Origin of the sequence: Micromonospora sp. NPDC048887 (genome assembly GCF_040649715.1) — a bacterium.
GTDB lineage: Bacteria > Actinomycetota > Actinomycetes > Mycobacteriales > Micromonosporaceae > Micromonospora.
The window spans coordinates 1-57,459 of sequence record NZ_JBEZGA010000027.1 but is presented as its reverse complement, the minus strand read 5'-3'; the positions used below and the strand labels follow the sequence as shown (position 1 = coordinate 57,459).

Here is a 57,459-nt window from a genome sequence, read left to right as displayed (position 1 = left end):
CACCAACATGTACGGGCACACGTACCAGGTCTTCACCACCGCGTTCCGGGTCGACGAGTGGGACGGCGAGCTGACCCGGTTCACCGACGAGACCACCGACGCCGGGTTCTTCCGCCCGGCGGACTTCCCGCACCCGCTGTCGTCGAGCGTGCCCGAGACGCTCGCCGACCTCGACGTGTTCGAGCAGACAAACCGCCTGATCCTCAAGTAGCCGCGGCTCAGAGCATCGTCTGCGACTTCGCCTCCATCTCGGCGGCGGCCTCCTCCTTCGACTCCTTGGCCAGCGGCTTGCCGCCGGGCGCGGGCGCCTTGCCGCCGATCGGGTCGGCGCCGCCGGTGGCGCCCTGCGGGCCGGTGCCGCGCAACTGGTGGTTCGGCATGGCCAGCGTGACCAGCACGGCGACCACCGCGATCAGCCCGGTGGTCAGGAAGACCAGGTGCAGCGACTCCACGAACGCGGCCTGGACGGCGGCGCGTACCGGAGCGGGAAGCGCGAGGATGGCGGCCGGATCGTTGATCGAGAAGTTCCCGCCGGCCGCCACCGCCGCCCGCTGCTCCGGCGGGAGTTGCGCCAGCGCGCCCGGCAGCCGCGCGGACATCTCGGCGGTGAGCCGGGACGACAGCACCGCGCCGAGGATGGCCACGCCGAACGAGCCGCCGAGCGACCGGAAGAACGTCGCCGAAGAGGTGCCCGCGCCCAGGTCGCGGACGCTCACCGCGTTCTGCACGGCCAGGATCAGCGACTGCATGCACAGGCCCAGCCCGACGCCGATCACCACCATGTAGCCGAACGCGAGCCAGAGCGAGGTGTCCACCTGGAGCCGCTGGAACAGCAGCATGCCGGCCACGAGTACGGCCGCGCCGGCCACCGGGAACCACTTGTACCTGCCGATCCGGCTCATCGCCCGGCCGGTGAGCACCGAGGTGACGATGACGCCGGCCATCATCGGCAGCATCAGCAGACCGCTGCGGGTCGGCGAGGCGCCCTTGACGATCTGGAGGTAGAGCGGGATGAAGATGATCGACCCGAACATCACCAGGCCGAGCACGAAACCCGCCCCGTTGGCGAGCGCGAACGTGGCGCTGCGGAACAGCCGCAGCGGCAGGATCGGCTCCCTGGTCCGGGCCTCCTGGACGACGAACAGCACGCCGAGCACCGCGCCCGCGGCGAACAGTCCGACGATCACGCCGGAGCCCCAGGCGTACTCGGCGCCGCCCCAGCTCAGCGCCAGCAGCAGGCAGCTCACGCCGGCGACGAGCAGCGCCGCGCCGATCCAGTCGACTGTGTGCTCCCGCCGCTCGAACGGCACCAGCCGCATCACGTGCCAGCAGACCACGATGGCGAGGATCGCCAGCGGCACGTTGATGTAGAAGATCCACCGCCAGTTGGTCTCCGCGAAGTAACCGCCGACGAGCGGCCCGGCCACCGACGACACGCCGAACACCGCGCCGAACAACCCCTGGTAGCGACCGCGCTCCCGGGGCGACACCACGTCCGAGATGATGGTGAACGCCAGCGTCATCAGGCCACCCGCGCCCAGGCCCTGCACGCCCCGCGTGACGATCAACTGGGTCATGTCCTGCGACAGCCCGGCCAACAGCGAGCCGAGCAGGAACATGCCGATCGAGAACAGGAAGACCGGCCGGCGTCCGTACAGGTCGGCCATCTTGCCGTACAGCGGCGTCGAGGCGGTCGACGCCAGCAGGTACGCGGTGACCACCCACGAGTAGTGGTTGATGCCGCCCAGCTCACCGACGATCGTCGGCAGCGCGGTACCGACGATGGTCTGGTCCAGCGCCGCCAGCAGCATGCCGGTCATCAGACCGAACATCAGCAGGCGGATCTGACGGGCGGGCAGCGCGGGACGGGCGGCTTGGGCGGTCATCCCGCTTCCTATCCCACCGGGGGCGGATCATGCCCCCGGTGGGCGTACGAGTTTTCAGCGGGCGGCGTGTCGCCCTTCGGCGAACTCCTCGACGATCTTGTCGCAGAACGCCGGCAGGTCGTCCGGCTTGCGGCTGCTGACCAGCCCGTTGTCGGTGACGACCTCCTTGTCGACCCAGTTCGCTCCGGCGTTCGTGAGGTCGGTGCGCAGGCTCGGCCAGGAGGTGATGGTGCGGCCCCGCACCACGTCCGCCTCGACGAGCGTCCACGGGCCGTGGCAGATCACGCCGACCGGCTTGCCGGCGTCGAAGAACGCCTTGACGAACCGGACCGCCTCCGGGTCCGTCCGCAGGAAGTCGGGGTTCGCCACGCCACCGGGCAGGACCAGGGCGTCGTACGCCCCGGCGTCCGCCTCCTTGGTGGTGACGTCGACCTGGTACTGCTTGCCGTGGTCGAGGTGGTTGAAGGCCTGGATCGTGCCGGACTCGATGGAGACCAGCTCGACCTGGGCGCCGGCGTTCTCCACCGCCTCCCGGGGCTTGGTGTACTCGACCTCCTCGACGCCGTCGGCGGCCAGGAAGGCGATGCGCTTGCCCTGAAGTGTCGCTGCCATGCTGTTCTCTCCTCTCCGGGGTACGTGTGAGACGGTTCCCCCGCCCGATGCCGCGAAACCGGACGCATCGGGTGGCCCGCGTCGCGTTTGGCCCGACGGCCCGGGGGGATCCGCAGAGGCATGGCAGGAGCAGCAGCGGAAGAGCGCCGGCTCGCCACCGTTGTGGCGAGCTGGCAGCAGCGTCCCGTGCTGGTCGTCGGGGACGCCATGCTGGACGAGTGGCGGTTCGCCGAGTCGGAGCGGCTCTGCCGGGAGGCACCCGCGCCGGTCCTCACCCTGCGGCGGCGGATCTCCGCGGCCGGCGGTGCCGCCAACACGGCGGTGAACGTGGCGGCGCTCGGCGGCCGGGTCGCGCTCGTCGCCCCGGTCGGCGCCGACGTGGCCGGTGACGAACTGCACGACTGCCTGGACCGGGCGGCGGTCTGGGACCGTACGGTGAGCCAGCCGGGCCGGCACACGCCGGTCAAGCGGCGGATGCTCGCGGGCAACCAGATCCTGCTCCGCGAGGACTCCGGCAGCCCGGAGGACGGGCTGGACGCCGACGCCGTGGCCCGCCTGCTCACCGCGCTGCACTGCGCCACCGAGGAGCTGCGCGCGGTGGCCGCCGGGCAGCCGGTCACGCTCGTGGTCTGCGACTACGGCCTGGGCGCGCTGCCCTCGGCGGTACGCGCCTGGCTGGTCGCCAACCGCGACCGGTACGGCACAGTGGCGCTCGACGCGCACGACCTAGCCGACTGGCGCGGGCTGAACCCGACTGTGGTGACGCCGAGCTTCGCCGAGGCGACCCGCCTGCTGGCCCGCGCCGCCGCCGGTTTCGCACACGCCGAGCGGGACGCCGTACCCCATGGAAGTGACCTGCACCTGGACCACCCGGCGGAGGCCGACGGCCCGTCCGAGCTGATGGTGGGCGCCGCGCCCGGTGGATCCGGCGACCGCGCGCCGGGTGGCCCGCACCCGGCCCCGGGCACGCCCGCCGCGCAGGCGCCCGCCGGCCCGACCGGTGAGCCGGTGCCCGGCGAGGAGCGGGTGGCGCTGACCGGGGACGGGCTGAGCGTCACCGGCACCGGCGTGACGGTGAGCGCGGCGGCCGGCGCCGGCGTGGACCGGGCCGTGCTGGCCGAGTCCCGCCTGCCCGAACTGCGCGCGCACACCGGCGCCGACGTGGTGGCGGTGACCCTGGACACCGAGGGCGCGGTGGTCGGCGGCGCCGAGGGCACCCCCCGGCGCAGCCACAGCACCCCGGTCCCGGCCAGCCACGCGGTGGGCGCCGGGGACGCCTACCTGGCGGCCATGACGCTGGCGCTCGCCGCCGACGCGGGACTGCCCACCGCCGCCCAGCTCGCCCAGCTCGCCGCCACCATCACGGTGGCCGACACCGGCACCTGCGTGTGCCGGCGGCAGGACCTGCTGGCCGCGCTCGGCACCGGCGCGGACGAGGGCGGCCACCCGGCTCTGGTGGGCGCGGACGAGCTGGCCGCGCTCGTGGACGAGCACCGGCAGGCCGGGCGGTCGGTGGTGTTCACGAACGGCTGCTTCGACGTGCTGCACCCCGGGCACGTCCGCTACCTGACGCAGGCCCGCGCGCTCGGCGACCTGCTGATCGTGGCGGTCAACTCGGACGGCAGCGTACGGCGGCTCAAGGGCCCGGACCGGCCGGTCAACCCGGTCGAGGACCGGACCGCCCTGCTGGCGGCGCTGGCCTGCGTCGACCACGTGGTGGTCTTCGAGGAGGACTCCCCGGCCCGGCTGATCGAGGCGGTCCGGCCCGACGTCTACGTCAAGGGCGGCGACTACCCGCCGGAGATGGTGCCGGAGGCACCGCTGGTACGGCGGCTGGGCGGGCAGGTGCGCACGCTCGGGTACGTGCCGGACCGCTCCACCTCGGCGATCATCGACCGCATCCGCGCCCAGTCGCACAGCATGGGCGAACGCACCGAGCGGAGCGAGGGCCGTGAGGTCATGCCCGGCGAGCACAGCATGAACGAACGCACCGAGCGAAGCGAGGGCCGTGAGGTCATGCCCGGCGAGCACAGCATGAACGAACGCACCGAGCGGAGCGAGGGCCGTGAGGTCATGCCCGGCGAGCACAGCCCCACCGTGGGCGAGGGCAGGCCGGCGTGACCCGTCCGCTCGACCCGGGCACGCCCGGACGGTTCCGGCAGCACCGGCGGCTCGACGTGCTGATCCCCACCCGCAACCGGCCCGCCGAGCTGGCGGTCACGCTGTCCGGGCTGGCCGCCCAGGAGGGCGTACCCGGCTTCGGCGTGGTCGTCAGCGACCAGTCCGACGGCGAGCCCGCGTACGCGCACCCGGCCGCGGCCACGATGGTCCGGGCGCTGCGCCACCGGGGGCATCCGGTGCTGCTGACCCGGCGGCTGCCCCGGCGTGGCCTGGCCGAGCACCGGTCGTACCTGCTGGCCCAGTCGGCGGCCGACGCGGTGCTCTGCCTCGACGACGACGTGTGGCTGGAGCCGGGCGCGCTGGCCCGCCTGGTCACCGCACTGGACGAGCTGGGCTGCGGGTTCGTCGGCAACGCGGTGCACGGGCTCTCCTACGCCGACGACGTCCGCCCGGACACGCACGAGCACTACGAGGAGTGGACCGGGCCGCCGGTGCCGGAACGCATCCTGCCCGGCACGCCGGAGTGGCACCGGGCGTCCATCCACCCGGCGGCGAACCTGCTGCACATCACCGAGAAGCTGCACCTCGCGGCGGGCGAGTGGCGGGCGTACAAGGTGTCCTGGATCGGCGGGTGCGTGCTCTACGACCGGGCCAAGCTCGTCGACTCCGGCGGCTTCGACTTCTGGGAGCGGCTGCCCGAGCGGCACCAGGGCGAGGACGTGGCCGCGCAGCTCGCCGTGCTGGAGCGCCACGGCGGCGCCGGGGTGCTGCCCAGCGGGGCCTACCACCTGGAGTCGCCGACCACTGTCACCGAACGCGACGTGGAGGCGTGGGAGGTGGTTCTCAGCGAGTCACCGGCGGAGGTGTGAGCAGCTCGCGGGCCGCCTCGACCACCTCGGCGACCGGCACGTCGGCCACGAACGACACCCGGTGCGGACACTCGCCGTCGCCCGGCCGGTGCGGGTAGATCCCGGGTGTGCAGTCCACGCCGCACACCGGGCAGTGGGTGGTCCAGGCGGCGATCGGGCGGTGCCGCCCGCGCAGCGGCGACGCCCCGTTGATCAGGTTGCCGACCCAGAACACGCCCACTGTCGGCGCACCCACGGCGGCGGCCAGGTGCAGCGGGCCGGTGTCGTTGGAGACCACGAGCGCGCAGTCCGCGTAGGCGGCGGCGAGCGCGCCCAGGCTGAGCGTGCCGACCTGGGGACGCACCGGCACGTCGGCCGCCGCCACCACCGCGTCGACCGTCTCCTGCTCGGCCGGGGTGCCGGTGACAAGCACCTCGTACCCGTCTCCGGTCAGCTCGCGGGCGACCTCGGCGAAGCGTTCCGGCGGCCAGCGCCGCCGCGTGTCGGTGGCGCCCGGGTGCAGCGCCACCCGGGGCCGGGTGGCTTCGCCGAGCACGGCGGCGGCCTCCGCCCGGTCGGCGGCGGTGACCGCCAGCGCCGGGGTGATGGTGGTGGCGGGCGCGCCGACCAGCGCGGCCACCTCCAGGTAGCGGATCACCTCGTGCTGGTAGTAGACGTAGCGCAACCACCGGTCCAGCGGCGGCGCGCCCTCGGCCCGCAGCCCGGCGGTGACCCGGGCGCCGAGCCCGGCCACGAGCGGGTTCGAGTTGCCGCCGCCGCCGTGCACCTGCAACGCCAGGTCGAACCGCTCGGCCCGGGCGGCGGCCTGGAACGCCGGCACGTCGCCCGGCGACTCGCCGGGCCCCGGATCGCGGATGCCGGGCGCCGCCGGCACCACAAGCACCCGGTCCACCGGGCCGGGCCGGTCGCGCCAGAGCGCCGCGTGCCACGGCGCTCCGAGCAGCACGATCTCCGCCGACGGGTACGCCGACCGCAGCGCGTCCAGCGCCGGCAGCACGAAGATGAAGTCACCGAGCGCGTTCGCGCGCAGCACGGCGATCCGCTCGACATCGGGCACCCGCTCGCCGACCGGGCCGAGCACCGACGAGTCGCCGCGCGGCGAGCGGGAGCCGGACGACGGCTCCAGGTCGCGGCGCGGCGGCAGACGCGCCGAGCTGGATTCGTCGGACGACGGCTCCAGGTCGCGGCGCGGCGGCAGACGCGCCGAGCTGGAGTCGTCGGACGGGATGGTCACGCGGCTCCTACGGCCTGTCGATCTCGTCGAGCGCGGTGTCCGGGTGGTGCAGTTCGCGGTCCGCGGCCGGGTCGGCGGGCTTCGGCGTACGGTCGGCGGCCGGTCGCGGGCCGGTGCGGCCGACGGTGATGGTGCGCGGCGCGGGCCGGGCCGCCCGGGGCAGGCGCACCCGGAGCAGGCCGTGGTCCATCACCGCGTCGATCCGGTCCGGGTCCACGCGGGACGGCAGGTCCACGCGGTACTCGAAGCCCCGGGTGGTGAAGCCGCCCGGGATGCCGTGGTCGGCGTTCACCTCGGCCTCCGACCGGGCACGTACGCACAACTCCCGGTCGTCCAGCTCGACGGCGACCTCCTCCGGCGCGACGCCGGGCAGCCGGACGACCACCTCCCAGCCGTCGGCCGTCTCGGCCAGGTCCACGTCCTGGCCGCCGGACCGTCCGCCGACCAGCCGGCTCAGCTCCGAACGCAGCGACTGGAGCTCGCCCATCGGATCCCAGCCCTGCTGGCGGCCACGCCAGCCCCGTCCGCCACTCTGTTCCGTCATCGCACGTCTCCGATCCGCCGTGTCGCCGAGGGGGGTCGCAGCGAGCTTGGCGCGTTGAGATCGTGCTCCGGGTCGACGCCGACACCGAGCCGGTCCACCAGTTCGCCGCCGAGCCACGCGCTGACGCCGAGGATCGCCAGGGCGACCACCTCGATGGCGACGAGCGCGCCGCCGGCCGCCCGCGAGTCCGCGTTGAGCCGGACCACCCAGACGGCGGCGAACAGCAGGATGACCGCCACGTTGGCGGCGGCGTGGGTGAGCCCGACCCGCTTGGCGCGGGTGCCGGCCGGCAGGGCGAGCAGGTCGAACGCCCCGGCCGCCGCGGCCAGCAGGCCACCGATCAGACCGACGGTGATGTTCCAGTACGCGACCTCGGCGAGGAAGCCGGGCCCGCCCACGGTGTCCACCAGGTCGAAGATCACCGCGGTCACGAAGAGTGCCACCGGGAACATCACGAGCATCGGATGCACGGGATGGCCGAGCACCTTGAGTCGGCTCTCCATCTCGGCCTCCATCCGTCGCGTCCGGACGCACGCTGCGCACCGGTCCCTACCCGTCGGCCCCGGGGGCAAACCCGGCGCTCGACGCGCTCACCTAGGCTGACCATGGCGGATCGCGGCCCGTCGCGGGGCGGAACCGCCGTCGAGGTCAACGGACGGGGGAGGAAGACGTGACGATCCGGGAGATCACCGACGAGGCGGAACTGCGTGACGTGCTCGGCACGCCGACCGCGCGGGCGCTCGCCAAGGAACGCCGTACGCTGCACGAACGCGACCGGGAGTGGCTGGCCGCCTCGCCGTTCTGCCTGCTCGCCACCGCCGGCGCGGACGGTGCCTGCGACGTCTCCCCCAAGGGTGACCCGCCCGGCTTCGCGCTGGTGCTCGACGACAGCACGATCGCGATTCCGGAGCGGCCCGGCAACCGGCGGGCCGACGGCTACCGCAACATCCTGGCCAACCCGCACGTCGGGCTGATCTTCCTGATCCCCGGCCGCACCGACACCCTGCGGATCAACGGCCGGGCCCGGCTGATCTCCGACGCGCCGTGGTTCGCCGACATGGAGGTCAAGGGCCACCGGCCGGTGCTCGCCGTCGAGGTCGCGATCGAGCAGATCTTCTACCACTGCGCGAAGGCGTTCCTGCGTTCCGAGCTGTGGAAGCCGGAGACGTGGCAGCCGGACGTGCTGCCGACCCGGCCCCGGCTGATCAAGGAGGTGGAGGCCCCGGCGGAGAGCCTGGCCGACCTGGAACACCACTACGGCCCGGACTACGCCCGGAAGCTGTACGTCTGACTCACTCCCGCGGGGTGAAGCGCGCCGGCACGCCGACGTCGGACAGGGCGCGGGCGAGGTGCGGTGCGGTGGTCTTCACGTACGCCGCGCCGATGTGCGAGCCGCCCCGGTAGATGAGCACGTTGCCGAACACCACCGGGCACCTGTCGGTCGGGCAGACGGCGTCGAACAGGTCGATCATCTTGACCTTCGGCGCGCCCGCGACCGCCTGCCGCTGCATCCGGTAGCCCGGGTCCTGGTCGTGGCGCTCCCTGTCGAACGCGCAGGCGGACAGTCGCTTGCGGTTCTTGTCGGCGCAGGCCACCGCCGCCCCCGGGTGCGGGTTGTTCGCCAGGACGACGACGTTGGTGCCGACCGAGTCGAGCTTCTTCCACGAGGCCCGTACGCCGGACACCATCGCGGCGACGGTGGCGCGCTTGCTTGCGCTGTCGAGGGCCGTGGACGCCGACTGCGAGGTGACCACGTAGTCGGGGCGCTCCTGCACCAGGCGTTCCAGCAGCGCGCGGTTCCACTGGATGCAGTCGGTGTAGGGCTTGCCGGACCCGTCGCCCTTGAGCACCTGGGCACTGGTGAAGGCGCATCCGGCCTTCGCCATGATCCGCAGCTTCCAGCCGTTCTGCGCGGCGAGCACCTGGAACGCGGGCAGCCACTGGTCCATCTTCGAGTCGCCGACCAGCGCGACGGTGGTGGCCCCGTTCGGGTCGCCGTACGTGCAGGACAGCACCTCGGCACCCTCGACCTGCTGGAAGCACTTGTCGCGGTTGGTGTCCGGCACGTCCATGAAGCCCTGCCGGATCTGCAGCGGATCCGGGGTGATCACGTCGAACCGCTCCGGGACCGGACCGATCGGCGCGGTGCCCGGTGCTGTCGACAGGAGCGCGGCGCCCGGGGCGTACCGGCTCTTGGTGGTGGTCGCGGCGGCGGCCCACGCGCCCATCAGCACCAGGACCAGGCCGGCGCAGATGCCGGCGAGCGTGAAGTTGCCGCCCAGGCTCAACGCCAGGCGCGGCGACGTGGAGATCTTCCGCGAGTAGCGCAACGGGTTCTCCACCAGCCGGAACGTGAGCCAGGCCGGTACCACCGAGGCGAGCGCCACCACCAGGCCCTGCGTCACCGACAGGTCGCCGAAGTGCGCGGCGGCCACCACGAGCATCGGCCAGTGCCACAGGTACAGCGAGTACGACAGGTCGCCGATCCACTGGAACGGACGCAGGCCGAGCACCATCACCGGCCCCCGGGAGCCGGCTGCGGCGCCGGCCGCGATGACCGCCGCCGCGCCGAGCGTGGGCAGCGCCGCCGCGTATCCCGGCCACGCGGTCTTGCCGCTGACCAGCAGCGCCGCCACCACGATCGCGGCGAGGCCGAGCCACCCGAGGACGAGCGCCACCGACCGGGGCATCCGCGTGGCGCGGACCGCCAGCAGCGCTACCGCCGCGCCGACCGCCAGCTCCCACAGCCGGGTGGTGGAGACGAAGAACGCCCGCTCCGGCGAGTTCGCCGTCTCGACGATCGACCAGACGAACGACGGCACCGCCAGCACCGCGAGACCGGCCCACAGGACCGGCCGTACGTTCGCCCGCCGGAGCTTGCGCGCGGCGAGGAGGGCCAGCACGATCAGCAGCGGCCAGAGCAGGTAGAACTGCTCCTCCACGGCGAGTGACCAGAAGTGCTGCACCGGCGACGGCGCGACGTCCTCGGCCAGGTAGTCGACAGCGCGGTCGGCGAACCGCCAGTTGACGACGTAGGTCGCCGCGGCGGCGATGTCACCGCCGATGACCTGCCACTCACCCCGGGGTACGAACAGCCGGACCGCGACGGCGGTGGCCGCCAGCACCACCGTGGCGGCGGGCAGGATCCGCTTGGCCCGGCGCGCGTAGAAGCCGGTGAGCGAGACCCGCCCGCTTCGCTCGATCTCGGAGATGAGCTGCCCGGTGATGAGGAAACCGGAGATCACGAAGAAGACGTCGACGCCGACGAAGCCACCGGGGATGAACGGCAGCCCGGCGTGGTAGAGCAGCACCAGCCCCACCGCGACGGCCCGGAGCCCGGCGACGTCGGCCCGGAACCGGCTCGGCGTCGTCTCCCGGCCCGGCTCGCGCCCGGTCGCCGTACCGGCCGGCCCCTGGTCCGGTGAACCCTCCCGATCGGCAACCTTCGTCAACGGCGGGGAAGTCATCGCGATCCTCAAACTCTGCGGGCTGGGGCCAGGGAACGATAACGGCTCGTCAGGCGGGGGGACAATCACGCCGCTCCGCCTCGATCGCATCCGGTGGGTGGCCCGGGCCTGCGATGAGGTTGAATCGGCGACGTGGCGAAGACCCTGACGATCACCACCCGGAACGCGAGCTTCCAGCAGTGGCAGGCGCTGCTGACCAACCGCACCAAGCGGCAGCGCTCCGGGGAGTTCCTGGTCCAGGGGGTACGCCCGATCACCGTGGCCCTGGAGCAGGGCTGGGAGATCCGCGCCCTCCTGCACCCGGACCGGCAGCCCCTGTCCCGCTGGTGCCGCGACCTGCTCGACCGCGCCGACGCCCGGCGGGTCGCGCTCGCGCCGGAGCTGATGCGGGAACTGAGCGGCAAGGAGGAGGAGTCCCCCGAGCTGCTGGCCGTCGTGGCGCAGCCCGCCGACGACCTGGCCCGCATCCCGGCCGGGCCGGCCATGCTCGTGGTGGTCTTCGACCGCCCCAAGACCCCCGGCAACATCGGCACCCTGATCCGCTCCGCCGACGCCTTCGGCGCCTCCGGCGTGATCGTCACCGGCCACGCCGCCGACCCGTACGACCCGAAGGCGGTCCGGGCCAGCACCGGGTCGCTGTTCGCCGTACCCGTGGTGCGCGTCGCCAGCCACCGCGAGGTTCTGGACTGGGTCGCCGCGGTCCGCGCGGACGGGCTGCCGCAGGTCCAGATCATCGGTACGGACGAGCACGGGGACGTGGACGTCGCCGAGCACGACCTGACCGGCCCCACTCTCCTGCTGGTCGGCAACGAGACGCACGGGCTGAGCAAGGGCTGGCAGGAGGCCAGCGACCGGATGGTGCGCATCCCCATCGTGGGGGCGGCGAGTTCGCTGAACGCGGCGGCGGCCGGAACGGTGGCGCTGTACGAGGCCGCGCGGCAGCGCGCGAAGCAGCGGTAACCCGAGAGGGCCGGGCCGATTCCGACATGGGTCGGGATGGGGACCGGCCGTCCAGGCGACTGTCGATGCCGACCGTCCCGTCGGCATCAACACTGATCGGTGAATGGTCACCGGCTCGGTGGATGTCGGCGACGCTGCGTACAACTAGCTTCGGAGACGGCCCACACGACGACTCGGCGATCCGGCAAGGGGTGCCATGACCGATCACGAACCGGCTGCGGGAGCGTGGGACCTGACCTCGCTGCTGTCCACGCAGCCGGCTCCCTCGGCGGATCCCCCGGCAGCCGAGCCGCCTCCCCGGCCGGCCACGCCTCCCCGCCCCGAGCAGGCCCCGGCCGCCGACACCCCGATCGTCGACACCCCGCCCGACGACACCCCGCCCGACGACACCACGGCACCGATCACGCCCGCCGAACCCGCCTCCCCGCCGTCGCCGGCGGCGGATGCGGATGCGGATGCGGAAAGCACTCCGGTGTGGATCCGGGATGCCGCGACGACGCCCGCGCCGGACGCCCCGCCGAGCCGGTCCGTCGACCAGCCGGACCAGCCGGTGTACCCCACCGTCCCGAACCGGCGTGTGGTGCTGGTCGGTGGCGCCGTCGCCGCGGTGCTCCTGGCGGCGGTCGGCGGGGTCACCGCCGTGACGATGGCGAACCAGGGCGACCGGCAGACGCAGCCTCCGGCCGCTGCCCCGTCGCCGCCCGACGCCGGGTTCACCGAGTTCCCGGCCACGACCACCACCGGCGATGCGCCCCTGCCCGAGTCCACGCCGGCCGAGCCGGGCCCCGAGCCCTCGACCGACCCGGAGGCCGAAGCGCTCGCGCAACTGGAGCAGCTACGCCAGCAGGACGCCCTCACGACGGTGTTCGACGGCCGGTTCGTCGCACAGCTCGCGTCGAAGAGTGTGGGCATCGTGGATCCGCTTCAGACCACCGCCGCCGGTTCGCACACCTTCACCGCGGCTGACATCCTGGCCGAGCACCTGGCTCTGCGGTCCGCCCCGAGCCGGGGCACGAGCGTGGTGCTCGTACTCAGCACCGACTTCGGCAAGCGGCAGCTCTACCAGGGCAACCCCCTGTGGGTCACGTTCGCGCTCGGTGACTTCCCCACCCGGGAGTCGGTCCAGCGCTGGTGTGCGAAACGGTTTCCCGGACTGACCGGGGACCGGCTGACCAACCAGTGCACGGCACGGAAACTCGAGGCGCACCAGTGAGTGACGTTCCACCGTGGGCGCGCGCTCGGCGGCGTACGGGGACGAAGCCGTCATCCCCGCCGCCACCGACGAACAGGCGGCGTGTCCTCGGACCGGCCGGCGACGCGGACCCGGCACACACCGGACCACCACCGTTCGACGGAGCCGGCTCCGGCAGACGGGCACCCGGCCCGGCCGGAGCCGGCCCGCCGAGCGGTGAGCGCACCTCCACCAGCGCACCACCAGCGTCCGCACCGCGACCACAGACGCCCACCACAACGGCCGGTCCGCTCGTGGGAGTCCTTCTGGGGCCGGTCCAGCCGGACGTCGAGACCCGCCGGTTCCGCGGCGCCATCGTGCTCTCCTGCGCTGCCGTGCTGACGATCGTGCTGACCGCGGTGCGTGCCGCCCTGGGCAGCCTGGACGGCGTCATCGTCGCCGCCGGACTGCTCGTGCCGCTCGCGCTGGCCGCCGCCGGCCTGGCCGCGGCGCGGCTCAGCCGCCGGTACGCACGCGGCAGGCAGGACGGCGACGTCACGGTCCGCCGGTTCCGGATCCGGTCTCCCGACGGCGGAACCCATTGGTACGCGCTCCAAGGCAGCGTGCCCGACGAGGCCCTGCGCGCCGGTGACATCGTCCGGGCCAGGCGGGGCCGGCGGGGCCGGCGGGCGGACGTGGCGGTGGTACGCGAACTCGACGTCCTCGCCACGCTGGAGGGCCCGGTGATCCGGCACGTCCGGGGCCGGCCCGGAAGCGCGTATCTCGTGCGGGCGTGGGTCGACCGCCTCTGCCTGATCGTCGCTTCGCTGGTCGGCGGTGGCGCCCTCGTGCTGGCAGCCGGCCTGCTGGCATGAGTGCACGCGCCCGCCGCACCGGGCGCGGGCTCAGTCGCCGAACACCACCACCCGCCGGCCCTGCGCCGGGCCGCCGGACGGGCCCGCGGCGGCACCGGGCGCCCGGCCCGCCGGCACCGCCCGTTCCCGGCCCCAGCCACGGATCTCCTCGATCTGCTCCGGGTTGGTCCGGCTGAGCGGGAACGTGTTGGCGAACGTGTCGGTGACGAACTCGCTGCGCAGGGCGGCCGCCCCACCGTTCAGCATGACCTCGGCGCCCACCTCGTGCAGGGCCGACTCGATGTCGCTGCCGGCGAACCCGTCGGACATGCCGACCAGCTTGTCGAGCAGTTCCGGTTGCGGCTCCTGCCCGACGTAACGCCGGTAGTACATGGCGATGATCTCGCGACGGTCCTCGTCGTCCGGCAGGTCGACGAAGAACAGCTCGTCGAACCGTCCCTTACGCAGCAGCTCCGGTGGCAGCGAGCGGACGTCGTTCGAGGTGGCGACCACGAACACCCGGTGCGCCGACTCCTGGAGCCAGAACAGGAACTGGCCGACCAGGCGGCGGCCCACACCGGTGCTGTCGTGCTGACCGGCGAGGCCCTTCTCGATCTCGTCGATCCAGAGCACGCAGGGCGCGACCCGGTCGGCCGTCTCCAGCGCCTCCCGCAACCGGCCCTCGGACTGGCCGACGTACTGGCCGAGGATCGCGGCGAAGTCGAGACGGTACAGCGGCAGGCGCCACTCACCCGCGATCGCCTTGGCCGACAGCGACTTGCCGCAGCCGGGAACGCCGACCAGCAGTACGCCCCGCGGCGGGCGCAACTCGCTGCCGCGCAGGTCGGCGACCATCAGCTTGTGTTTGCGGCGTAGCCAGTCCCGCAGGCTGGTGAGCCCGCCGACCTGGCGGTCGGCTTCTCTGAGGCGTACCCGTTCCAGGCCGGCCAGCGACCCGAAGTGCTTGTCCTTGAACTCGGCGAGGTGCTCGACGTCGCTGGTCTCGACGCTGCCGCGGGTCACCAGCGTGGCCATCACGTTGATCGCGGTGCCCTCCGGCACCCCGACCAGGAACTCGGCCGCGCGGCGGGCGTCCTGCTCGGTCCACGCGATCGGCACGATCCCGTGGTGGTCCCGCAGGAACTCGACGATCACCTCGTACATCTCGTCGGCGTCGGGCAGGTCCAGCGTGACGGACATGCCGAGCCGGCTCAGCCCGCTCCACATCGGGGTGTCCGAGATGACCACGAGGCTGCCGGAGTTGGCGTCGGCGAGCCGGGCGAGCTCGGCGACGTGCCGGGTCACCGAGTTGTCGCCGCTGAGGTCCTCCGGGTCGACGAAGATCACGGTGGCCTGCGCCCGGCTGGTGAACTGCTGCGCGGCGAACTCGAGCGCGCCGGTCAGCGACCGGTCCTCCAGGGCCGGGGCGTTGTGCCGCAGGTCGCGTACCCCGGTGGCACGGGTGTAGATCCAGAACGGGAGCGCGGACCGTTTCGGGTTGGTCGCCATCTGCCGGACCAGGCGCAGCGCGCGGGTCTGTTCGATGGTGCGCACCCCGATGATCGGCACCCGGGCGGCGATGTAGCTGTCCAGGTCACGCAGGGATTCGGCGTAGTTCGACACGATGCCTCGGCTTCGTCAAATGATCACCCGGCGCGTCGGCCGGTGCGTGGGGGCGATGTCCCAGCCACCCCCGGGGGCGGCCGGCGTGGTGGTGAGGGCGTTCTCGCGTACGGTGCGCAGCCGGGCCTCGACGGCGGCCCGCGGCGTGCCGGTACGTTCCAGCCGCACGATCTGGTCTTCGAGCGACGTCTGCAGGGACCGCACCTGGGCCTCGATCGTCTCGACGAGTCGTTGGCGCAGCTCGCCGGGGAGTCCGGGGTGTCCGGCGACCGCCCGGATGGGCGCCAGCCGGGCCCGCGCGTCGTGCATGGCACGGGCCGCGGAGAACTCGTCCCGGGCCCCGCTCAGCTCCCGCGACAGCAGGTCGGCACCCGCTTGCAGGCGCTGCGAGAGGGCGTCGGTGAGCCGGAGGACGAACCGTTCCCAGTTGTCGCCGTGCAGGTCGTCGTCGGCGATCGCGGGCAGGGCCGCCGGATCCGGGGTGGCGCCGGCGGCCCAGTTCTCCAGGAAGGCGGCCCACGCGGCGTAGTGGCCGCCGGTGGCGTACACGATCAGCTCCGCCGTGAACGCTGGACCAGGATCTCGCCGGGCGGCAGCGGATCCCACGACGGCAGGCTCGTGACCATCCGGCGAACCCGGCTGGTGGAGCGGGGCTGCTGCGGCGCGGACTGGCGTGCCCACGGCACCGTGGCATCGCCGGTGCGCTGCCCCGGTACTGACGATGCGGTCGGATCGGGTTTTCCGGTCACCTCAGGCTCCTCCGGTGGCATCTGCTTCGCCGGCCACCCGGCGTTCGAAGGGGGACGCGGCGGCGCCCGACCGGGACAGGTCCTCGATGAGCGCGCGTACCGCTGGTTCCTTGCTGTCGGCGGCACGGAACGCGGTCGACCAGTCGGTCACCTCCGCGCTCGCGGCACGCAGTTGCAGGATCGAGTCGTGCTTGGCCTTGGCGATGAACCGGGCCGCCTCCTGCTGCCGGGTCGCGGCCGTCTGCGATCGCACGTAGAGCACCAGGAACCAGATGCCCGCGGTGGCCAGACCGAACAGGATGCCGGCGGCCTGCAGGCAGAGCGTGAACACGACGAGCACGGCGGCGCTGACGATCCCGGGAATGATCGACTGCTTCATCCAGTCGAACCCGAGACTGGCCAGGTACGGCTGGGAGGTGCGGTCCCAGTGCTGGGCGAGCGACTGCTCCAGCTCGGGAAGCGGCCTGGTGAACGAGCCGACCCAGCGGGGCAGCTGGAAGACGCGTGCGCCTGGGTTGTGGGTGCTCTGGAAGACCGCTTCGACGTTGGCCGGCAGGCCCTGCCGGTAGCTCATGCTGAACTCGGCGTGCGCCGTGGCGAACCAGTCGTGGCAGAACGCCACCGCCATCCGCTGCGTCGATCGGGAGACGCCGATGCCGGCCGGGTTGAGCGCCGACTCGGACTGGATGGTCAGGTAGTCCAGCGTGGTCTCCAGGGCCGCGAGGTCGGCCGGCACATCCTGCTGCGCGGCGGCCAGGTCACCCTGGTGCCGGATGATCGCCTCGTTCAGCGCGTAATCCCGGCGCAGCGGCAGTTCCTCGTCGTCGTACTCGTTCACCAGCTGGTCGAGGATGTCGTCGACGGCGTCCTCCAGCTGACCGGCCACCACGGGCTCCTCCGCCGCCAGCGCCGCGTACTTCGTGATCAGGTTCTGGTGCGCGCCGGCCCGGGCCAGCGCCTCGGCCATCGCCGGGAACTGCGGCGAGAGCGCGGCGAGGCGGGGGAACCGCTCCGGCGTGGGTGCCGCCACGTGCCGCTCGACCTCGGCACGCCACCGGTCCACCTGGGCCCGCCGCATCGCGTCGTCGTCGAGAAGCTGCGCCTGCCAGGCCTCCAGCCGCTCCTGCACCATCTCAAGGCCGGCCGGCCCGAACGCCCCCTGCGCGACGCACTCCAGCACCACCGCGAAGTGCCGGCCCAGCCTGGTCGGGTCCTGCGCGGCGAGGTACTGCCGCAGCCAGCGCACCGAGCTCTCCCGCCGGCCCTGCCGGCGCAGGACGAGCGCCATGAACAGCGACGTACGCCCGGGCGAGCGCCGGAACGCCTCCTGGATCGCCCGGTCGCACAGATCCGGCTCGTCGCCGGCCCACGCACCCAGCGCGACCAGGGCCGGAGCCAGCCAGTACCGGGGATTCTGGATCATGAGCTGCTCGCTGACCGAGCGGACGGTCTCCTCGGAGAGCAGGCCGACGTCGAAGCCCTGGAGCACACCGACCGCCGAGCGGCGGACCACCTTGTGGTGGCCGAACTGATACTCGAGCCGGCTCTCGATGGTGCCCTTGTTGGTCAGCGCGTTCTGGAGGTTGTCGGCCTTCCGCGCCTCCAGCACGAATCGCTGGAAGTCCGCGATGAGCCGGGCCAGCTCGTTGTGTGTCTCGTCGGCACGCTGTCCCACGCTGGCCACCTGGCCGCTGACCAGGTCGATGCGGGTGTTGAGTTGCACCGTCAGGTTCTCGAGGCGGCTCAACTGGCGGGACAGGGCCAGGTCGTTCGTGCTCACGATCGTCCTTCCGATCCGCCGACGACGGAGCCGTCGGGCAGTACGGGATGCAGGGTGCCGCCGGCGTAGACCTCGATGTACGCGTACGCGCCGGTCCGGGCGAGCATCCGCGCCTGCGCGAACGGCTCCGGCATCACGTCGCCCGGGGCGTAGTGCTCGACGATGGAGTGGAACAGGTCCAGCCGGTGGTCGACGTACGGCGGACCCAGATAGCAGGTGGCGACGAAGCCGAGCGGCACGTCGCCGAACTCGCGCTCGTACTCGTCACGCACCCACTTGGCCAGTTCGGCCCGCGCGCCGGCGTCGAGGTGACCGTCGAGGCGCCGGACCGCTTCGAAGAGGCCGGCGTGCCGCCGCTTGCGCGTGTCCCGGCTGGTGGCCTGTCGTTGACGACCGAGTCCGGTGACGTCGAGTTTCGCGTTCAACGGCGCCTCGACCCGACGCCGGTGTGCGGATTCCATTATTCCTGGACCTCGGATTCTTCCAATTCGGAACGTGTACGCCAGACTTCGTCGTATCGATACGGATCGCAAGGCCCATCGCGCCACCTTCGCTGATCCAGATGAATGGACCGCCCTCGCATGATCGGTGGGGACGGTTGGACGACCGGTCCGATTGACAGGACTACCGGTGCCCGGCCCCACGTCGAACCTGCCACGTTCCTGCTGGCGGATCCCGGATTAAGCCGGGATCCAGGTGCGGCAACAGTCGATGATGGACACTCCTGCCCGGCCGGAGGGCGGCCGTCTGATCCTTGTCGGCATTTCCCGGGCGTGGCAGACTTGCGCAGCCTCATCGATTCCCGAGCCCATTTCCGGCGCGGTTTAGCGCGCCTTTTCACCCCTGACCTGGAGGGGCCGTGGCCATCACCGGCACGCGAACGCATGCGACCGCGCCGTTGCCTGCCGGCGAATCGTTCATCGCATTCCCGCTCGTCGCGGCAATGGCGGGGGACACCGCTCAGGTGACCGAGTCGGATGTCGGACACGACCTGCCGGACCGGGGCCTGCGCGGGTGCGACCGGTGGTGGGCGGCACGATGACCGTGTACGCGCTGCTGGTAGGTGTCGACGCCTACCGGGCGGTCAGTCCGCTCCGGGGCTGCCGGGCCGATGTGACGGCCGCCCGGGACCTGCTGACCGCCCAGGTCAAGGGCACGCCGCCGGCGATCCGCACGCTGCTCGACGGCGACGCCACCCGGGCGGCGGTCATCGACGGCATCCGGATGCACCTCGGCCTTGCCGGGCCGGGCGACACGGCGCTCTTCTGGTTCGCCGGGCACGGCTCACAGGCACCCGCCCCGCCCGGCCTGTGGTATCTCGAACCGACCGGCATGGTGCAGACCCTGATCTGCGCGGACAGCCGTGAGCACGGCACACCCGACCTGTACGACAAGGAACTCGCCGTGCTGCTCGGCGAGGTGGCGGCCACGGGCGCGCACACGGTGGCGGTGCTCGACTGCTGCTACGCCGGCGGCGCGGCCCGCAACGAGGTACCGGAGCAGGAGGCACGCGCCCGGTACGCTCCCGCGCGCCACGACGTACCCGACATGGCGGCCCTGGTGGCTGCCGCGCCGCTCGCGGCCGACGCGGAGTACGTCGCCCTGGCCGCCTGCCGCTCGTTCGAGCTCGCCCAGGAGTTGCCGCTGAACGGCCTCACCCACGGTGTCTTCACCTGGGCGCTGTTGCGCGCTCTGGCGCGGCTCGGACTGCACGCCACCAGCCGGGACCTGCTGACCCGGGCCCGTTGCCTGGTCGAGGACGTGGTCCCGAACCAGGTTCCGGAGCTCTTTCCCCAGGTGCCCGGGCCCGGCGACCGGCCGTTCCTGGGTGGTCCCCTCGCCGCGGGCGGCGCCGGTGTGGTGATGCGCCACCTGCGCGGCGCCTGGGAGATCGACGCCGGCACCTGTCACGGCCTGCCTCCGGGCACCGGTGACGGGGTGCGTGTCGCCGTCGCGGGCGAGCCGGTACGCCGGGAGGCCCGGGTCGTCTCGGTACGCACCGAGCGCAGCCTGGTCGAGCCGGCCGGCTGGGAACCCGACGAGGAGAAGCAGTACCCGGTGGTGCTGGCGAGCATGCCGTTGCCGGCCACCACCGTCGCGGTCGACGGCGACGAGCCGTTGGTCCGCGCGGTGACCGAGGCGATGGCGTCGTCCCCACACGTACGGCTTGCCGTCGCCGAGGTGCCCGAGCTTCGGGTACGAACCGACGCCGCAGGCCGGATCCGGATCCTCGGCACGGACACCACACCTGTCGCGCCGGAGATCGCCGGCGGCCCGGCCGCCGTCGGCCGCGTCGTCGAGACGCTGGAACACATCGCCCGCTGGCGGCAGGTCAAGGCACTCGACAACCCGCTCTCCGCGCTCGCGTCCCGGGTGGGGGTGGAGATCGTGGAGGCGCGGCCGGGCGAGCGCCGGGCGCCGCTCGACCGCCCGCCGATCCGGCCCGGCCCGGACGGATCGGTACGGCTGAACTACCGCTGGTCGGGCCACGGCTGGGTTCCGCCCACCGTCTTCATCCGGCTGCACAACCACGCCGGCCGCCCGCTGCACCTCGTCCTGCTGGACCTCACCGACCGCTATCGGGTGTGGGCGGGTCTCTTCCCCGGTGGCCGCGTCGAACACGGCCGTGCCGCGGCAGCGCTGGAGGGCCGCCCGGTCCAGATGGGTCTCCCGCCGGACGCGCCCCCGGCACCGGGCCGGGCGGTGCGGGACTGGTTGAAGCTGTTCGTCGCCGAGGAGCACTTCAGCTCCCGTCCGTTCGAGCTGCCCCGGCTCGGTGAACCGGGGCTCTCGACGCGACGCGACGCGATCGGGCTTCGCGGCGTGCTCGACCGGCTGGGGCGGGCTGCGGTGCACCGCGACGCGAGCGCGGTTGCCACCGACGACGTCTACGACTGGGCCACCCTCACGGTCCCGATCCGGACCGTCGTTCCGGACGGCCGGCCGTGACCGCCGGCTTCGACGAGCCATCGATCGACTATCAGATCGCCTGGCTCACCGAGGCGTTCGAGCGGGCCGAGGGCACCGACCGCGCCGACCTGGCGGTGGCCCTCGCCGAGACGTACACGCAGCGCGCCCAGGACAACGAGGACCCGGCCGACCTGACCGCCGTCGTCGACCTGTTCACCCGCCTGCTGGCAGACCACCCGGACGATCCGGACACCGACGAGTGGAGATTCGAGCTCGGGCTGGCGTACGGCAGGAGGAGCCTGCTCACCGACGACGCCGCCGACAGCGAGCAGGCCATCGCGGTGTGGGAGCCGCTGCGGGCGGAGACCGCGCCGGGCAGCCCGGAACGCGCGCTGGTCGCCGCGCATCTCGCGCAGGCCCACTGGGACAGCTGCCGCCTGCGCCCGGACAGCGGACCGGCGGAGATCCGCCACGCCGCCGAGGCGGTCGACGAGTTGCGTCCGGACGTGGCCGGCACGGATTCGGCCGCCTTCGTCACGCTCCAGTCGGGCATGCTCCACCTGCTCCTGGCGGAGCGACTCGGCGACACCGACCAGTTGCGCCTGGGCATCTCGATGCTCGACGCCGCGCTGCCCGACGCCACGACCGAGACACCGGGCTACCCGCTGGCCGCGTGGATGTTCTGCCGCGCAGGCATCGAGCAGTTCCTGCTGGCGGGCGACCGGGCGATCCTGGACCGGCTGATCACCGAGGGCCGCCGCGCGGCGGACACCCTCCCGGCGGACTACGACCTGCTGGTCGACCTGGCGGACGCCTACCGGCTCCGGTGGGAGGCCCGCGACGACGCGGCCGATCTCGACGAGGCGATCGCGTGCCTGCGCCGAGCCCCCGACGACCAGCCGGCCGAGCTGGCGGCGGCGACCCGCGCGGCGTGCGGCGAGTTGCTGCGCCTTCGCGCCGTACGAGACGACTCCGCGGCGGATGCGGACACGGCGGTACGGCTGGTCGAGGAAGCAGACGAGCTGGCTCCGGGCCAGTGGGGACAGGAACTGGCCGGCGCCCTCTTCGCCCGCTGGCAGATCAGCCACGCACCGCCCGACCTGGAACGGGCCGGCGCCCGCATCGACCAGGTCCTGGCGGCCGGCCCGGCGGACCCGGACGCGCTGATGCGGGCGCACATGTTGCGGCTGGCCATCAGCGACGGTCAACTGGCGGACGAGTGGCGCCGCGAACCGGGCCGGGTGCCGGCAAGCGGTCCGCGGGTGTCCCGCGAGGTGGAGGCGGCCCGGCGGGCATGGCCGATCGTCGACCGGCACGCCGGGCCGCAACCGCGTGCCGCGTTCGCCATTTGTCTGGCCCTCGCCGAGGTGTCTATCTGCGCCTGGAACCCCGGCGCGCTGCCCTCCGACCGGATCGTCGCCCTCCTGGACGCCACCGAGGGAACGGACGGCCTGCCGCCCGAGCTGGTGGACCTGCGCAACCTCGGCCGGAGCATCCTGTCCTACGCACGGGAAGCCGGGCATCCGGGCCGGTGGGACGAGGACGGGGAGGGGTTCCAGGCCGCCCTGCGCCTTGCGCGCCCGGACGCCCATCCCGAGGTCCGATCCCGGGCGCTGGGGGTGCTTCACCTGATGCTGAACGGTGTCTCCACCCGCTCCGGTGACCTCCGCGCGTTGCAGGCGGCCAGGGAGCAGCTCCGGTCCCTCCGGTCGCCCGACGGTGAGCCGGACCGGGAATCCGTCCTCCTCGCCCGGTTGTTCGAGCTGGGCATTCCCGGCCGGAACCCCGAGGAGGTGGCGGCGGAGGCGGCCGAGTTGCGCGGGCTGCTGCGGGATCCCGAACTCCCGTACTGGGCCCGTCTGGCGATGCCGATGGCCGAGGCCCTGGCCGACCTGTCAGCTGCCGCGGGCGAAGAACCGATCGAGCCGCCCGGAGTCGTCGCGGACGGGGACAGTCGTACGCAGTCGATTCAGATGCTGCGGCTCCTGCCGGCCGTCGTGTCGGCTCTCACCCGCCGCGACGTCGCCGCCCTGCGCGCGGCCGCCGAGCAGCTCGGGAAGCTGATCGAGCTGCTCCCGCCGGACCACATCGGTCAGCTGGGAGCGGCGGTGTTCGGCGGTCGGGCCGAGCTCGGCGTCGCCGAGATCGACCCGGGCGACACCGCCGCGGCCGAGCGCGGGGTGCGGCACCTGGCCCGGGCGGTCGACCTGCTCGGCGGCCCGGACCACTACAGCTGGTCGAACACCCTGATGACGTACGCCTCCGCGCTGCGGACCGCGAACCTGCCCGGCGGCCCCCGCCGCGCCGACTCCCGCGAAGCCGGACTGAGCGCACTCCGTGGCGACCTGGGGCAGGTGCTCGTGCAGTCCGGAACCGACGACGCCTTCACGGCCGCCCGCGACGCGGCGGGTCACGCGGTCACCGTCGCCACCTGGTGCCGTCAGGACACCGCCGACGACGACCTGATCGCCGCGCTGGACGCCGGCCGAGGGCTGGTCCTGCACGCCGCCATGTCGTCACGGCTCATCGCCGACCAGCTCGCCGCCGCCGGCCGCGAGGACCTGGCCGTGCGGTGGCAGCATTCGGCCGGATACGGACACGACCGGCTCACCGGTACGCCGTTGGGCGCCCTCCCCTCGCTTGCCGAGGTGCCGGACGACCTGCGGGCGCAGGTGCTCAGGACCCTCCTGGCGGAGGACCGGAGCGGGATCCTCCAGCCCGCCCGGCCCGCCGAGATCCGGGCGGCCCTGGCCGCGGTCGAGGCCGACGCGCTTGTCTACCTGGTACCGACCACGGCGGACGCTTCGGGTGCGGCGGTGCTCGTACCCCGCGAGGGCGAGGTCGACGTCCTCGCCCTGCCCGACCTGCGGCTCGACGCGGCCGCCGGCTTCGGCCGGCACACCGGCCGGTTCCGCGACGCCCAGCCGGCCGAGCCGTCGGCGGAATCGATGTCGATCGACGACATCTGCGCCTGGGCCTGGTCCTCGGCGATGGGCCGGCTGGTCGCCCACGCTCACCGGTGGCGTAGCGGGAACCGGCCGGCACGCCTCGTCCTGATCCCGCTCGGCCTGCTGGCCACAGTGCCCTGGCACGCCGCCTACAGTGGCGACGGGACCACCCGGCACTACGCGATCGAGGATGTGGTCGTCTCGTACGCGGTCTCGGCCCGCATGTTCTGCACCAGCGCCCACTTCCCGGTCCGGCCGGTACGCTCCGCGCTGGTCGTCGGCGACCCCACAGGTGAACTCGGTTTCGCCGCCGCCGAGGCACGAGCCGTGCACGCCGCCTTCTACCCGGACGGCACCCACCTCGGCGGCGACGTCCCCGGTGGCCCCGAGGGCACCGCCACACCGGCCCGGGTGCTCTCCTGGGTGTCGTCGGCCGCGCCCGGCCCGTCACTGCTGCATCTCGCCTGCCACGGCCGGGTGGATCCGCACCGGCCCGCGGACGGGCACCTCGTGCTCGCCGGTGGCGTCCTGCCGGCCCGCCGGCTGCTCGACGAGTCCCGTCTCGCCGAGCTGGCGATCGAGCGCGTGTTCCTGGCCGCCTGCACCACAGGCGTCACGCACACCGACCACGACGAGGCGTTCAGCCTCTCCACCGCATTCCTGGCGGCGGGCGCGCGGACCGTCTTCGGATCGCTGTGGGCGGTGCCGGACGCCGAGACCTCGCTGCTGATGTTCATGGTCCACCACTTCCTCAACACCGAGGGGTGCGAGCCGGTCGACGCGCTGCACCGGGCCCAGCGGTGGATGCTCGACCCGCAGCGCCGGCCGCCGCCGGGCATGCCGGCGGAACTGAGCCGGCAGGCCACCGGCGACTCCGTGGCGAGACCGGAGTCCTGGGCCGCCTTCACCCACTCGGGACGGTGAGCGTCACCAGCCCAGGTGCAGGAAACCCGCCCAGGTCGCCAGGTCGTCACCGTCGAGATCGGCCACGCGGCGGGCCAGCGCCGCCGGCATGTCCGCCGGAACCGCGCGCTCACGGTCGACCATCCACCGCTGAGCCCGGTTCAGAGCGTCCGCCGGCCGGCGACCCTCGGCCCGCAGGTAGTGGTGGGCCATGAACATCAGCAGCGAGGTGGCGTCGCTCGGCACCTGCCACAGCGACCCGAAGACGGTCCGCGCGCCGGCCGCCAGGAACGCGGTGGAGAGGCTGAACGCCTCGTCGAACGCTCCGCTGGGGACGCTCGTCGTGCAGGCGGCGAGCGCCACCACACCGATCGCCCCGTCCTTGCGCCCCTCCAGGATGTCCCGTGCGGTGAGCCGGGCCCGGCCGGCCAGCAGCAGGTACGAGCCGTCGGCGCCCCGTCCCACCGCGCCGTGGCAGGCCAGATGCAGCATGGGTCGTGCCCGGCCGGCGCGGCGCAGCCAGGCGAGCACCGCCTCGGGGGTGGCCGCCGACGAGGCCCCGGAGTCGTCCGCGTCGTCGACGAGCAGCTCGGCGTCCGGATAGAACGCGGCCCGCACGGCGAGCGCCTCGGTCCGGGCATCCGGCAGGTCGTGGGTGGGATCCCCGACCACCAGGCCACTTCCGTCCTGCGGGATCGGCGTGCGGTCGGCGTTCTCGCAGAGCAGCCGGGCCGAGGGCGCGTAGGAGAACTCGGCCTGCTGCACCGCGTACCAGCCGTCGTGGTCGCGCGCGGCGTGCCAGGGCACGGCGGCGAGCCGGCCCATCGGTACGAGCAGCAGCCGCGGCGCCCGGGACAGGCCCCACCGCCCGGTCTCCGCGAGCAGCGGGCCGATCGCCACCCGCCACGCCCACCCCGCGAGCCGGTCCAGGGAGTCCCGCCACCTGGTGACCGGATCGGCGGTCTCGGCGTCGCCGTCCCCGCCGCCCACCTCGCCCGCGTCGCGGGCCGCCAGCAGGCGGCTGTATCGCCGCACCGGGTCGTCGTCGGACTGCACCAGTGACGGCAGGGACAGCGCGAACGGCTCGCTGCCGTTCGGCAGGACCACCGCCGCACCGGGCACCCCGAGGCGCCCGGGCACCAGGTAGACCAGCGCGTCGTGGCGCATCGCCCGCAGCGCCGTCCGGATCTGGTCGAGCGACGGCGGGTCCAGCACGTCCGGCACCGGCACGTCGCTGAGCCGTGCGCCGGTGAGCGCGGTCAGCACGTCACGCCGTACGTCGGGGTCGTCACTGCCGGTCTGCCAGCGGCGGGCCAGCTCGTCGTGGCCGAGCGCGTGCAGCCGGGCGGGGATCCCCATGGTGACCGTCGCGGCATACAGCATCAGGCAGCGCCCGGCGTCGAGCGCGCCCACCGCGCCGCCCGCGTCGCCGTCGGCGAGGCACCAGCGGGCGACCTCGGTCGCGTCGTCCACCACATCCCTGGCGGCGGCTGCGGCGTCGGCGGTACCGGCCTGCAGGAGCACGCTCCAGGCGTAGCCGCGCAGCGCGCGTTTACCGGCCTCCCGGCCCTCGGCGCGGCGGCCCGCCAGCCGGTACGCGTGCGCCGAGGCCATCTCGGCGAACGCCCACACCGGGTGCGCCACGTCACCGGTCGCCCGACGGGCCCTGCCGAGGCGGCGCAGTGCCTCGTCCAGCGCCTCCCGGCCGGCGCCGAGCTCGTAACGCACACAGAGGAACCGGCCCAGCATGGTGTCCATCAACGCTCGGTGTGGATAGTCGGCGGGCGCGAGGTCCGACGCCCGGCGCAGCTGGTCCACACCGCGCGCCAACTGGTCGGCGTCGCGCCGGTCGACTGCCTTGCGGCAGATGCCGGTGCCGGACACGAAGAGGCGGAACGCCCGCTCGCCGGCCAACAGATCGGGCTCGTCCGCGGCATGGCTCTGCGCCTGCTCGGCACCGGGCTTGTGCCCGGGCGCCTCCATGACCACCGCACCCGCGTTGAGGTACCGACGCAGCGCCAGGGTGCTGGGTGCGTCCGGCGGTAGCCGGTCCACCAGGTCGACCAGTCGCTGCAGCGAGTCGAACGCCTCCCCGGTCTCGCCGCGCTGAGTGGACGCGAGAATCTCGGCAGCCTCCTGCAGGATCTCGGCGAACTGCCGTTGTTCACCTGTCACCCCGGCGTCGAGCATCGCCTGCACCCGCGTGCGGACCTGCCGGAGGTCGTCGTAGAAACTCCGATCCCGCGCACGCTTGACCAGCAGGGCCATCCGCAGCGCCTCGGCGGCCGACGCGAACGGGCCCCCGGCGGTACGGGCCACCAGCTCGTCAGCCCGGCCGAACGCGCCATCGGCGTCGAACTCTGCGTCGTCAGTCAACACGGCGCCGATGTCGACCAGGGCGTGAAGCAGAGCCGCAGCCGTCTCCTCCAGGCCGATCGAGCTGATCGTGGCGTGTTCGCGGGCGGCCCGGAAATCCTGACCCCGCATGGCGGCATACAGGGCACACAGGACCAGGGCCTGACCGACCACGGCACGCTCCGGGCCGGTGTACGCGGCGGCGGCGAAGTCGGCCTGCGCGCGGGCCAGCGTCGCCGCGTCCCGTTCGCCCTCGTAGCGGCGCAGCCATGCGTACGCACGGGCCAGCAGTTCGGCGCTGCCCAGCGGAGGATCCGAGCGGGACAACGCTTCCAGCGCGGCGGTCACCTCCTCCGGTGCGGCGACCCGCAGATGCGCGACCGCGGCGACCGGATCGTGCCACCGTACGCTCGTGGTAGCCGTCACAGGGCCTCCTCGGCACGTCGGCGGAGCCGGTCCGGGTCGGTGACGGTGATCCGGCGGTAGCCGGTCCGGATGACGCCGTCGTCGCGCATCCCGCGCAGCGTCCGCTGCACGGTGTCGTCGACGGCGCCGACGAGCGTCGCGAGTTCGGCGTGGGTCAGGTCGACAGCGATGCGTACCCCACCGTCCACCGGATCGCCGATCACCTCGACCAGCTCCAGCAGCACCCGGGCGAGCCGGACCGGCACCGGGAAGGCGCTGAAGTCGGCGCGACGCAGGTTGGCCCAGTGCAGGCGCCGGCCGACGGTGGCTGTCACCTCGTTCGCCACCTCGAGATGCCGGCTCAGGAAGGCGCGGAAGGCAGCCTGCTGGATGACAGTGGCGCGGACCTCCCCGCAGGCGGTGACGGTCGCGGTTCGCTGGCCGTCGGTGAGCGCGGCGAACTCGCCCACGAGGTCACCCGGGAGGCGTACGGCCAACAGCTGCTCGGTGCCACCGACCGACATGGTCACCTTGGCGACACCCTGCTGGATGATCTCGACGTGGGTGTCCCGCCCGCCCTCGATGAAGATCCGCCGGCCCGATGAGATGTCGCGCGTGACGCCGAGGGCCAGCAGTTTCCCCTGCAGCTCCGGCTCGAGCCGATCCAGAAAGGAGCCGGGTGCCCACGAAGACATGAAGACATTCGAACCGGTCCATCACTACGGCGCAATGGCACGGTAGGGCCGGAAACAAGAGGGCAGTGGGCTGATCGGTCGGCCGAACGACATCCACCGGTGTCTCAGTCGTGGGTACGGCGGGCCGGACGGCCGATACTGTCGTCGTCGATGCACACGCCCGTAGGCTGCGATGCGGAGTAACCGCGAGCCACGGCTACCGACTCCAGGTCGACTGTCAAGCGTGGGCGGGACCGAATGGAGGATCCGGTGAGCTGGGTCGCCAACGTGATGCTGTCGGTGGGCCTGACCGACCGCCGGAACGCGGAGGCGTTCATCGGCTGGCTCGACACCCGGTGCCGCTGTCGTGAACCGGGCACGAGTTCGGGCTGCTGCGGTAGCCTGCGCCTCGTCACCGCCGTGGACAACCAGTGGGGCGGGCACAAGAACCCCGAATGTCAGGTGTTCGCCGGTGCACTCAACCACGCCGACCTCACCGCTGTCGTCACGCGTTTCGGTTCCGTGGCCTGGCACAACCCCAACGCCGTACAGCTCTTCGTAATGGACCAGGAGCAGTTCTTCTTCCGCGTCTGGATGATCCGCGACGGCGCTCTCCGCCAGTACGCCCCTTCGTCGCCGGACGAGGACGACGACGGGTTCTGGCCTCCCGCCGGTGGCGTGACCGACCTCGGGAAACGGCGAAGCCCAGGCCGATGACCTGGGCTTCTGTACCGAGCCGCCTGACGGAATCGAACCGTCGACCTACGCATTACGAGTGCGTCGCTCTAGCCGACTGAGCTAAGGCGGCAACGATCGTCAAGTGTACGGCACGCCCCGCCGGAAGCCGAACCGGATCCCCCCACCCCGGAACCCGGACAACGGACCACATCCGCCCCGCTGCGGGAGAGACTTCGCGCCGCGTCCGGACTACCCTGCGGCGGGTGACCGACGAACCGCCGCGACCGGCACCCGAGGCGCATCCCGGCGAGCGCGCCACCCGCCGCCCTCGCCGTATCGACCCCCGGGAACTGGGTTTCACCCCGCGCCGGCCGGTGCCCTGGCTCGCGCCGCTGCTGCTGATCAGCACCGGCCTGCGTACGTTGCTGGCCATGCTCTTCGGGGCGTACCTGGACAAGCGCGAGTTGCAGAACGCGTTCAGCGACGGAACGTTCCGGCAGGTCGGGCCGGACGGCGGTCTCTGGCTCGACTACGTGGCCGACCTGGGTGACGGCTTCGACGCCACGTACTCCGTGGCGTACCTGCTCGCCCAGCCGGAGCTGACCGTCGACGGGCATCGCCTCCCCCGCGCGCAGACGCTGGTGATGGGCGGCGACCAGGTCTATCCGGCGGCGGGCTACGAGGCGTACGAGGACCGGTGCAAGGGCCCGTACCAGGCGGCGCTGCCTGTTGCCCCGCCGGAGCAGCCGACGCTGTTCGCGGTGCCGGGCAACCACGACTGGTACGACGGGCTGACGGCGTTCCTGCGCCTGTTCGTGCGTACCCGGGACCGGCACTTCGCCGGTTGGGGCACCGGCCAGTCCCGCTCGTACTTCGCCGTCGAGCTGCCGGCCGGGTGGTGGCTGCTCGGCCTCGACGACCAGTCCGGGTCGTACCTGGACGACCCGCAGCTCACCTACTTCGACGAGGTGGCGCGCAAGCTCACCCCGGAGTCGAAGGTGATCCTGGCGGTGCCGGCGCCGACGTGGGTCAAGGCCGTCGACCACCCCAACGCGTACGACTCGATCGACTACTTCATCCGTACGCTCGTCGCGCCGACCGGGGCGCAGGTGCGGGTGCTGGTTTCCGGCGACCTGCACCACTACGCCCGTTACGCCGGGCCGGACCGGCAGCTCATCACCTGCGGCGGCGGCGGCGCCTACCTGTACCCCACGCATCGGCTGCCGGAGACGCTGGAGGTGCCGCCGCGCGACACGCTGACCCGGCGGGCCAGCAACACCCAGGAGTACGACCTGGCCGCGCGCTACCCGGACAAGGCCCGGTCCCGCCGGTACGGCTGGGGGATCTTCGCCCGCCTGCCGTTCCGCAATCCGGGCTTCGCCACGCTGCTCGGCACCCTGCACACGCTGCTGATGCTGGCCATGGCCGGGGTGGCGGCGCAGCGGGTGGGCACCACGGAACAGCGGCTGTTCAGCGTGCCGCTGGCGATCATGCTGGTGGTGGCGATGATGGGCGCGGTGTTCTTCGCCAAGCCACCCACGGCGGGCGGGAAACGGCACGCCCGGCACTGGATCCTCGGGGTGGCGCACGGGCTGGCCCAGGTGGCGCTCGCCGCCGGGGGCACATGGGTGTGGTTGCGGCTACCGTTCTACGACTGGCCGTGGCCGTTGCCGGCGGTCGCCGCGCTGGTCCTCTACGGTCCGGTGATCGGTCTGGTCGCCAGCCAGCTCGTGGCGCTCTACCTGCTGGTGGCGGGCGCGTTCGGGGTGAACCTGAACGAGCTGTTCGCGGCGCAGGGCATCGAGGACTCGAAGGCGTTCCTGCGGTTCCGGATCGGCCCGGACGGCACGCTGACGATCTACCCGATCGCGGTCGACCGGGTGTCCCACGACTGGCAGCTCAACCCCGACCAGTCCCCCACCGCCCCCTGGCTGACCCCGAAGACCCCGCTGACCCCTCGCCTGGCCGAACCCCCCATCGTCATCCGCTGACCGACCACCCCGGTGATCAAGGAGTTCGTGTCCTGTCCGGGCGCGATCGGAGACACAAACTCCTTGATCACCGGGGAAGGGTGGGGGGAAGGGTGGGTGGGTCAGCGGTTTTCGTGGGCCTGTCTGGGGCCGCAGACCGAGGCTCGGGAGCACATCGAGCGGGAGCCGTCGGCGTCCAGCCGGACGGTCACCGCGTCGCGCGGGACACTGTGGCCGACCACCTTGCCCTCGCCCTGCGGCGTGGACACCCGGCTGCCGACCGCGGGGGCCGTCTCCTGGAACTTCTGGTACAGCGGGTGCTCGTACTTCAGGCAGCACATCAGCCGCCCGCACGCACCGGAGATGCGCAGCGGGTTGAGCGGCAGATCCTGGTCCTTCGCCATCCGGATGGTCACCGGCTCGAAGTCGTTGAGGAACGTGGCGCAGCACAGGTCACGCCCGCAGGAGCCGATGCCGCCCTGTACGCGGGCGGAGTCGCGGGCGGAGAGCTGCCGCAGCTCGACCCGGCAGTGCAGCGTGGCGCCCAGGTCGCGGACCAGCGAGCGGAAGTCGACCCGGTGCGGCGCGGTGAAGTAGATGGTGGTGCGGTCGCTGCCGTTCTCCGGGGTGGCCAGGACGTGGTCGACGGCGACCACCTTCATCGGCAGGCCGTGTTCGCGGATCAGCCGCTTGGCGGCCACCTTCGCCTCGGCCTTGCGCCGGCGCAGCGTCTCGTCGCGGCGCAGGTCGTCGTCACCGGCGATCCCGGCCAGTTTCGGGAAGCCGTCGGTGTCCTCGCTGACCCACTGCGCGGCCCACACGCACTCGGCCACCTCGGGCCCGTCGTCGGTGGGCACCAGCACCCGGTCGCCCACCTGCGGGCGCAGCTCGCCCGGGTCGAGGTAGTAGAGGCGCCCGTACCGGTTGAAGCTGACCGCGCAGAGCATGCCCATGCGCCCCACCCTACGCGGATCGATGCCCGCCGCACGGCACACCTGTCGCCGCCCGGTCACCCGCCGCAGCGATCATCGTCGTCGACCCGGCCGAACCGGCCCCTTCGCCTCGCCCGGACGGCTGAATCTGCGTCGCCCCCCTGACAAACACCGCGTGAGCGCGTTGAGTGAAGGCATACCTGCGGGGGGTGCAGGGGAAGGCCACGGCGCCGCCGCCGTCACCGGCCACGGCCGGTGACGGCGCGCGGCGCCGTGGACCGTCAGTAGCCGATCCGGGTGGTGCCGCCGTAGCGCGGGGCGGTGGTGGCGCGGTCCCGCCAGGGCGTCTCGGTCAGGCTCGGCCCCCACTGCCGCAGCAGCGTCTCGGCGCCGTCGTAGGCCACCCCGAGCACGCCCAGGACCCTCGTGGCGATCTCGGCCGCGGCCGATGCCCCGAACCGGCCGGGCTCGACGCCGGGCCGGGTCGCCGCGTGCACCGCGACCGCCTCCGCCGAACCCAGCACCTCGGCCAGCGCGCGGGCCAGCGCGGCCCGGCTGCCCTCCACCCAGCCGGCCAGCGCGTCGGCGTAGCCCGCCGTCGACTCCAGCCGCCCGACCAGGCTCTCCGGCCCCTCGTCCAGGTGTCGCAGCAGCGCGGAACGCGCCTCGTCGTAGGCCGACGCGGCGGTGCCGGACCAGGCGACCTGGTCGGCCAGCAGGGCGCAGGTGTCGTCGTACCCCCGGACGAGCCGGCGCACGGCGTGCCCGGCGCCGGTCAGCGGCGCGGGATGCAGGTCGAGGAACTCGCGCACGGCGACGCCGGGAAGGACCTGCATCCGGCGCAGCAGCGGCCAGAGCCGGTGCCCCTCGGGCGCACCGGCGGCCAGCAGCGTGTCGACGCGGGCGAGCAGGTCGAGGCCCGGCTCGGCGAGGCGGTCGAGGGCGTCCATCAGGCCTCCCGGGCCAGCCGCCGGGCGACCGCGTCGTCGGCGGCGGCGTAGCGGTCGGCGGCGCTGCGCAGCGCCGCCGCGGCGGCGGCCAGCCGGACGGCGGCGGCCTGCGCCTCGCGTGCCCGGTCGGCGGTGGCGAGCATCCACTGGCGGTGCAGCGCGCGGCCCACCTCGCCGGGGCGGCCGGCGGCATCCGCGCCGAACGCGGGGTGCGGCGGGTCGGTGGCGGTCACCGTTCGGGCCAGCGTGGCGAGGGTCGCGCCGGCCTCGTCGAGACGGACGGCCAGGGCACGCAGCGTCTCCATGTCAGGCTCCCGCCAGCGGCCGGTAGGCCGCGAACGTCTCGTTGTGCAGCTTCTCGCGCGCCCACTGGGCCGCGTCGGCGGCAGCGGTCACCGCGGCCTGCACCGAGCCGGCCACGTCGCGTGGGCTGCGGTGGTGCAGCGGGCCGAGGAAACGCACGTCGGTGATGCGCCCACCGGCGGTCACCACCACCTCGACGAGCCCGTCGGGCGAGCGGACGGTGACCTCGACCGTCGCGACCGCCTGGTCGAACTCGGCCTGCAGGTTCTCGATCCGGCGGTAGCGCCGCACCGCCTCCTCGATCCAGGCCTCGTCGATCTCGCCCCGCGGCATCGGCGGACTCCTCCCGGCCGGTCGGCCAACCCTCACTGAGCGTGCCGCCACGATCACCACGGCATCACCGGACCGTACCGCACCTCAATCGCGCGTGTCGATGCCCTGTGGACAGCGCGGACGGGCCCGGCTCAGCCGCGCCAGAGGGCCAGCATCATCGCCTCCACAGCGATCCGCGGCTTGACGTTCGCCTCGATCGCCGCGCGGCACTCAAGCACCGCCTCCAGGCGGCGCAGCGAGCCCTCGGCGTCCCACTTCTGCGCGCCCGCCCCGGCGAGCGACGCGGTGTCGGCGTGCACCGGGGCGACGGGCGCCCGCAGCGCCATGGTGAGCGCGTCCCGGTAGAACCCGGCCAGGTCGACCAGGGCGCGGTCGAGCGCGTCCCGCTGGGCACGGGTGGCCCGCGACTTCTGCCGCTTCTCCAGGTCCTTGAGCTGACCGGCCGCGCCGCGCATGGCGCCGGCCGCGCCCCGGCCGGTGCCGCCCGCGCCGAGCGCGGTCTGCAACGCCGTACGCTCCGCCTCGTCGATCTCCGCGACGGAGGCGGCGGCCTCCGCCTCGGCGGCCTCGATCAGCGCCGAGGCCGCGTCGAACGCCGCGCCCACGCCGGTCAGCCGGCGCGGTACGGCCAGCACCGCGTCCCGCCGCTGCCGGGCCTCCGGGTCGCGGGCCAGCCGCCGGGCCCGGCCCACGTGCCCCTGCGCCGCCGCGGCGGCCCACTCGGCCACGTCCGGCGCGATCCCGTCGCGGCGCACCAGCACCTCGGCCACCGCTGTCGCCGGCGGCTGCCGCAGCGGTACGACCCGGCACCGCGACCGGATGGTCACGGAGATGTCGTCCGGGTGGGTGGACGGGGTGCAGAGCAGGAAGACGGTACGCGGTGGCGGCTCCTCGATCGCCTTGAGCAGCGCGTTGCCGGCGGCCTCGGTGAGCCGGTCGGCGTCCTCGATGATCACGATCTGCCACCGGCCGCCGGACGGCGCGCTGGCCGCCCGCAGCACCAGCGCGCGCATCTCGTTGACGCCGATGGACAGGCCCTCGGGCACCACGACCCGCACGTCCGCGTGGGTGCCGGTGAGCGTGGTGTGGCAGCCGGGGCAGCTGCCGCACCCGGTGCCGTGCACGCACTCCAGCGCGGCGGCGAACGCGCGGGCGGCCACCGAGCGGCCCGATCCGGGCGGGCCGGTGAAGATCCAGGCATGGGTCATCCCGGCGCCGGGATCGGCCTGCGTGGCCGGTACCGGAGCCGGATCGCCGTCGTAGTCCTCGGCGAGCGCGTCGAGGTCGTCGTACCCGCCGGCCGGCTCGCCCGCGCGGACGGTCACCGACGCGGCGGCGCGCAGCAGCGCGGCGGCCGAGGCGGCGGCCCGCCGCAGCGTGGCCACCGCCTCGTCCTGCCCGACCAGATCGCCGAAGACGTCTGTCATCTTCGGGGTTGCTCCATCGTCACCAGCTCCGCGTCGGATAACTCGGGCTGGACCGAGGTGTCCGGGCCCTGCGCCGGACGGGGGTGCACGATCCCGCCGGGATCGGCGAGGAACTCACCCACCCGGCCGGCCACCGCCTCGGCGATCTCGTCCACCGGGCGGGAGGCGTCGAGGACCAGGTAACGCTTCGGGTCACCGGCGGCCAGGTCGAGGAAGGCGTACCGGACCCGCTCGTGGAACGTCAGCGACTCGGCCTCCAGCCGGTCGGTGCCCTCGTTGCGGCCCTCGACCCGGTTCAGGCCGGTACGCGGCTCGACGTCGAGCAGCACCACCAGGTCGGGCTTGAGGCCGCCGGTGGCCCAGGAGGAGAGCCAGGAGACCTCGTCCACCGGAAGCGTCCGGCCGGCGCCCTGATAGGCCAGCGACGAGTCGACGTACCGGTCGCTGATCACCACAGCGCCGCGCACCAGCGCCGGGCGGACGACGGTGGCCACGTGGTGCGCCCGGTCGGCGGCGTAGAGCAGCGCCTCGGCGCGCGGCGACGGCGCCTCGTCGGGAGCGGTGCCCAGCACCAGGGAGCGGATCCGCTCGCCGACCGGCGTGGCGCCCGGCTCGCGGGTGACCACCACGTCGTGGCCCTGCGCCCGCAGGCGCTCGGCGAGCACGGCGAGCTGGGTGGACTTGCCCGCGCCCTCGCCGCCCTCGAAGACCACGAACAGGCCGCTGGAGACGAACGGCTCGGCCGGCATCAGCGGACGGCCCCGGATCGAGCCCCACAGGTCGGCGAGGACCGGTACGCCCTTCTTGTCGTCCATCTGGCCGAACGCGCTGATGCCGGCGATGATGCCGGCCGCGCCGGCGGCGAGCAGCAGCAGACGGGTCGAGGAGATGGAGATGCCCAGGTCGGCGATGGTGAGCTGGCGGGAGCCGCCGACGCCGACCAGGAGGCTGCTCAGCGCGATGGCCAGGATCAGCACCAGCCGGGTGCCGATCTGCACCACGGCGAAGACCCGGCCGCGTACCTCGTCGGCCACCTCGCCGCCGAGCAACGTGGTGCCGGCCAGGAACGCCATGCCGGCACCCGCGCCGACCAGGATCGCGCCGAGGATGGCCATGGACAGGTGGATGGCGAAGGCGAGCACCAGCACGGAGGCGCTGGCGAGCACGATGCTCATCCCGAACCAGCGGCGGCGGGACATGTCCCGCACGATCATCGGCCCGAGCCCGATGCCGAGCGCCAGGCCGACGAAGATCGCGCCGAAGAGCAGCGAGAACGCGGCGTCACCGGCGCCGAGCGAGTTGGCGAAGAACTTGGCGGTGCCGACCACGATGCCGCCGCCGGCGAACGCGCCGAAGATGCCCAGCACCAGGCCGCGGACGAGCGGGGTCTGGCCGATGTATTTCCAGCCCTCGGAGAACTGCCGGAACATGCTCTGCTCGGAGCGTTCGGTCTCGCCGCGCTGGGCGTGGCTGATCTCCTTGATCCCGAACGCCACCACGAGCGCGGTGGCCAGCCGGGAGAAGGCGTTGAACCAGAGCGCGAGCTGGGCCGGCTCGGCCCAGTCGGGCAGGTCGCCGCCGACCGCGCCACGGACGCCCCGGTCCAGCACAGCCAGGGCGACGGCCGCAGCCACCGGCGTGAGGCCGTACGTGGTGATCAGCGTGAGCTGGTTCGCCGCCTCCAGCCGGGTGCGCGGGATCAGGTTGGGGACCGCCGCCTCCTTGGCCGGGATCCACAGCAGGGTGATCGACTCGATCAGGAACGTGGCGATCAGCGCCCAGCCGACCACCAGCCCGCCCGCCGCGCCGGTGAGCGCGTACAGCGGGATCGAGGCGAACAGCACGAAGCGCAGCAGGTCGCAGATGACCATGGTCCACCGGCGGTCGAACCGGTCGGCGAACACGCCGGCCACCGGGCCGAGCACCAGCGCCGGGAGCAGCCGGATCGCCGTCACACCGCCGAACGCGGCACCCTGGGCGGTGCTGCCGGAGACCTGGGAGGCGGCAAACAGCGCGGTGGCGAGCAGACCGAGCCAGTCGCCGAAGGAGGCGGCGCTGAGCACGATCCACAGCCTGCGGAACGGCCGGATGCGCAGCACCGAGCGGATGGCGCTGAGACCGGAGTGGTCGGCGGCTGTCCCGGGCGACGACACGCCGGGCGACTCGCCGCTGTTCTGGCTTTCGATGGCCGTACCTCCACGTGCCGGCCCAGGTCTGGGCATCCCCGGTGGAACACTCTAGTCGCGCAGGAGAGGTCGTCCCCCGCGACATTCACCTGCTCGCCGAGCCTAGGCCGCTGAGACCACCGGCCGCAGCCCGGACAGACGCGAGGGTATTTCGCATTGCCGTCCAGACAGTTAGCGTGCAGACGTGGCCATCGACCGTGACAAAACTCGCGATCGTCTCGACCGGGCGACCGCTCACCTCGACCCGCCGTACGCCGTGGTCGACCTCACCGCGTTCGACGCGAACGCCGAGGCGCTCGCCGGCCGGTCCGGCGGCAAGCCGCTGCGCGTGGCGAGCAAGTCGGTACGGGTCCGGGAGCTGCTGACCCGGGCGCTCAAGCGTCCCGGCTGGCACGGCGTGATGGCCTTCACGCTGCCCGAGGCGCTGTGGCTGGTCCGCTCCGGCGTGAGCGACGACGTCCTGGTGGCGTACCCGACGGCGCACCGGGGCGGCCTCGCCGAACTGGCCGCCGACCCGGCGCTCGCCGACGCGGTGACGCTGATGGTCGACGACGCCGCACAGCTCGACCTGATCGACCGGGTGTGCCCGCCCGCGCGCCGGCCCGCGCTGCGGATCTGCCTCGACCTGGACGCCTCCTGGCGACCGCTGGGCGGCCGGGTGCACGTCGGCGTGCGCCGCTCCCCGGTGCACAGCGCCACGGCGGCCGGCACGCTCGCCGCCGTCGTCGCCGCCCGGCCCGGCTTCCGGCTGGTCGGCCTGATGTCGTACGAGGCGCAGATCGCCGGCCTGGGCGACGCGCCGCCCGGGCAGGCGGTGCTCGGCTCGGCGATCCGGGTCGCGCAGCGCGGGTCGTACCGGGAACTGCTCGCGCGCCGCTTCGCCGCGGTCAGCGCGGTACGCGAGCACGCCGACCTGGAGTTCGTCAACGGCGGCGGCACCGGCAGCGTGGCCGCCACCAGCGCCGACCCCGCGGTCACCGAGGTCACCGCGGGTTCCGGCCTGTACGGGCCGACGCTGTTCGACGCGTACCGTGCCTGGCAGCCGACCCCGGCGGCGTTCTTCGCCTGCGCGGTGGTCCGCCGCCCGGCGCCCGGGCTGGCGACGGTGCTCGGCGGCGGCTGGATCGCCTCCGGCCCGGCGGCGGACAGCCGGCTGCCACGGCCGTGGCTGCCGGCCGGGCTGAAGCTGCTCGGCGCTGAGGGCGCCGGTGAGGTGCAGACCCCGCTGGCCGGGAAGGCCGCCGACGACCTGCGCGTCGGCGACCGGGTGTGGTTCCGCCACGCCAAGGCGGGCGAGCTGTGCGAGCACGTCAACGAGGTGCACCTGGTCGAGGGGGACGCGGTGGTCGCCACCGTGCCGACCTACCGGGGCGAGGGGCACGCCTTCCTCTGATCTGCTCCACCACGTGACGACGGCGGGCCCCGGCGCCTCGGGAACCCGCCGTTCACCGTGTCGCTCAGCCCTGGTGGGCGGCCTCCGGGAGGGCGTTCACCTGCCGGTGCAGGTACTCCCGGATGAGCGCCTTCGCCTCGACCAGCACCCGCTCGTCGCCGTCGGTGCGGCGGCGGAAGGCCAGCTTGATCAGGGCGTCCGCGGCCTCCACCGCGACCTCCAGGTGGAACCGCAGGTCGGGCACCCCGGCCAGGCCGAAACGCTCGGTGAGTACGCGGGCGAGCTGCTCCGCGATGACCCCGTTGTTGTCCCGCTGGTCGTCCAGCAGGTGCAGGTCGACCACGTCGCCGAAGTGCAGGGTACGGAAGCCGGGGACGGTGCGGTGCATCGAGATGTACTCGTCGATCGCCGCGTCGACGCCGTCCCACCAGTAGGTCAGGTCGTCCGAGGAGAACCGCTCGTCGAGCCGCTGGAGGTAGGACTCCATGGTGCGCAGCGTCAGCGCCTGCACTATCGCCCGCTTGTCCGGGAAGAACTGGTAGACCGACCCGATCGCCACCTCGGCGCGCTCGGCGAGCAGGGTCGTGGTCAGCCCTTCGTACCCCACCTCGTCGACGAGCTCGGCGCAGGCGTCCAGCATCCGCTGGACCCGCGCGACACTTCGACCCTGCACCGGTACCCGACGCAGCGGCCCGGTCGTGGCGGCTGGTGTGGACACTCGGCGCCACCCCCCTTCGACGGATGAACATATCTGCACGTCACGAGTCTGTGACTACCGGTACAACGAGCCGGGCTCGATTGCGGTATTTACCAGGCACAACGTTCCTGATATGAATTCACTTCATATTCATGTCGAGGAGTGGCCGTCATGACCGGTACCCCCACCTGGTCCAACTGGGCCGGCAACCAGCACAGCACCGCGCTCCTCACCGTGCGTCCGCGTAGCGTCTCCGACGTCGTCGAGGCGGTCCGCCAGGCCGCCGCGGCAGGCCGGACCATCCGCGCCACCGGCAGCGGCCACTCGTTCACCGCCACCGCCGTCGCCGACGGGCACCGGATCGACCTCGCCGAGTTGGAGACGGACGTCACAGTAGATGTGACGCGCCGCCTGGTCACCGTACCGGCCGGGATGACGTTGCACACGCTCAACGATCTGCTCGCCGGGCACGGGCTGGCGATGCCGAACCTCGGCGACATCGACGCCCAGACCATCGCCGGCGCGCTCTCCACCGGCACCCACGGCACCGGGGCGAAACTGGGCTGCCTGTCCACATTCGTGGCCGGGCTGACGCTGGTCACCGGCACCGGCGAGGTGCTGCGCTGCTCGGCCGAGGAGAACCGCGACGTGTTCGACGCCGCCCGCGTCGGGCTCGGCGCGGTGGGCGTGCTGGTCGAGGTCACGCTGCGCTGCGTGGACGCGTTCGTGCTGCGCGCGCACGAACGCCCGGCCCCGCTCGCCGAGGTGCTCGACGACCTTCCCGGCCTGTACGAGGCGCACGACCACGCCGAGTTCTACTGGTTCCCGTACACCGACCGGGTACAGGTCAAGACCAACGACCGGGCACCTGCCGACGACCGGCCGCTGCCCCGCTGGCGCGGCTGGCTCGACGACGAGTTCCTCTCCAACACCGTCTTCGCCGGCGCCTGCCGCCTCGGCCGGGCCGTACCCGCCGTCGCGCCCACGATCAGCGCCGTCTCCGCCCGCGCGCTCACCGAACGCACCTACACCGGCCGCTCCGACCGGGTGTTCTGCACCCCGCGCCGGGTCCGCTTCGTGGAGATGGAGTACGGCCTGCCACGCGAGGCGCTGCCCACCGCGCTGACCGAGCTACGCCGGATCGTGGACCGGCTGCCGTTCAAGGTGCTGTTCCCGGTCGAGGTGCGCTTCACCGCCGCCGACGACATCTGGCTGTCCCACTCGTACGGGCGGGACTCCGCGTACATCGCCGTGCACCAGTACGTGGGCATGCCGTACGAGCCGTACTTCCGGGCGTTCGAGCAGGTGGCGACCGAGTTGGGCGGCCGCCCGCACTGGGGCAAGATGCACTGGCGCGACGCGGACTCCCTGGCGAGGGCCTACCCGAGATTCGCCGACTTCCAGTCCGTCCGCGCCCGCCTGGACCCCGCCCACATCTTCCAGAACCCGTACTTGGCCCAGGTCCTAGGCTCCTGAAGATCTTGGAAGGAAAGGGCCCTCATGAGGGCCCTTTCCTTCCAAGATCACTCGTTCGGGGTTGAGGTCGCCTTCTTGGGAGCGGCCTTCTTCGCGGGGGCCTTCTTCGCCGCGGTCGTCTTCTTCGCCGCAGCGGTCGTCTTCTTCGCGGCCGTTGTCTTCTTCGCCGGGGCGGCCTTCTTAGCGGCCTTCTTCTTCGGGGCCGGGCCCTTCGCGCGCTTCTCGGCCAGCATCTCCGACGCCTGCTCCAGCGTCAGCTCCTCCGGTGTCTGCCCGCGCCGCAGCGACGCGTTGAACTCGCCGTCTGTGACGTACGGCCCGAAGCGCCCGTCCTTGATCACCAGTGGCTTCTCGGTGAGCGGGTCGTTGCCCATCTCCCGCAGCGGCGGCGCGGCGGCCCGGCGCTGGCGCGTCTTCGGAGCGGCCAGCAACGCCAGCGCCTCGTCCAGCGTGACGGTGAACATCTTGTCTTCCGAGTCCAGCGAGCGGAACTCGTCACCGCGTTTGACGTACGGGCCGTAGCGGCCGTTGTTGGCGAACACCTCGGTGCCGTCCGGCGCCACGCCGATCAGCCGGGGCAGGCGCAGCAACTGCAACGCCTGCTCCAGGGTGAGGCTGTCCGGCGTCTGCGAGCGCAGCAGCGACGACTTGCGCTCGCCGCTGGCCACGTACGGGCCGAACCGGCCGGACTTGAGCAGGATCGGCTCGCCTGTGGACGGGTCGTCGCCGAGCTTGCGCTCGCCGCCACCGCCGAGGAACAGCTCGTGCACCTTCTCCGGGGTCAGCTCGTCCGGCGCCAGGCCCTCCGGGATCGGCGCCCGGTCACCCTGCGAGCCGCCCTCCTCGCCCTCACCCTCACCAGAGGCCGAACCCGAGGCCGGGGCCGGGGCCGAGCCCGAAACCGAGCCGGGCAGCGCCCGCTGCAGGTACGGCCCGTACCGGCCGACCCGGACGACGACCTCGCGGCCCTCGTCGTCGGTGAACAGCGGGATGGAGTTGACGCTGCGCGCGTCGATCTCGCTGAGGTTCTCGGTGACCAGCTTCTTCAGGCCACCGGCGTGCGCGATGGCCTGGTCGCCGGTGCCGTTGGTGCTGCCGAAGTAGAAGGAGGTGAGGAAGTCGACGGCGGCGTGGTCGCCACCGGCGATCTCGTCCAGCTCGTTCTCCATGCTGGCGGTGAAGTCGTAGTCGATCAGGCGGGGGTAGTGCCGCTCCATCAGCCCGATCACCGCGAACGCCAGGAACGACGGGATCATGGCCTGGCCGCGCTTCACCACGTACCCGCGGTCCTGGATCGTCTGCATGATCGACGCGTACGTGGAGGGCCGGCCGATGCCCAGCTCTTCGAGAGCCTTGACGAGCGACGCCTCGGTGTAGCGGGCGGGCGGCTGGGTGTGGTGGCCCTGCGCGTTCAGCTCGTCGGCGGTCAGCGGCTGGTCCTTCACCAGCGTGGGCAGCCGCCGCTCGGCGTCCTCCGCCTCGGCGTTCTCGTCGTCGCTGGACTCGACGTACGCGCGCAGGAAGCCGGGGTCGGTGATGGTCTTGCCGGTAGCGCCGAAGTCGGCCTCCTCCTGGGCGGAGGAGACGGCGCGGATGCGCACCGACACGCTGGAGCCGACCGCGTCGGTCATCTGCGAGGCGATGGTGCGCCGCCAGATCAGCTCGTAGAGCTTGAACTCCTCGGCGGACAGCTCCTTGGCCACCTCGCCGGGGGTGCGGAAGTTGTCGCCGGCCGGGCGGATCGCCTCGTGCGCCTCCTGCGCGTTCTTCACCTTGCCGGTGTAGCGGCGGGGCTCCGGCGGCACGCTGCGCTCGCCGTACAGCTCGACGATCTGCCGGCGGGCCGCCGTGATGGCCGTCTCGGACAGGTTCACCGAGTCGGTACGCATGTAGGTGATGTAGCCGTTCTCGTACAGGCGCTGCGCGGTGCGCATCGTCTGCTGCGACGAGAACCGCATCTTGCGGGCCGCCTCCTGCTGAAGCGTGGAGGTGATGAACGGCGCGTACGGGCGGCGGCGGTAGGGCTTCTCCTCGACCCGGGTGACGGTGAACGGCTGGTCGGCCAGGCGGGCCGCGAGCCCTCGGGCGCCGCCCTCGTCGAGGTGGACCACGCCCGCGCCGGGCCGCACCCGGCCGGTGGTCGGCTCGAAGTCCTTGCCGGTGGCGATCCGGTCGCCGCCCAGCGCGACGAGCGTGGCGTTGAACGTACGCGGGCCCTCGCCCGGCTTCGCCACCGCGAGCGTGGCCAGGATGTCCCAGTACTCGGCGGTGCGGAACGCCATCCGCTGGCGCTCCCGCTCGACCACGATCCGGGTCGCCACGGACTGCACCCGGCCCGCCGACAGCTTCGGCATGACCTTCTTCCACAGCACCGGCGAGACCTCGTAGCCGTAGAGGCGGTCGAGGATGCGCCGCGCCTCCTGGGCGTCGACCAGGTCACGGTCGATCTCCCGGGGGTTCGCCACGGCGGCCTGGATGGCCGGTTTGGTGATCTCGTGGAAGACCATCCGCTTGACCGGCACCTTGGGCTTGAGCGTCTCCACCAGGTGCCAGGCGATGGCCTCGCCCTCGCGGTCCTCATCCGTGGCCAGGAAGATCTCGTCGACCTCCTTGGCCAGCTTCACCAGCTTGCTGATCTGCTGCTTACGGTCGGGCGAGACCACGTAGAGCGCGTGGAAGCCGTTGTCGACGTCGACGCCGAGCCGTGCCCACGGCTCACCCTTGTACTTCGCCGGGACGTCGGCGGCGTTGCGGGGCAGGTCCCGGACGTGGCCGAAGCTGGCCTCCACGACGTACCCCGGGCCGAGGTAGCCCGAGATCGTCTTGGCCTTCGCCGGTGACTCGACGATGACCAGACGGGTGGTTCCAGCGTTGCTCGGCACGTCTCTCCCCGACCTCACTCCTACGCCATGCCCGCTTCGGGCCGTGTTGCGCCACCCGGACCACACGCGGTCCGGATGTCCAACGTAACGCGCCGTCCGCGTTCCGGGTTTCGTGGGCGGCAAACGGGCCGCCCTCCCGGTGCCCGCCGGCCGCACCCTGCCGGACGGCGTCACGGTACACCGTGGGTAGGGCGGCAGGCGTGTCACTGTGACGATCGCGCACTCCGGCGGATCCGTAGCCGGGTGTCAGGCTTCGGACACCGGCTGTCATCCTCGGGAGCCCGGCCACTCCGCCACCGGCGCCGTCGCCGGCCGTTCCCCCACCAGCTCCGCGAGCCGGGACATCCGCCGTGCGCCGATCCGGAACGCGGGCCCGCCCTCGTCCGGCTCCACGAACGCGGCCGGCAGTCCCACCGCCGCCAGCGCGGCGCGGACCACCGGCCAGGACGGCTCGTCGGCCGGTCCGAGCCGCAGCCGGAAACCGGCCGGCTCGGCCGTGCCGGCGGCGGCCGCCCAGAGCCGCAGCCGCCGCCCGTCCAGGTGGAAGCGGGCCGGTGGCCGCTTCACCGCGCCGCGCAGCCAGGCCCGCGCGAGCGGTGCCAGCATGCTCGTGTACGCGGTGCGCACCCGGTGCCGGCCGTCCTCGGCCGGCTCCCAGCTCGCCGGCACGCCCCGGGCGCCCAGCTCGGCCACCAGCACGTGCACCCGCCAGGCGGCGTCCACCACCACCGAGATCCGGGCGGTGCCGCCCATCCGCCCCACCTCACCCGGCCCGGCGAGCAGGCCGGCGAGATCCGCCAGCGCCGGATCGGCCGCCTCGGTGGAGAACAGCGAGGGCTGGCGGGCGGGGTTCGGGGTGGGAGGGGTCAGCGACACTCCGGAACCTCGTCGAAGGCCTCTTTCAGCTCTGTCGAGTTGAGCTTGCTGGTGTCCAGCGCGCTCGCGTCGTACTCCTTGTTCAGCGTGTCCACTGCGGCGCGCACGCCGTCGTAGAACGGGCCGGCCTGGGCGGTGTCGAGCCGGTCGATGGAGTCCCGGGCCCGGCCGTACGCGTCGCGCATCTTGCCCAGCGACCCCAGGAACCCGGCGGACACCTCGGCGCCGCGCTCGGCCTCGGGCACGCCCGCCTCCTCGACCTTGCGCCGGGCGTCCTCGCTGGCCTGCTCGGCCCCGGCGAACAGCCGGACCAGGTTCTCCTTGGCCTGCGCCGGGGTGGTCTGCGCGGTCATCTGCTGCTGCGTGCTGCTGGTCAGCTTGGAGATCTCCGCGCGCCACGGGGCGAGCGCCTGGCACACCGACGCGGCCCACACCCGGGGGCTGGGACCGCCACCGCACCCGGTGACGACGAGGACCAGCGTGGCCAGGACCACCGTGAGCTTTCCGGCGGTTGCCGCCCGGCGCGTACGCATGCGATGCAGCGTACGACCTCCGGGCGGAACCGCCACCGGTCAGGTTTGCCGGGTGCGGGGTTCCCGGCCGGCCGGGGCCGGCCGGGAACCGTCGCGTGCGATCAGGCGTTCACCGTCTCCGGACGCTGGTCCGGGGTGCCGGCGTCGCTGTCCGAGTCGGTCATCGCCACGCCCTTGCGCTTGCTGAACACCACGGCCCCCGCGATGATCAGCGCGGCGACCACGGCGATCGTGATGCGCAGCGGGTTGTTCTTGTCGTCGCCCACGCTCCAGGCGACGACGGCCGGTGCGATCAGCAGCGAGACCAGGTTCATCACCTTGAGCAGCGGGTTGATCGCCGGGCCGGCGGTGTCCTTGAACGGGTCGCCGACGGTGTCGCCGATGACAGTGGCGGAGTGCGCGTCGGAACCCTTGCCGCCGTGCGCGCCGTCCTCGACCAGCTTCTTGGCGTTGTCCCAGGCGCCGCCGGAGTTGGCCAGGAACACCGCCATCAGCGTGCCCGCGCCGATCGCACCGGCCAGGTACGCGGCGAGCGCACCCGCGCCGAGGCCGAAGCCGACGGCGATCGGGGCCAGGATGGCCAGCAGGCCGGGGGTCATCAGCTCGCGCTGCGCGTCCCGGGTGCAGATGTCCACGACCTTGCCGTACTCGGGCCGCTGGGTGCGGTCCATGATGCCGGGCAGCTCGCGGAACTGGCGGCGTACCTCCATCACCACTGCCCCGGCGGAGCGGGAGACCGCGTTGATGGCCAGGCCGGAGAAGAGGAAGACCACGGCCGCGCCGATGATCAGGCCGACCAGGTTGCGCGGGTTGGCGACGTTCAGCAGCTCGTCGATCAGCGCGGTGGTGTCCTGATTCCCGGTCGCGTCCGCGTACGCCGTCTTGAGCGTGTCGGTGTACGAGCCGAACAGCGCGGTCGCGGCCAGCACCGCCGTGGCGATCGCGATGCCCTTGGTGATCGCCTTCGTGGTGTTGCCGACGGCGTCCAGCTCGGTGAGCGTCCGCGCGCCGTGCTCGTCGATGTCGCCGGACATCTCCGCCACGCCCTGCGCGTTGTCGGAGATCGGGCCGAACGTGTCCATCGCGACGATGACGCCGACCGTGGTGAGCAGGCCGGTGCCGGCCAGCGCGACGGCGAACAGCGACAGCGTGAGCGAACTGCCGCCGAGCAGGAACGCGCCGAACACGCCGGCGCCGATCAGCAGCGCCGAGTAGACGGCCGACTCCAGGCCGACGCTGATGCCGGCGAGGATGACGGTGGCCGCGCCGGTCTGCGAGCTCTTGCCGATGTCCTGCACCGGGCGCCTGTTGGTCTCGGTGAAGTAGCCGGTCAGCGCCTGGATCGCGGCGGCCAGCACGATACCGATCACTACTGCGCCGATGGCGACCAGCCGCGGGTTGCGGTCGACGTCGGTCAGCCCGCCCTCCAGCTCGGCGAACGTGGCCGGCAGGTACGCGAACGCGGCGATCGCGACGAGCACGGCGGCGATCAGCGCGGACAGGTAGAAGGCCCGGTTGATCGCGGTGAGGCCGTTGCGGTCGCTGGCGCGCAGCCGGGTGATGAAGACGCCGACGATCGCGACCAGCACGCCGATGGTGGAGATGATCAGCGGGAAGACCAGACCGGTCTCACCGAACGCCGCCCGGCCGAGGATCAGCGCCGCGACGAGCGTGACCGCGTACGACTCGAACAGGTCGGCGGCCATGCCGGCGCAGTCGCCGACGTTGTCGCCCACGTTGTCGGCGATGGTGGCGGCGTTGCGCGGGTCGTCCTCGGGGATGCCCTGCTCGACCTTGCCGACCAGGTCGGCGCCGACGTCGGCGGCCTTGGTGAAGATGCCGCCGCCGACCCGCATGAACATGGCGAGCAGCGCGGCGCCGAAGCCGAAGCCCTCAAGCACGGTCGGCGCGTCGCCCCGGAAGATCAGCACGACCAGCGCCGCACCGAACAGGCCGAGGCCGACGGTGAGGAAGCCGACCACGCCGCCGGTGCGGAAGGCGATCTTCATGGCGCCCTCGCGCCCGCCTTCCCGCTCCCGGGCGGCCGCCGCGACCCGCAGGTTGGCGCGGGTGGCCAGCCACATGCCGGCGCCGCCGATGAACGCGCTGAACAGCGCACCCACCACGAAGAACGCCGAGCGGCCGACCTTCACCAGCGTTTCGTTGCCGTCGGTGTCGTGCACCGGCAGCAGGAAGAGCAGCACGACGGCGATCACCACGAAGATCGCCAGCGTGCGGAACTGCCGCAGGAGGTACGCCGACGCGCCCTCCTGCACCGCGCCGGAGATCTCCTGCATGTTGGTGGTTCCCTTACCGGCCGCCAGGACCGCCCTGGTGAGGGCGGCCGCGAAGACGAGCGCCACCAGCGCGATGACCGCGGCGATGACGACGTACGTCACGTTGGCTCCGGTAAGGGACAGTGCGCCGCCGTCGGCGGCCAAGGTCCCGGACATCTATGTCCTCCTGTACCGAACAACTCGCGCCGACCCGTGGAGACGCACGGGCCGACGCCTGGATGCGGACTCGCAAGCGCGCGCCGACCCACCCCGGCGGATCAGCGATGCTCCCGTTCCCGCCGGCTACGGGATGGGATCACTTGCTGACAACCCGCGTACTGTAGCCCTCTGGCGTGGCGGAGGTCACACCGAGGGGGCACCGTGTCTCGATGATCTTCGCAACTGTGTTATGCGAAGAAATCTGATATATGGCGCGACCAATACGACGAGGCCGCGCCCCCTGCGGGAGCGCGGCCTGCGTGTGCGAAACGGGTCAGGCGCGGCCGGCCGGCCAGGACATCCGCACCTCGGTGCCGACGCCCTCGTCGACCGGGCGGACCTGGAGATCCTCCACGAAACCGGCGAGCAGCGCGAAGCCCACGCCGGTGGTCAGCGCGTCCTCGCTGAGCGACTCCTTGGCCAGTTCGTCCGGCCCGAGCGCGGCCAGGCCGAGACCCGCCTCGATCGGGGCCCGATCCACCACCCGGACCGTGTAGCCGCCGCCGTCGGACATCTCCACGTACACCGGTTCGGCCAGGCCGTACTGCCTGTGCAACGCGACCGCCCGGGTGCACGCCTCACCGATGGCCAGGCGCACCTCGTCCAGCAGGTCCTCGCGTACGCCGGCCCGCCGGGCCACCGCGACGCCGACCAGTCGGGCGGTGCGCACGTGCACCGGAGCCGGAGAGAAGGACAGCTTGACGGTGGCCATCACGCGCCGGTGGAGTCGGCGGCGATGGCCGCTTCGACTGTCGGATGCAGCGGGAAGACCTGGTCGAGGGCGGTGATCCGGAAAATCTTGAGCAGCGGCTCCTTGTCGCAGACCAGCGCGAAGGAACCCCCGGCCGAGCGCAGCCGCTTGAGCGCGCCGACGAGCACACCCAGCCCGGTCGAGTCGAGGAAGTCCACCCGGCCGAGGTCGACCACCACGTGGCGGGCCCCACCGTCGATCAGCTCCAGAAGCCGTTCCCGCAGGCGGGGGGCGGTGTAGACATCCACCTCACCGCCGACCTCGAGCACCGTGTGCTCCCCCACGGCGCGGGTCGCCAGCGACAGCTCCATCGGCCCCTCCTCGGTAAACTCTCCTGGGCATCTAACCATCTCCCCGTGCGGCCCCTCGGGTCACCGCCAGGGCTCTCCCCTTACCCCCACCCTGCGGTTCCCAATTCCGAACACCAGTGCGAGAGTGCAGGACGTGACCGACCACAGCTCCGGCCCGCGGCGTGCTCCGGGTGAGCTGCTGCACCGGCTGCGGCTGCGCCACAGCTCCGACCCGGTCACCCACGTCGAACGCGTACCGGCCCGCGCCGGCGAACCCGTCGGGTGGCCCGGGTGGGCACCGGAGGAACTGCGGGCGGCGTTCGCGCGGCGCGGCGTCGTCGCCCCCTGGCGGCACCAGGCCGAGGCCGCCGAGCTGGCGTACGCGGGGCAGCACGTGGTCGTCGCCACCGGCACGGCGTCCGGCAAGTCCCTGGCGTACCAGCTTCCCGCACTGAGCACGCTGCTCGCCGACCCGCGCGCCACGGTGCTCTACCTGGCACCGACCAAGGCGCTCGCCGCCGACCAGCTCCGCGCCGTCGCCGGTCTCGAACTCGACGGGGTACGCCCCGCCACCTACGACGGGGACACCCCGCGCGCCGAGCGGGAGTGGATCCGCCGGCACTCCCGGTTCGTGCTGACCAACCCGGACATGCTGCACCACGGCATCCTGCCCGGCCACGCCCACTGGTCCGGGTTCCTGCGCCGCCTCGCGTACGTGGTCGTCGACGAGTGCCACACCTACCGGGGCGTCTTCGGCTCACACGTCGCGCACGTGCTGCGGCGGTTGCGGCGGCAGTGCGCCCGCTTCGGGCGTACTCCCGTGTTTCTGCTGGCCTCGGCCACGTCGGGCGACCCGGCGGCGGCCGGGCGGCTCACCGGCCTGCCCGTCACCGCCGTCACCGAGGACACGTCGCCGCGCGGCGGGGTGACGTTCGCGCTCTGGGAGCCGCCGCTGCTCCCGCCGACCGACTCGTCCGCCGACGCCGACCTCGTCCAGGTCCGGCGCTCCGCGCTGCGCGAGACCGCCGACCTGCTCGCCGACAGCGTGATCGAGGGGGTACGCACGCTGGCGTTCGTGCGGTCCCGCCGGGGCGCCGAGGTGGTGGCCGCGAACGCCCGGCGGTCACTCGACGAGGCGGTGCCCGGCCTGGGCGACCGGGTGGCCGCCTACCGGGCCGGCTACCTGCGCGAGGAGCGCCGCGAGCTGGAACGGGCGCTGCTGCACGGCGACCTGCTCGGGCTCGCCTCCACGAACGCGCTCGAACTCGGCGTCGACCTGGTCGGGCTGGACGCGGTGCTGATCTGCGGCTGGCCCGGCACCCGAGCGTCGCTGTGGCAGCAGGCCGGGCGGGCCGGGCGCTCCGGCGACGAGGCGCTCGCCGTGCTGGTGGCCCGGGACGACCCGCTCGACACCTACCTGGTGCACCACCCCGAGGCGCTGTTCGGGCGCCCGGTCGAGGCGACGGTGCTCGACCCGGCCAACCCGTACGTGCTCGCGCCGCAGCTCGCCTGCGCCGCCCACGAGTCCCCGCTCACCCCGGCCGACCTGGACCTGTTCGGCGAGGGCGCGAAGGAGGCGGTGGACTCGCTGGTCGAGGCGGGGGCGCTGCGGCAGCGGCCCACCGGCTGGTACTGGCGGCACCGGGAACGCCCCGAGGTCGACCTGCGCGGCGAGGGTGGCGCACCGGTGTGCGTGGTGGAGGAGTCCACCGGCCGGCTGCTCGGCACCGTCGACGGCGGGTCGGCGCACTTCCTGCTGCACACCGGCGCGGTCTACCTGCACCAGGGCGTCTCGTACGTGGTCGACTCGCTCGACCTGGCCGACGGGTGCGCGCTGGTGCACGCCGAGGAGCCGGACTGGTCCACCCACGCCCGCGACGTCACCTCGCTGTCGGTGGTGTCGGTCCGCTCGTACGTGGACGCCGGACCGGTCGGCCTCTTCCTCGGCGAGGTGGACGTGACCAGCCAGGTGGTGTCGTACCAGCGGCGGCGCATCGCGACCGGCGAGGTGATCGACACCCGGCCACTCGACCTGCCCGCGCGGGAGCTGCGCACCGTCGCGGTGTGGTTCACGCTCTCCCCCGGGTCGCTGAGCGCCGCCGGTGTCGAGGCGGCCGACGTGCCGGGCGCCCTGCACGCCGCCGAGCACGCCGCCATCGGGCTGCTGCCGCTGATGGCGACGTGCGACAGGTGGGACATCGGCGGGCTGTCCACCGCCCTGCACCCGGACACCGAGGCGCCGACCGTCTTCGTCTACGACGGGCATCCCGGCGGGGCCGGTTTCGCCGAGCGGGCGTACGGCACCGCCGCCGCCTGGCTGCGCGCCACCCGGGACGCGATCGCCGAATGCGGGTGTGAGACCGGGTGCCCGTCCTGCGTCCAGTCCCCGAAGTGCGGCAACGGCAACAACCCGCTGGCCAAGCCGGAGGCGGTGAAGGTCCTCGACGTGGTGCTGACCAACCTCGCCGCGGCCGGTCGCGCGGGCGGCCCGGGCGCGGGCGGCGGCCTGGGTCCGGAGGTGGGGCGCGGTGAGGCGCTGCCCCGCCAGGGCGACCGGGTGGCCCGCCCGGCTCCGGCGACCGGGGGCACACCCGCCTGACCCGCACGGGTCGCGGCCGGCAGGCCGGCCCGCCGGACGGGCGACCCACCAGCCGGAGGTTCGACCGCCGCTTGGAGGGGGTCGCGGTATCGGAAGGCGCTGGATCTCATCACTTCGGCCGACCGGTGCGGATCACGCGATTTCGGAGGGCATGCAGCGGGCCGGTGTGTCTGGTCGGTGGGACGAAGGCATGAGCGTGGTGCGGTCGGGGCATTGATGTATGGGAGCGCTTCCATGCATCATTTCGGTAGCGCACAGGTGACCCGAGACCCGTCCCGCCGGAGGTGCAGCCGTGGCCGACACGATCGCCGAGACCGTCGAACTGCTCTACACCATCGACCAGGAACACCTCACCCCCGACCAGCAGATAGCGCTGGGCACCGCGATGGCCACCCTCGCCCAGGCGGAACGGCTGGAGCAGATCAACGAGCGTCTGCGCGGCATCCATCAGGTCCTGAACACCTGGGCGATGAAGGCCACCGTCGACGGCGGCCGCTGACCTTGGGCATTGCCCGGACGCGCCCGTCGGGTCCGCAGCCCGGCGGGCCGGGCCGGGGCGGGTCGGGCCGGGCGGGTCCGCCGGGCCGGGCGGGTCAGGCGGGTCAGGCGGGTTGCGGCGCGGCGGCGCACACCCTGCGCGACGTGTCGGCGCGCAGGTCCCGCATGGGGTTCTGCCCACCCGGGCAGTGGTGGTGTGATCGGGCCAGCGGCGGTCGGCCTGCTGTGCGAGACTCCGGCGACCCCTCGAAGGAGATCTGATGTCGCCCGATAACCTGCAGGCCCAGCACCGATTCATCATCCGTCAGCGGATCCGGATGATGGTCAACCAGTACGAGGTGCACTCGGTGGCGCCCGACGGCTCCGAAGGAGGGCTGCTCGCGTTCGCGCAGCAGAAGCGGCTCGCCTTCAAGGAGCAGGTGACCATCTACACCGATGACACCAAGCAGTACCCCCTTCTCGGTTTCAAGGCCCGTCAGCGACTCGACCTCGGGGCCACCTACGACGTGACCGACCACGCGGGCAACCCCATCGGGCTGTTCCGCAAGGACTTCGCCCAGTCGCTGCTGCGCTCGACGTGGCACGTCGAGCAGCCCGGCCTGCCGCCCGCCACCGGGCAGGAGCGCAGCATGCCGGTGGCGCTGCTGCGCCGGTTCGTCGACTCGCTCTCCTGGCTGCCGTACCACTTCGATTTCGTGGCCGGCGGCCAGCCGGTGTTCTCGGTCGACCGGAAGTGGGGGCTGCGGGACCGGTACTCCGTGGAGATCCAGCACCCGCAGATCGACCGTCGACTGGTCATCGCCATGGCGGTCGGACTGGACGCCCTCCAGTCCCGCTGACCCGCCGCCCCCGGCCCGGCTCTCGGCCCGGCACTGGCGGCCGCCCGTCAGGACCGGGCCGGGCCGGCCCGGGACGTCGCGGCGGCGTCCCGGGTCAGTCCCGGCAGCGGTGCGACACGTACCCGCGCCGTGACGATGAGGTCCAGCCCGTCGACCCGGCACCCGGTCATCCGGCCGCCGTTTGCGGAGACCAGGTCGGCGGCGCGACCGCAGGCGGCGTCGGTTCCGTCGAGCACCTGCCCGGCACCGGCCAGCGCCCCGAAGTCCGCCGCGTTGCGGGCCTGATGCCGCGCGCACCGGGCCGCCCCGAGCGCGGCACCGAACACCCCGACCAGCACGAACACGAGCCCGATCGCGAGCAGGCACACGGTGGCACCGCCCCGGTCCGCCGAGGACCTGCCGCCGGGCTCCCCGCGCTTCACCGTCCCGCCCGTGATCGGCGGTCCTCCTGCGGCGGGCCAGCGGGAGGACGAGCAGGCCGGGAAATCGTCAGCGCTCACGGCACCGGCCCCGGCGCACCGGGTTCCACTGCGGCCACTGCCTCCCCCGAGACGACCAGGCGAGGCAGCCGCGTACCGAACGTCCGGACCGGGGCCCGGACCGTCGCCGTCACGCGGTCACCGGCGACAGTCACGGCCACCTCCGCGCCGTCCGGGGCGTACCGGGTGCCGGCTGGCGTACCGGGCTCGCCCCGGGCCGCGGCGAGAGCCGCCTCCCGGGCCGCGTCGACACACGCGACCCGGGTGCCCACCGCGTTGACCGCGGTCAGACCGGCGACGAGGAGCATCATGAGCGCCGGCAGGCCGGCCGCCAACTCGGCGGTGAAGGAGCCCCGCTCGCACGCGGCCCACGAGCGCCACCGCCGCCACACCGCCCCGGCCCGGGCGCTGGCGGCGTCCCGGAACGGGCCGGGCTCGGCCGATACGCCCATCGGGACCGCTGAGGTCAGCCACCGACCGTGACGGCCGGCCCGCCGGCGCCCGGTCACTTCAGGGCCCGGTCGATGACGGCGGTCAGCGCGGACTGCACGTTGCCGGAGGTGAGCACCTTCAGCAGGATCCCGGCGAAGGCCACCGCGGCGAGGGTGCCCACCGCGTACTCGGCGGTGTTCATGCCGGCGTCACCCCGCAGGCGGGTGAGGAGCTTGCGCATGTCGTACGTCCCTTCTCGATGGATCACAGCACGTCGCCGAGGACGGCGACGATCACCGGCACCAGACCGGCGAGAATGAAGGCGGGCAGGAAACACAGCCCGAGCGGCAGCACGATGAGCACCCCCGCCCGGCGGGCCGCCGCCTCCGCCGCTGTCGACCGTTCGGCACGCAGGTCGTCGGCCAGCCGGGTCAGCGCGCGAGCCAGTGCGGCACCGCTGTTCGACGAGCGGACCGCCGCCGCGACCACGGGTTCGGCCCCGGCGACGCCGCTCAGGTGCGCCCATGCCTCTCCGGGGCCGCCACCGAGCTGCAGCGTGCGGCCGACCCGGCCGAGCCGGTCCGCGAGCGGCCCGCCGAGCGCCTCGGCCACGGCGAGCGCCGAGCGGTCGACCGGTGCGCCCGCCCTCAGCGCGGCGGCCAGCAGATCCGCGGCCAGCGGCAGGTCGGCGGTCTCCCACAGGCGCCGTTCCCGGACGGCGCGCGGCTCGATCCGGCGCAACAGACGGTCGGCGGCGACACCGGCAAGCAGCCCGAGGAACGCTCCTGTCGCACCGCCGACCACCACCGTCACGGCGATACCGGCCAGCGCCGCGCCGAGGCGTACCCGATCCGGCCACCACGCCGGGCGGGCCGGCGTCGGCACCGGGGCGAGCCGGCGCAGCCGCCGCGCCGGGCGGGCGACCGGACCGGCGACGACCAGCAACGACGCGGCACCGCCGAGACAAACGGCGGCCAGCACCTGCCGTGCCATCAGGCGGCCCGTCCCGGCGTGACGCCGAGCCGCTCGGCCCAGAGCAACCCGCCGGCCTGCAACACGACCGCCGCGATCGCGCTACCGGCGCCCACCGGCGTGTGCAGCAGCACCGCCACCGGGTCGACCCCGATGCCGTAGCCGAGACCGATCCCGCCGAGCGGCAGCGCCGCGAGCAGCCAGGCGGTCGCCCGCGCCCCGGCGGCCTGGGCGGCGGCAGCCGCAAGGCCCCGATCGGCGGCGCGGGCGTCGGCCTCGATCCGTTCCAGCAGGTCGGCGAGCGGCGCGCCGGTCCGGTCGGCCAGCCTTCCGGCGGCGCGGGCCAGCCGGGCGACGCGTCCCGGACCGGCGTCGGCACCGCCGTCGACAGGTAGCCCGGCCCGCAGGTCTGCGGCGACGGCGGCCAGCCGGTCCAGGTCGCGGCGGTGCGCGAGTGCGGCCGCCCGGTGGGTACGCCGGCGCAGCACCGCCCGAGCCGCGAGCACGCCGTAGGTGGCGAGCACCACGGCGGCCACCGGGCCACCGAGCAGCGCTCCGGCCACGGCCCCGCCCAGCGCCGCCGCGGGCAGCGCACGTCGGGCGGAGAGGCATGGCGCGGCGGCCCACCGCCGGATCCGACGTCGTGGCGGGTCCGGCGGTGCCGGACGGGCACCCTCCACCCGCTCGCCTGGGATGCGTGCCGTACCCAGAACCGCCAGCCGCCGGGCGCGACCGGCCCGTACCGGCCAGGCGACGGCGACCGCCGCGGCGGCCAGCAGCAGGACCGCCTGCCACAGGTGACCGGTCACGACGGTTCCCCCGGGTCAGGCCAGGCAGCCTGGAGGATCGGCGGCACCGGCGCTCCCCGCTCCCGCACCAGTCCGGCGAGCGTCCGGGCCGCCGGACCGAGCCCTCGGCCGCGTACCCATGCCGGGACCACAGTCACCACCCGGTCGGGCCCGTCGGGCAGCAGCAGGCCGATGGAGTCCAGTACGCGTCCCTCGCCGGTACGGCGAAGCTGGAGGACGACCTGCAACGCGGCGGCGACCTGGGCGTGCAACGCGAGCCGGGGCAGACCGCCGAGCATCCCCAGCGCCTCCAGCCGGGCCGGGACGTCGGCAGGGGCGTTCGCGTGCAGCGTCCCCGCCCCGCCGTCGTGGCCCGTGTTCAGCGCGGCGAGCAGGTCGACCACCTCGGCGCCCCGGCACTCGCCCACGACCAGCCGGTCCGGCCGCATCCGCAGCGCCTGCCGTACCAGGTCGCCGAGCCCGACGGCACCGGCACCCTCGACGTTCGCGGTGCGCGCCTGCAACCCGATCACGTGCGGGTGCACCGGGCGCAGTTCGGCGGCGTCCTCCACCAGCACGATCCGCTCGGTGCCGGGCACCAGCCCGAGCAACGTGTTGAGCAGCGTGGTCTTGCCGGAGCCGGTGCCGCCGCTGACCAGGTACGCGAGGCGGGCCGTGACGATGGCGGCCAGCAGCGGGGCGACCGGCCGGGACACGGTGCCCCGCTCGACCAGTTCGTCGAGGGTGAACGGCCGCTGCCGGAAGGTACGCAGCGACAGGTAGGGCCCGTCGGTCGCCACCGGAGGCAGCACCGCGTGCAGCCGGGTGCCGTCGGGCAGCCGCGCGTCCGCGTACGGGGAGGCGTCGTCCAGTCGCCGCCCGGCCGCCGAGGTGAGGCGCTGCGCCAGGCGGCGTACGTCGTCGAGCGTGCCCAGTGGCACGGCGACCTGACGCAGTCCCCGCCCTCTGTCGACCCAGACTCGGACCCCGTTCACCAGCACGTCGGTGACCTGCGGGTCGGCGAGCAGCGGCGCCAGTGGACCCGCGCCGACCAGGTCGTCGTGCACCCGGTCGGCGATCCGCAGCAGCGTGGTGTCACCGAGCACCGCCGCCGCCGGTTCGGCGCGTACCGCGGAGACGATGGCCGCCGGCGTGACCGGGGTGGCCTCGGCGGCGAACCGGTGCCGGACCCGGGCGGCCAGCTCCCCCGGTTCGGGCGTGGTCACGCCGCACCAGCCGCCGACGAGCCGATCATCTCGTCCACGAGCCGCTGGCAGAGCGCGGCGAGCGGCCCCTTCCCGCTCGCGCCCGGCGCCTCGCCCCGCTCCAGCCCACGGCACAGTCCCGGCTCGGGTCGCAGCGTGCCGGCGAGCGGCAGGCCCAGCGCCCGGGACACCTCGGCCGCGCGGAGCCGACCGGGCGCCGGGCCGCGCACGATGACCGAGAGGTCGACGCAGTGTGGCGCGGCGACAGCGGCGACCCGGGCCGCCGCGGCCGCCGCCCTCAGCTCGGCCGGTACGACGAGCAGAGCGCGGTCGGCGGCCTGGAGCGCGATCACCGCCGCGTCGTCGAGGTGCCGGGGCAGGTCGAGCACCAGCAGATCCCGCCCTCGCCGTCCGGCGTCTACTGTGGCGGCCATCGCCTCAGCCGGCAGGTGCCGCAGGTCGCCCCGGTCCCAGGAGAGCACCACCAGATCGCCTCGGCTGGGCAGCGCGCGGATCAGCGACGGCGGGTCGACCCGCCCGTCCGTGCCGGCCAGTTCGGGCCACCGCAACCCGTCGAGCTGCTCCCACCCGAGCACCAGGTCGAGACCGCCGCCGAGCGGGTCGGCGTCGACCAGCAGCGTGCGCAGCCGGGACCGGGCCGCCGTGACGGCGAGCCCACCGGCCAGCACGCTGGCCCCGGCGCCTCCCCGCCCGCCGAGCACCGCCACCACCCGGCCCGGCCCCGGGCCCGCCGGCCCGGCCACGCATTCGGCGAATCGGTCGACCAGCCAGGGCTCGGCCGCCGGCAGCGTCGCGACGTGCTCCGCGCCGATCAGTTCGGCCAACTCCGTACCCGGATCGAGCTCTCCGGAGCGACCGACCAGGACCGTGCGGGCGCGGCGGGGAAGGCGTGCCCGCAGGCAGGCCGCCGCCTGGTCGGCGCCGACGAGCACCAGCGGCGCCGGGGCCCAGCGGGCCCGGGCGGCGGCCGGATCGGCCGCCAGCTCGACCTCGGTGCCGCCGGCCGCCGCGAGTCGCAGCAGCTCGTCGAGGAGGTCGCCGTCGGAGGTGACGAGCAGGGGCAGACGACGGTACGGCGGAAGCGGGGTACGGGGCGGCATGGCGGCCTCCATCAGTCGGACTCGGACGTGCCGGGTGCAGCCTGCCCGGCCGGACGGTGCGAGACCGGTGCCCTGTGGACAACCGAGAGGGTTGTGGACAGACCTCGGTACGCCGGTTGATCTGCTATGCGCCCGAGACGAAGGTGTCGAGTGGACCGTCTGCCGTTGACGCCAGAGACCGTCGTTGACCTCCTCTAGGGCCTGTGTCGAAGTCGGTCACAGCCATTCGTTGATGGCGGCGACGTGCACGGTGGCCGCGTAGCGCACGGCGAGTTTGTCGAAGCGGGTG

General features: G+C 73.4%; 49 protein-coding genes and 1 tRNA gene (1 of these 50 only partly in view). 17 read left to right on the top strand and 33 right to left on the bottom strand.

Annotation, left to right across the window (positions count from 1 at the left end):
* A protein-coding gene (locus AB0C17_RS28205; protein WP_357387538.1) for an NUDIX domain-containing protein crosses the window boundary here: on the top strand, positions 1-211 show its end. Its footprint begins 281 nt before the window's first position; the window shows 211 of its 492 coding nt (coding positions 282-492); its start codon lies off the left edge, out of view; its stop codon occupies positions 209-211.
* Positions 212-218: 7 nt separating this feature from the next.
* Here AB0C17_RS28205 and AB0C17_RS28200 read toward each other — a convergent pair whose 3' ends face one another.
* Together AB0C17_RS28200 and AB0C17_RS28195 are read right to left on the bottom strand one after the other, a co-directional pair.
* Complete coding sequence (locus AB0C17_RS28200) at positions 219-1,886, bottom strand: MDR family MFS transporter (RefSeq protein WP_357481265.1); 1,668 nt, start codon at positions 1,884-1,886, stop codon at positions 219-221.
* A 54-nt stretch (positions 1,887-1,940) separates the two neighbouring features.
* Positions 1,941-2,498: a type 1 glutamine amidotransferase domain-containing protein gene (locus tag AB0C17_RS28195; protein ID WP_357387534.1), complete on the bottom strand. Its 558-nt coding sequence runs from the start codon at positions 2,496-2,498 to the stop codon at positions 1,941-1,943.
* A 120-nt stretch (positions 2,499-2,618) separates the two neighbouring features.
* Here AB0C17_RS28195 and rfaE2 point away from each other — a divergent pair, with 120 nt between their 5' ends.
* Complete coding sequence (gene rfaE2, locus AB0C17_RS28190) at positions 2,619-4,619, top strand: D-glycero-beta-D-manno-heptose 1-phosphate adenylyltransferase (RefSeq protein WP_357481262.1); 2,001 nt, start codon at positions 2,619-2,621, stop codon at positions 4,617-4,619.
* Positions 4,616-5,488, top strand: coding sequence for a glycosyltransferase family A protein (locus tag AB0C17_RS28185; protein ID WP_357481259.1), 873 nt, complete (start codon positions 4,616-4,618; stop codon positions 5,486-5,488). Before rfaE2 ends, AB0C17_RS28185 begins: the two co-directional genes overlap by 4 nt.
* On the opposite strand, the gene AB0C17_RS28180 is transcribed toward AB0C17_RS28185, so the two are convergent.
* The 3 genes from AB0C17_RS28180 to AB0C17_RS28170 all read right to left on the bottom strand — a co-directional run bounded on the left by AB0C17_RS28180 (position 5,463) and on the right by AB0C17_RS28170 (position 7,769).
* A complete protein-coding gene (locus tag AB0C17_RS28180) occupies positions 5,463-6,569 on the bottom strand; it encodes a glycosyltransferase family 9 protein (protein ID WP_357481273.1) in 1,107 nt (368 codons plus the stop codon). The genes AB0C17_RS28185 and AB0C17_RS28180 overlap by 26 nt on opposite strands.
* Positions 6,570-6,729: 160 nt before the next feature.
* Positions 6,730-7,266 carry an Hsp20/alpha crystallin family protein gene (locus tag AB0C17_RS28175; protein ID WP_357481256.1) on the bottom strand — a complete coding sequence of 179 codons (537 nt, stop codon included), beginning with the start codon at positions 7,264-7,266 and terminating at the stop codon, positions 6,730-6,732.
* Entirely contained in the window at positions 7,263-7,769 is a 507-nt protein-coding gene (locus AB0C17_RS28170) for a DUF2231 domain-containing protein (protein ID WP_357387526.1), read from the bottom strand. The genes AB0C17_RS28175 and AB0C17_RS28170 overlap by 4 nt, the downstream gene beginning before the upstream one ends.
* 167 nt (positions 7,770-7,936) lie before the next feature.
* Here AB0C17_RS28170 and AB0C17_RS28165 point away from each other — a divergent pair, with 167 nt between their 5' ends.
* Positions 7,937-8,557 carry a pyridoxamine 5'-phosphate oxidase family protein gene (locus AB0C17_RS28165; protein ID WP_357387524.1) on the top strand — a complete coding sequence of 207 codons (621 nt, stop codon included), beginning with the start codon at positions 7,937-7,939 and terminating at the stop codon, positions 8,555-8,557.
* A 1-nt stretch (position 8,558) separates the two neighbouring features.
* On the opposite strand, the gene AB0C17_RS28160 is transcribed toward AB0C17_RS28165, so the two are convergent.
* On the bottom strand, positions 8,559-10,733 hold the full coding sequence (locus AB0C17_RS28160; RefSeq protein ID WP_357481254.1) for an acyltransferase family protein: 2,175 nt from the start codon (positions 10,731-10,733) through the stop codon (positions 8,559-8,561).
* Between the two features lie 132 nt (positions 10,734-10,865).
* Between AB0C17_RS28160 and AB0C17_RS28155 the strand changes: the two genes are divergently transcribed.
* From AB0C17_RS28155 to AB0C17_RS28145, 3 genes are all read left to right on the top strand, one after another.
* Entirely contained in the window at positions 10,866-11,693 is an 828-nt protein-coding gene (locus tag AB0C17_RS28155) for a TrmH family RNA methyltransferase (protein ID WP_357387520.1), read from the top strand.
* Between the two features lie 196 nt (positions 11,694-11,889).
* Entirely contained in the window at positions 11,890-12,906 is a 1,017-nt protein-coding gene (locus AB0C17_RS28150) for a hypothetical protein (RefSeq protein WP_357481251.1), read from the top strand.
* 272 nt (positions 12,907-13,178) lie between these two features.
* Complete coding sequence (locus AB0C17_RS28145; RefSeq protein WP_357481249.1) at positions 13,179-13,739, top strand: hypothetical protein; 561 nt, start codon at positions 13,179-13,181, stop codon at positions 13,737-13,739.
* Positions 13,740-13,769: 30 nt separating this feature from the next.
* On the opposite strand, the gene AB0C17_RS28140 is transcribed toward AB0C17_RS28145, so the two are convergent.
* From AB0C17_RS28140 to AB0C17_RS28125, 4 genes are all read right to left on the bottom strand, one after another.
* Positions 13,770-15,341, bottom strand: a complete 1,572-nt coding sequence (locus AB0C17_RS28140; RefSeq protein WP_357387514.1) for an AAA family ATPase — start codon at positions 15,339-15,341, stop codon at positions 13,770-13,772.
* A gap of 15 nt (positions 15,342-15,356) precedes the next feature.
* Entirely contained in the window at positions 15,357-15,947 is a 591-nt protein-coding gene (locus AB0C17_RS28135; RefSeq protein ID WP_357481246.1) for a hypothetical protein, read from the bottom strand.
* A gap of 144 nt (positions 15,948-16,091) precedes the next feature.
* Positions 16,092-17,870 carry a hypothetical protein gene (locus tag AB0C17_RS28130; protein WP_357481243.1) on the bottom strand — a complete coding sequence of 593 codons (1,779 nt, stop codon included), beginning with the start codon at positions 17,868-17,870 and terminating at the stop codon, positions 16,092-16,094.
* Complete coding sequence (locus AB0C17_RS28125; RefSeq protein WP_357481240.1) at positions 17,867-18,331, bottom strand: hypothetical protein; 465 nt, start codon at positions 18,329-18,331, stop codon at positions 17,867-17,869. The genes AB0C17_RS28130 and AB0C17_RS28125 overlap by 4 nt, the downstream gene beginning before the upstream one ends.
* 398 nt (positions 18,332-18,729) lie before the next feature.
* Between AB0C17_RS28125 and AB0C17_RS28120 the strand changes: the two genes are divergently transcribed.
* The 3 genes from AB0C17_RS28120 to AB0C17_RS28110 are packed head-to-tail and all read left to right on the top strand — an operon-like array spanning position 18,730 to position 24,652.
* Entirely contained in the window at positions 18,730-18,912 is a 183-nt protein-coding gene (locus AB0C17_RS28120) for a hypothetical protein (protein ID WP_357481237.1), read from the top strand.
* A complete protein-coding gene (locus tag AB0C17_RS28115; protein ID WP_357481234.1) occupies positions 18,909-20,819 on the top strand; it encodes a caspase family protein in 1,911 nt (636 codons plus the stop codon). Before AB0C17_RS28120 ends, AB0C17_RS28115 begins: the two co-directional genes overlap by 4 nt.
* Positions 20,816-24,652, top strand: coding sequence for a CHAT domain-containing protein (locus AB0C17_RS28110; protein WP_357481231.1), 3,837 nt, complete (start codon positions 20,816-20,818; stop codon positions 24,650-24,652). The genes AB0C17_RS28115 and AB0C17_RS28110 overlap by 4 nt, the downstream gene beginning before the upstream one ends.
* Positions 24,653-24,655: 3 nt before the next feature.
* Here the strand turns inward: AB0C17_RS28110 and AB0C17_RS28105 are convergent, their stop codons facing one another.
* Together AB0C17_RS28105 and AB0C17_RS28100 are read right to left on the bottom strand one after the other, a co-directional pair.
* On the bottom strand, positions 24,656-27,412 hold the full coding sequence (locus AB0C17_RS28105) for a CHAT domain-containing protein (protein WP_357481228.1): 2,757 nt from the start codon (positions 27,410-27,412) through the stop codon (positions 24,656-24,658).
* Positions 27,409-28,086 carry a Crp/Fnr family transcriptional regulator gene (locus tag AB0C17_RS28100; RefSeq protein WP_357387496.1) on the bottom strand — a complete coding sequence of 226 codons (678 nt, stop codon included), beginning with the start codon at positions 28,084-28,086 and terminating at the stop codon, positions 27,409-27,411. The genes AB0C17_RS28105 and AB0C17_RS28100 overlap by 4 nt, the downstream gene beginning before the upstream one ends.
* A gap of 249 nt (positions 28,087-28,335) precedes the next feature.
* Between AB0C17_RS28100 and AB0C17_RS28095 the strand changes: the two genes are divergently transcribed.
* Entirely contained in the window at positions 28,336-28,782 is a 447-nt protein-coding gene (locus AB0C17_RS28095) for a squamosa promoter-binding protein 15 (RefSeq protein ID WP_357387494.1), read from the top strand.
* Positions 28,783-28,799: 17 nt separating this feature from the next.
* Here the strand turns inward: AB0C17_RS28095 and AB0C17_RS28090 are convergent.
* Positions 28,800-28,873: transfer RNA gene (locus tag AB0C17_RS28090), tRNA-Thr, on the bottom strand.
* Positions 28,874-29,006: 133 nt separating this feature from the next.
* On the opposite strand from AB0C17_RS28090, the gene AB0C17_RS28085 reads away from it, so the two are divergent.
* Complete coding sequence (locus tag AB0C17_RS28085; RefSeq protein WP_357387492.1) at positions 29,007-30,734, top strand: metallophosphoesterase; 1,728 nt, start codon at positions 29,007-29,009, stop codon at positions 30,732-30,734.
* 101 nt (positions 30,735-30,835) lie between these two features.
* On the opposite strand, the gene ricT is transcribed toward AB0C17_RS28085, so the two are convergent.
* From ricT to tmk, 6 genes are all read right to left on the bottom strand, one after another.
* Positions 30,836-31,666: a regulatory iron-sulfur-containing complex subunit RicT gene (gene ricT / locus AB0C17_RS28080; protein ID WP_357387490.1), complete on the bottom strand. Its 831-nt coding sequence runs from the start codon at positions 31,664-31,666 to the stop codon at positions 30,836-30,838.
* A 260-nt stretch (positions 31,667-31,926) separates the two neighbouring features.
* A complete protein-coding gene (locus AB0C17_RS28075; protein WP_357387488.1) occupies positions 31,927-32,595 on the bottom strand; it encodes a hypothetical protein in 669 nt (222 codons plus the stop codon).
* Positions 32,595-32,900, bottom strand: a complete 306-nt coding sequence (locus AB0C17_RS28070; protein ID WP_357481225.1) for a hypothetical protein — start codon at positions 32,898-32,900, stop codon at positions 32,595-32,597. The genes AB0C17_RS28075 and AB0C17_RS28070 overlap by 1 nt, the downstream gene beginning before the upstream one ends.
* Before the next feature lies 1 nt (position 32,901).
* Positions 32,902-33,231, bottom strand: a complete 330-nt coding sequence (locus tag AB0C17_RS28065; protein WP_013473591.1) for a YbaB/EbfC family nucleoid-associated protein — start codon at positions 33,229-33,231, stop codon at positions 32,902-32,904.
* A 131-nt stretch (positions 33,232-33,362) separates the two neighbouring features.
* A complete protein-coding gene (locus tag AB0C17_RS28060; RefSeq protein WP_357481222.1) occupies positions 33,363-34,658 on the bottom strand; it encodes a DNA polymerase III subunit delta' in 1,296 nt (431 codons plus the stop codon).
* Positions 34,655-36,811 (bottom strand): dTMP kinase, encoded by a 2,157-nt coding sequence (gene tmk, locus AB0C17_RS28055; protein WP_357481219.1) that lies wholly within the window; start codon positions 36,809-36,811, stop codon positions 34,655-34,657. Before tmk ends, AB0C17_RS28060 begins: the two co-directional genes overlap by 4 nt.
* A 217-nt stretch (positions 36,812-37,028) precedes the next feature.
* On the opposite strand from tmk, the gene AB0C17_RS28050 reads away from it, so the two are divergent.
* Positions 37,029-38,237, top strand: coding sequence for an amino acid deaminase/aldolase (locus AB0C17_RS28050; protein WP_357481216.1), 1,209 nt, complete (start codon positions 37,029-37,031; stop codon positions 38,235-38,237).
* Between the two features lie 64 nt (positions 38,238-38,301).
* Here the strand turns inward: AB0C17_RS28050 and AB0C17_RS28045 are convergent, their stop codons facing one another.
* Positions 38,302-38,877, bottom strand: coding sequence for a TetR/AcrR family transcriptional regulator (locus tag AB0C17_RS28045; RefSeq protein ID WP_357474607.1), 576 nt, complete (start codon positions 38,875-38,877; stop codon positions 38,302-38,304).
* Positions 38,878-39,105: 228 nt separating this feature from the next.
* On the opposite strand from AB0C17_RS28045, the gene AB0C17_RS28040 reads away from it, so the two are divergent.
* Positions 39,106-40,410, top strand: coding sequence for a D-arabinono-1,4-lactone oxidase (locus AB0C17_RS28040; protein WP_357481213.1), 1,305 nt, complete (start codon positions 39,106-39,108; stop codon positions 40,408-40,410).
* Between the two features lie 47 nt (positions 40,411-40,457).
* Here the strand turns inward: AB0C17_RS28040 and topA are convergent, their stop codons facing one another.
* The 6 genes from topA to AB0C17_RS28010 form a co-directional block, all read right to left on the bottom strand.
* Complete coding sequence (topA, locus tag AB0C17_RS28035) at positions 40,458-43,292, bottom strand: type I DNA topoisomerase (RefSeq protein ID WP_357481211.1); 2,835 nt, start codon at positions 43,290-43,292, stop codon at positions 40,458-40,460.
* Between the two features lie 267 nt (positions 43,293-43,559).
* Positions 43,560-44,168, bottom strand: coding sequence for a hypothetical protein (locus tag AB0C17_RS28030; protein ID WP_357481208.1), 609 nt, complete (start codon positions 44,166-44,168; stop codon positions 43,560-43,562).
* Positions 44,159-44,701: a hypothetical protein gene (locus AB0C17_RS28025; protein ID WP_357390696.1), complete on the bottom strand. Its 543-nt coding sequence runs from the start codon at positions 44,699-44,701 to the stop codon at positions 44,159-44,161. Before AB0C17_RS28025 ends, AB0C17_RS28030 begins: the two co-directional genes overlap by 10 nt.
* Before the next feature lie 101 nt (positions 44,702-44,802).
* Complete coding sequence (locus AB0C17_RS28020) at positions 44,803-47,154, bottom strand: sodium-translocating pyrophosphatase (RefSeq protein WP_357390698.1); 2,352 nt, start codon at positions 47,152-47,154, stop codon at positions 44,803-44,805.
* 316 nt (positions 47,155-47,470) lie between these two features.
* Positions 47,471-47,908, bottom strand: a complete 438-nt coding sequence (locus AB0C17_RS28015; protein ID WP_357390700.1) for an ATP-binding protein — start codon at positions 47,906-47,908, stop codon at positions 47,471-47,473.
* Positions 47,908-48,258, bottom strand: a complete 351-nt coding sequence (locus AB0C17_RS28010) for an STAS domain-containing protein (RefSeq protein ID WP_357390702.1) — start codon at positions 48,256-48,258, stop codon at positions 47,908-47,910. The genes AB0C17_RS28015 and AB0C17_RS28010 overlap by 1 nt, the downstream gene beginning before the upstream one ends.
* A gap of 124 nt (positions 48,259-48,382) precedes the next feature.
* Between AB0C17_RS28010 and AB0C17_RS28005 the strand changes: the two genes are divergently transcribed.
* From AB0C17_RS28005 to AB0C17_RS27995, 3 genes are all read left to right on the top strand, one after another.
* A complete protein-coding gene (locus AB0C17_RS28005) occupies positions 48,383-50,836 on the top strand; it encodes a DEAD/DEAH box helicase (protein ID WP_357481204.1) in 2,454 nt (817 codons plus the stop codon).
* A 292-nt stretch (positions 50,837-51,128) separates the two neighbouring features.
* Positions 51,129-51,335, top strand: a complete 207-nt coding sequence (locus AB0C17_RS28000; RefSeq protein WP_357390706.1) for a hypothetical protein — start codon at positions 51,129-51,131, stop codon at positions 51,333-51,335.
* 259 nt (positions 51,336-51,594) lie between these two features.
* Positions 51,595-52,173, top strand: a complete 579-nt coding sequence (locus tag AB0C17_RS27995; RefSeq protein WP_357390708.1) for a hypothetical protein — start codon at positions 51,595-51,597, stop codon at positions 52,171-52,173.
* 47 nt (positions 52,174-52,220) lie between these two features.
* Here AB0C17_RS27995 and AB0C17_RS27990 read toward each other — a convergent pair whose 3' ends face one another.
* From AB0C17_RS27990 to ssd, 7 genes are read right to left on the bottom strand one after another with little or no spacing between them, the layout of a single operon-like run.
* Complete coding sequence (locus tag AB0C17_RS27990; RefSeq protein ID WP_357390710.1) at positions 52,221-52,673, bottom strand: Rv3654c family TadE-like protein; 453 nt, start codon at positions 52,671-52,673, stop codon at positions 52,221-52,223.
* On the bottom strand, positions 52,670-53,104 hold the full coding sequence (locus AB0C17_RS27985) for a TadE family type IV pilus minor pilin (protein WP_357390712.1): 435 nt from the start codon (positions 53,102-53,104) through the stop codon (positions 52,670-52,672). Before AB0C17_RS27985 ends, AB0C17_RS27990 begins: the two co-directional genes overlap by 4 nt.
* A gap of 53 nt (positions 53,105-53,157) precedes the next feature.
* Positions 53,158-53,325: a DUF4244 domain-containing protein gene (locus AB0C17_RS27980; protein ID WP_013283643.1), complete on the bottom strand. Its 168-nt coding sequence runs from the start codon at positions 53,323-53,325 to the stop codon at positions 53,158-53,160.
* Between the two features lie 23 nt (positions 53,326-53,348).
* Positions 53,349-54,077 carry a type II secretion system F family protein gene (locus AB0C17_RS27975; RefSeq protein ID WP_357390714.1) on the bottom strand — a complete coding sequence of 243 codons (729 nt, stop codon included), beginning with the start codon at positions 54,075-54,077 and terminating at the stop codon, positions 53,349-53,351.
* Positions 54,077-54,865 (bottom strand): hypothetical protein, encoded by a 789-nt coding sequence (locus AB0C17_RS27970; RefSeq protein ID WP_357481201.1) that lies wholly within the window; start codon positions 54,863-54,865, stop codon positions 54,077-54,079. Before AB0C17_RS27970 ends, AB0C17_RS27975 begins: the two co-directional genes overlap by 1 nt.
* A complete protein-coding gene (locus AB0C17_RS27965; protein ID WP_357481198.1) occupies positions 54,862-56,070 on the bottom strand; it encodes a TadA family conjugal transfer-associated ATPase in 1,209 nt (402 codons plus the stop codon). The genes AB0C17_RS27970 and AB0C17_RS27965 overlap by 4 nt, the downstream gene beginning before the upstream one ends.
* Entirely contained in the window at positions 56,067-57,170 is a 1,104-nt protein-coding gene (gene ssd / locus AB0C17_RS27960) for a septum site-determining protein Ssd (protein ID WP_357481195.1), read from the bottom strand. Before ssd ends, AB0C17_RS27965 begins: the two co-directional genes overlap by 4 nt.
* Positions 57,171-57,459: the final 289 nt, after the last annotated feature.

Bases quoted from the DNA above. Each gene is read 5' to 3' on its own strand.
- AB0C17_RS28020 (WP_357390698.1), bottom strand. From the start codon at position 47,154: ATGTCCGGGACCTTGGCCGCCGACGGCGGCGCACTGTCCCTTACCGGA.
- AB0C17_RS28150 (WP_357481251.1), top strand. From the start codon at position 11,890: ATGACCGATCACGAACCGGCTGCGGGAGCGTGGGACCTGACCTCGCTG.
- AB0C17_RS28070 (WP_357481225.1), bottom strand. From the start codon at position 32,900: ATGGAGACGCTGCGTGCCCTGGCCGTCCGTCTCGACGAGGCCGGCGCG.
- AB0C17_RS28200 (WP_357481265.1), bottom strand. From the start codon at position 1,886: ATGACCGCCCAAGCCGCCCGTCCCGCGCTGCCCGCCCGTCAGATCCGC.
- ricT (WP_357387490.1), bottom strand. From the start codon at position 31,666: ATGGGCATGCTCTGCGCGGTCAGCTTCAACCGGTACGGGCGCCTCTAC.
- AB0C17_RS28100 (WP_357387496.1), bottom strand. From the start codon at position 28,086: ATGTCTTCGTGGGCACCCGGCTCCTTTCTGGATCGGCTCGAGCCGGAG.
- AB0C17_RS28170 (WP_357387526.1), bottom strand. From the start codon at position 7,769: ATGGAGAGCCGACTCAAGGTGCTCGGCCATCCCGTGCATCCGATGCTC.
- rfaE2 (WP_357481262.1), top strand. From the start codon at position 2,619: ATGGCAGGAGCAGCAGCGGAAGAGCGCCGGCTCGCCACCGTTGTGGCG.
- AB0C17_RS28025 (WP_357390696.1), bottom strand. From the start codon at position 44,701: ATGCGTACGCGCCGGGCGGCAACCGCCGGAAAGCTCACGGTGGTCCTG.
- AB0C17_RS28115 (WP_357481234.1), top strand. From the start codon at position 18,909: ATGACCGTGTACGCGCTGCTGGTAGGTGTCGACGCCTACCGGGCGGTC.
- AB0C17_RS28195 (WP_357387534.1), bottom strand. From the start codon at position 2,498: ATGGCAGCGACACTTCAGGGCAAGCGCATCGCCTTCCTGGCCGCCGAC.
- AB0C17_RS28075 (WP_357387488.1), bottom strand. From the start codon at position 32,595: ATGGACGCCCTCGACCGCCTCGCCGAGCCGGGCCTCGACCTGCTCGCC.
- AB0C17_RS28015 (WP_357390700.1), bottom strand. From the start codon at position 47,908: ATGGCCACCGTCAAGCTGTCCTTCTCTCCGGCTCCGGTGCACGTGCGC.
- AB0C17_RS27985 (WP_357390712.1), bottom strand. From the start codon at position 53,104: ATGGGCGTATCGGCCGAGCCCGGCCCGTTCCGGGACGCCGCCAGCGCC.
- AB0C17_RS28065 (WP_013473591.1), bottom strand. From the start codon at position 33,231: ATGCCGCGGGGCGAGATCGACGAGGCCTGGATCGAGGAGGCGGTGCGG.
- AB0C17_RS27975 (WP_357390714.1), bottom strand. From the start codon at position 54,077: ATGGCACGGCAGGTGCTGGCCGCCGTTTGTCTCGGCGGTGCCGCGTCG.
- AB0C17_RS28060 (WP_357481222.1), bottom strand. From the start codon at position 34,658: ATGACAGACGTCTTCGGCGATCTGGTCGGGCAGGACGAGGCGGTGGCC.
- ssd (WP_357481195.1), bottom strand. From the start codon at position 57,170: ATGCCGCCCCGTACCCCGCTTCCGCCGTACCGTCGTCTGCCCCTGCTC.
- AB0C17_RS27995 (WP_357390708.1), top strand. From the start codon at position 51,595: ATGTCGCCCGATAACCTGCAGGCCCAGCACCGATTCATCATCCGTCAG.
- AB0C17_RS28160 (WP_357481254.1), bottom strand. From the start codon at position 10,733: ATGACTTCCCCGCCGTTGACGAAGGTTGCCGATCGGGAGGGTTCACCG.
- AB0C17_RS27980 (WP_013283643.1), bottom strand. From the start codon at position 53,325: ATGCGCAAGCTCCTCACCCGCCTGCGGGGTGACGCCGGCATGAACACC.
- AB0C17_RS28125 (WP_357481240.1), bottom strand. From the start codon at position 18,331: ATGGAATCCGCACACCGGCGTCGGGTCGAGGCGCCGTTGAACGCGAAA.
- AB0C17_RS28175 (WP_357481256.1), bottom strand. From the start codon at position 7,266: ATGACGGAACAGAGTGGCGGACGGGGCTGGCGTGGCCGCCAGCAGGGC.
- AB0C17_RS28045 (WP_357474607.1), bottom strand. From the start codon at position 38,877: ATGCTGGACGCCTGCGCCGAGCTCGTCGACGAGGTGGGGTACGAAGGG.
- AB0C17_RS28040 (WP_357481213.1), top strand. From the start codon at position 39,106: ATGACCGGTACCCCCACCTGGTCCAACTGGGCCGGCAACCAGCACAGC.
- AB0C17_RS28010 (WP_357390702.1), bottom strand. From the start codon at position 48,258: ATGGAGCTGTCGCTGGCGACCCGCGCCGTGGGGGAGCACACGGTGCTC.